Origin of the sequence: Brevibacterium sanguinis, from assembly GCF_003315415.1 — a bacterium.
GTDB classification, from domain to species: domain Bacteria; phylum Actinomycetota; class Actinomycetes; order Actinomycetales; family Brevibacteriaceae; genus Brevibacterium; species Brevibacterium celere_A.
In genome coordinates this window covers 56,006-112,711 of record NZ_QNSB01000010.1, presented here as the reverse complement: position 1 = coordinate 112,711, position 56,706 = coordinate 56,006, and the positions used below count along the sequence as shown (strand labels likewise).

Below are 56,706 nucleotides of genomic sequence, written 5' to 3'. Positions count from 1 at the left end.
CCCATCGCGAAGGCGCCGCGCTTGTGGCAGGTCGACACGAGCAGCTCGGTGTAGGCGCGCATGAACGGCTGGTTCATCGACACATCGGCGCGGTCGGGGAGCACGAACTGCGTTCCCGAGCTGCGGAAATACTTGATGATGGAGAACAGGTAGTCCCAGCGGCCGGCGTTGAGTCCCGAGGCGTGGTCGCGCAGCTCGTAGAGGATCTCGTCCATCTGGAACGCGGCGGGGATGGTCTCAATGAGGACGGTCGCGCGCACGATGCCGTGCGGCAGTCCGAGCTTCTCCTCGGCGAAGGTGAAGATGTCGTTCCACAGGCGTGCCTCGAGGTGGGACTCGAGCTTGGGCAGGTAGTAGAACGGCCCCAGGCCCTTCTCATGGCCGAGGGCCGCATTGTGGAAGAAGTGGAGGCCGAAGTCGACGAGCGCGCCGACGGCGGGCTCACCGTCGATGAGGATGTGCTTCTCGGGCAGGTGCCATCCGCGGGGGCGGACGACGACGACCGGGGCGGTCGAGTAGTCGCTGACCGAGTACTCCTTGCCCTCGGGGGAGGTGAACTCGAGCTGTCCGCGCAGCGCGTCGTAGAGGTTCTTCTGCCCGTCGACGAGGTTGCGCCACGTCGGCGAGAGTGCGTCCTCGAGGCATGCCAGCCACACCTTCGCCCCGGAGTTGAGCGCGTTGATGGCCATCTTCGCCGGCGACGGGGGGCCGGTGATCTCGACTCGGCGGTCGGTCAGGGCGGCAGGCGCCTCGGCGACCTTCCAGTCACCGGAGCGGATCTCCGCGGTCTCGGGGAGGAAGTCGAGGGTGCCCGACTCCGACGCAGCCTTCTGCGCGTCCTTGCGCGCTGCGAGCAGATCGTTGCGCGTGGGCGCGAACTTCCGGTGGAGCTCTTCGACGAAGGCCAGCGCCTCGGCGGTGAGGATGGTCTGAGAGCCAGCCACCTCGTAGGGCTGGTTGATTTCGATGCTCATGAGCTGTTTGTCCTTTCCTAACGAAAAAACTCCTGAGAAGTGTTCATCCACCATGAGTATCCATGATGCGGAAGAGCATTTCCAAATTTCGAGTGACTTTACAGGCTCTGCTTCGCGCCCGCTCGACTCGGGGGTCGGGGTGTGAGCGGGCGCCGGCCGATTTGACTTCTCCGGAGGCCGCGATCACACTCGTAGCAAGAGAATGGAAAACTTCTTCCGGGATGTGAAAGTCCTGTCGCTGCCGCGCAGCGACTGCCGGCCACTCACCGAGCGGAAGACGGGCAGATCCCCACGAGGAGGTCAGAGTGGACCTGAACGACTTCAACCGGCTCCCGGCCGACGAGGCGCACGAGGTGCTGCGCCCATGCCTGGACGTCGATCGGTGGATCGACGGCGTCGTCGCCGCACGGCCGTACGACGATGTCGAGTCTATCCTCGAATCGTCCCGGCGCAGCGCCAATCCGCTCCACGAGGACGAGATCGCCCGCGCGCTGTCCCACCACCCCCGCATCGGCGAGAAGGCCAAGGGCGACTCCGCCGAGGCGGCCCTGTCCTCCCGTGAGCAGGCGGGCCTCGGTGCCATCGACGGAAGCGTCGCCGAGCGGCTCGCCCGCGGCAACGCCGCCTACGAGGAGCGCTTCGACCGGGTCTTCCTCATCCGCGCCGCCGGTCGCGACCCGGAGGAGATCCTCGCCGAGCTCGAACGCCGCATGGACAACTCCGAGGAGGCCGAGCTCGCCGAGGTCGGCGAGCAGCTCCACCAGATCGCCGAGACCCGACTGACAGGAATCTTCGCATGAGCTACATCACCGCCCACGCCCTCGACTCGACCGCCGGAACTCCCGCCCGCGATCTCGCCGTCACGCTCTACTCGGGCTCCGAGGAGATCGTCAGCGCCCGCACCGATGAGAACGGCCGCGTCGTCGAGTTCGGCCCCGACCACCTCGAGCCCGGCGACTACCGGATCGTCTTCGCCACCGGCGAGTACTTCGAGTCCCGCGGCCAGGACCACTTCCATCCCCAGGTGACGATCGACTTCACGGTCAAGGCGGGCGAGGCCCACTACCACATCCCGCTGCTGCTCAGCCCGTTCGCGTACAGCACCTACCGGGGCAACTGAGCCGCCGACGGCCGGGCCGGCACGTGCGCCGGCCCGTCTCGCAGTCATTCGAGGGGAAGCAGGCCCCCTTGCAGGAGTCACATCCTCAACAAACCGCCGATGTTCGCCGAAAGCCGTGAGGCTTGCGACAACCTCGCAGATCAAATGGTCGGTGCAGGACGACTGTCCGTCGACGAAGACGGCATCCTGCGCCAAGAGAACAGGAGCAAGAAGATGAGCAAGGTGAAACTGACGACCAACCAGTACGGCAAGGCGGAGAACCGTCTCATGCGGGTCTACCGGGACTCGGACCGTCACGAGATCCGCGACCTCAACGTCACCTCGCAGCTGTGGGGCGATTTCGAGACCGCGCACACCGAGGGCAACAACGAGCACGTCGTGCCCACCGACACCCAGAAGAACACGATCTTCGCCAAGGCGAAGGAAGTCGGCGTGACCTCCCCCGAGCAGTTCCTGCTCACGCTGGCCGACCACTACACCTCGAACTTCGACTGGGTCACCGGCGGCCGGTGGGCGGCCGAGGAGTTCGGATGGGACCGCATCAACGACCACGCTCACTCGTTCTACAGGTCCGCGCCCGAGGTCCGCACCGCGGTGCTCACCCGTGACGGCGACAAGGACGTCCTCATCTCCGGGTTCAAGGACCTCACGGTCCTCAAGACCACCGAGTCCGGCTTCGTCGGGTACCCGAAGGACAAGTACACGACCCTGCCCGAGACCGAGGACCGCATCCTCGCGACCGACATCGCCACCCGCTGGCTCTACAACACCACCGACCTCGACTTCGAGGGCGTGTACCGCAAGGTCAAGGAGATCATCCTCGACTCGTTCACCGACCACTACTCCCACGCCCTGCAGCACACGCTGTACCAGATGGGGGAGAAGGTCATCGACCAGGTCGACGAGATCGACGAGATCCGCTTCTCCTGCCCCAACAAGCACCACTTCCTCTACGACATCGAGCGCTTCGGGCTGGAGAACCCCAACGAAGTGTTCATCGTCGCCGATCGCCCGTATGGTTTGATCGAAGCAACCTTCACCCGCGACGGTGTCGAGGAATCAAAGGAAGCCTGGGCTTCGGTCGCCGGTTTCTGCTGATCTGAACTGTCCACGGGTCCACGGGAACACCTCCCGTGGACCCGACTTGCATGAGAGGGAACACCATGACAGCACTGTCATCCCAGCCAGGAGCCCAGACTGGCGCAGGAACCACCTCGGCGATCCCGAGGGACGTCGTCGACGAAGAGGTCGACGAATGGCTCGAGTCCTGGGAGGGGCTCGTCAACGAGCGCGGCACCCTGCGCGCGAGCGAGATCATGGAGGCGCTGCGGCGCCGGGCCTCGACCCACTCGGTGTCGCAGCCGAAGGTCACGACCACCGACTACGTCAACACGATCCCGGCCGATCAGGAACCCGAGTACCCCGGCGACGAGCGCATCGAGCGCAAGTACCGCAAGTGGCTGCGGTGGAACGCGGCGATGCTCGTCCACCGTGCACAGCGCCCGGAGATCTCCGTCGGCGGCCACATCTCGACCTATGCGGGTGCGGCGACCCTCTACGAGATCGGCTTCAACAACTTCTTCCGCGGCCAGGACCACCCCGGCGGCGGCGACCAGGTGTTCTTCCAGGGCCATGCCTCACCGGGCATGTACTCGCGCGCCTTCCTCGAGGGCCGGCTGACCGCCGAGCAGCTCGACGGATTCCGGCAGGAGGCCTCGAAGGCCCCGAACGGGCTGAGCTCCTACCCGCACCCGAGGCTGATGCCCGAGTTCTGGCAGTTCCCGACCGTGTCGATGGGCCTGGGCCCGATCAACGCGATCTACCAGGCGCAGATGAACCGCTACCTCCACAACCGGGGGATCAAGGACACCGCGGATCAGCGCGTGTGGGCCTTCCTCGGCGACGGCGAGATGGACGAGCCGGAGTCGCGCGGTGCGCTCCAGCTGGCCGCCAACGAGGGACTCGACAACCTCACCTTCGTCGTCAACTGCAACCTCCAGCGCCTCGACGGACCGGTGCGGGGCAACGGCAAGATCGTCCAGGAGCTCGAAGCCGTGTTCACCGGCGCCGGGTGGAACGTCATCAAGGTGCTGTGGGGACGCGAATGGGATTCGCTGCTCGCCGCCGACCGCACGGGTGAGCTCGTGCGGATCATGAACGAGACCCTCGACGGTGACTACCAGACCTTCAAGGCGGAGTCCGGCGGGTTCATCCGCGACAACTTCTTCGGCCGCTCCCCGGTGACGAAGAGCCTCGTCGAGAACCTGTCCGACGACGACATCTGGAATCTCAAGCGCGGCGGGCACGACTACCACAAGGTCTATGCCGCCTACCAGCACGCGGTGAACACCCAGGGCAAGCCGACCGTCGTCCTCGTCCAGACCGTCAAGGGCTACGGGCTCGGCACGTCCTTCGAGTCGCGCAACGCGACGCACCAGATGAAGAAGTTCACCGCCGCGGACATCAAGGTCTTCCGCGACCGGATGGACATCCCGATCTCCGACAAGGTCATCGACTCCGATCCCTACGCGGTTCCCTACTACCACCCGGGATTCGAGTCCGAAGAGATCCAGTACATGCTCGAGAAGCGCAGGCAGCTGGGCGGATTCCTGCCCAACCGCAAGCCCGAGCGGTCATCGGCCACCCTGCCCGCGGTCAGCGACAAGGCGTTCGCGCAGACGAAGAAGGGCTCGGGCCAGCAGCAGGCCGCCACGACGATGGCCTTCGTCCGTCTGCTCAAGGACCTGATGCGGGAGAAGGGCGTCGGTCAGCGGATCGTGCCGATCATCCCCGACGAGGCGCGCACCTTCGGCATCGACGCGTTCTTCCCGACCGCGAAGATCTACAACCCCAACGGCCAGAACTACCTCGCCGTCGACAGGGAGCTGTTCCTCTCCTACAAGGAGGCCGCCACCGGTCAGCTGCTCCACGTGGGCATCAACGAGGCCGGAGCCGCCGCCGGATTCACCGCCGCGGGGACGTCGTACTCGACGCACGGCGAGCCGATGATCCCGATCTACGTCTTCTACTCGATGTTCGGGTTCCAGCGCACGGGCGACGCCTTCTGGGCCGCGGCCGATCAGATGACGCGCGGGTTCATCATCGGCGCCACCGCCGGACGCACCACCCTGACCGGCGAGGGTCTCCAGCATGCCGACGGGCATTCGCCGGTGCTCGCCGCGACCAACCCGGCCATGCGCATCTACGACCCGGCCTTCGGCTACGAGATCGGCCACATCATGCGCGACGGTCTGCACCGCATGTACGGCGAGCACGACCTCGGCGACGATGCCCGCAACGTCATGTACTACATCACCGTGTACAACGAGCCGATGCTCCAGCCGCCCGAGCCGGAGAACGTCGACGTCGACGGCATCCTCCGCGGCATCCACCGGGTCGCCGAGGCGACTCTGGGCAGCGGGCCGAAGGCGCAGCTGCTCGCGTCCGGAGTCGCCGTGCCGTGGGCTCTCGAGGCCCGGGCGCTGCTCGCGCAGGAGTGGGGAATCGACGCCGCCGTGTGGTCGGTGACCTCGTGGGCCGAACTGCGCCGTGACGCGCTGGCCTGCGAAGAGGAGAAGCTGACGAACTTCGAGGCCGAGCCGCGGGTGCCCTACGTCACCCAGCGACTGGGCGCCGAACCCGGGCCGATCGTCGCGACCTCGGACTTCGAGTCGACGCAGCCCGACCTGCTCCGGCCGTTCCTCAAGCAGGACTTCGCGACCCTCGGTGCCGACGGATTCGGATTCTCCGACACCCGTGCCGCCGCTCGTCGTCACTTCAAGATCGACGCGCACTCCATGGTGGTCCGCACCCTGCAGCTGCTCGCCGACCGTGGGGAGATCGAGCGCTGGGTGCCCGTCGAGGCGGCCAAGCGCTACCGTCTCAACGACGTCAACGCCGGCACCTCGGGTGCCGCCGGAGGCGATTCCTGAGACGCTGAGCGGCCGGCTGGCACGGCGCTCAGCTGCCGGCTGACATGACAGAGGCCGGCTCACCACGACATCCTCGTGGGGAGCCGGCCTCTGTCGTCACCGGGCGCGGGAGCCGGGGTCGTGCGGAACCGCTGCCGGGAAGTGGAGACACGCGGGTTTGATGCTGCGGTCGTGCGGAACCGCTGCCGAGAAGTGGAGACGCGCGGCACTTCTCCGTCGCAATCGCACTTCTTGGCAGCGGCAGCGGCGGCGCGGGCTGACCGCCCGGCCCAGGCGTGCCCGCAGATCCTACGCGGCGCCGCCGTTCATCTCGCGCGAGATCTGCTCGGCCGCCGAGCGCAGCAGCGGGATCGCGCGGTCGGCGAAGGCCTGGTCGACCCGGCTGATCGGTCCCGAGACCGAGATCGCCAGCGGAGCGGGGGCATCGGGAATCGACATCGCGAAGCAGCGCACGCCCAGCTCCTGCTCCTGTTCGTCGATCGAGTACCCGCGCTCGCGGATCCGCTCGAGCTCGGCCTCGAGGTCCTCGATCGTGCCGATGCTGTGCTCGGTCGGCGTCGGCATCCCGGCCGTCGCGACGATGCTGCGCACCTGCTCGGGCTCGAGCTCGGCGAGGATCGCCTTGCCGACTCCCGTGTCATGCATGTGGGTGCGGCGCCCGACCTCGGTGAACATCCGCATCTGCCGCTGCGAGGCGACCTGATCGACATAGACGACCATGTCACCGTCGAGGGTCGCGACATTCGCGCTCTCACCGAGCTCCTGCACGAGGTTGCGCAGGTAGGGGCGGGCGATCGCGCCGAGCTGCTGGCCGGCGAGATTGCCCAGCCGGACGAGGCCCGGCCCCAGGGCGTACCCGCGGTTGGGCAGCTGCCGGACCACGCCGAGGTTGACGAGCGTGTTGAGGAGGCGGTGGATCGTGGGGAGGGGGAGGTTGACCTCGGCGGCGATATGGCTGAGCGTCGCGCTGCCCGAGGAGTTGGCGATGCAGTCGAGGAGTCCGAAGGCGCGTTCCACGGACTGGACGCCGCCCTTGGTCTGGCGGATCGCCGGGGCTACCGTTGGTCTGGTGGTCATCCGAGTTCCTCTTCCTCTGTCAGTGAGATCTGGAGCCGCTCAGCGCTGAGTCGGCTGGGAAAGCCTGGGTCGCGCTCGGCGCGGTCTGCTGGTCCTCTGACGGCAGCGGTCCGGCGAGCGGAGCGTACCGGCAAGTCTACTCGCAATAATGGAAGAAAGTTTCCACTGAGCGCCTTCTCGCTTGGATTTTCCACTATACAGAAGGTAATATCCATCATACGGAAAAGATTCATCAGAGAGGATATCTTCCATGGCTGCTCCAAGTCCCGGCTACTCAATCACTCTTCGGGTGGACACCGCGGTCGGTCAGGCGTCGTCGTCCGACCTCGTCGCCACCGTCGCCGCCACCGGTGCCGTGGTCACCGCACTCGACGTCGTTGAATCGACTCCCAAGACCGTCGTCATCGACGTCAGTGCCGACACCCGCGATGTCGCCCATGCCGAAGAGGTCTCCTCGGAGCTGGCCAAGCTCGACGGCGTCGACGTCCAGAAGGTCTCCGACCGCACGTTCCTCCTCCACATCGGCGGCAAGCTCGAATCCACCCCCAAGGTTCCGCTGCGCAATCGCGACGACCTCTCCCGTGCCTACACCCCCGGTGTCGCCCGCGTGTGCAAGGCGATCGCGGAGAACAAGGCCGATGCCCGTCGTCTGACCATCAAGCGCAACACCGTCGCGGTCGTCACCGACGGCACCGCGGTTCTCGGCCTCGGCGACATCGGGCCCGAGGCTGCCATGCCCGTGATGGAGGGCAAGGCCGTCCTGTTCAAGCAGTTCGCCGGAGTCGATGCCTGGCCCGTCGCGCTCGACACCAAGGACACCGAGGAGATCATCGCCATCTGCAAGGCGATCGCCCCGGCCTACGGCGGCATCAACCTCGAGGACATCTCCGCTCCCCGCTGCTTCGAGATCGAGCGCCGCCTGCGCGACGAGCTCGACATCCCCGTCTTCCACGACGATCAGCACGGCACCGGCATCGTCACCCTCGCCGCCCTGAAGAACGCGCTCAAGGTCGTCGGCAAGAAGATCGAGGACGTGCGGATCGTCGTCTCCGGCGTCGGCGCCGCGGGCAACGCCATCATCCAGCTCCTCCAGGTCGCCGGTGCGAAGAACATCATCGCCTGCGGTCGCGATGGAGCCATCGGACCGAACTCGACGGTCAACACCGAGCAGAAGAAGTGGCTGCAGGACAACACCAACCCCGAAGGCTTCGAGGGCTCCCTCAAGGAGGCCATGGTCGGTGCCGACGTGTTCGTCGGAGTCTCCGCTCCCAACGTCCTCGACGGTGACGACATCAAGGCGATGAACAAGGACGCCCTCGTCTTCGCGATGGCCAACCCCGATCCCGAGGTCGACCCCGCCGAGGCGCTCAAGTACGCCGCCGTCGTCGCCACCGGACGCAGCGACTATCCGAACCAGATCAACAACGTCCTCGCGTTCCCGGGCATCTTCCGCGGTCTCCTCGACGCCGAGGCCACGGACATCAACGACGACATCATGGTCGCCGCCGCGGACGCGATCGCCTCCTGCATCCCGGAGGAGGAGCTCCATCCCGGGTATGTCGTCCCGTCCGTCTTCGACCCCGAAGTCGCCACGAAGGTCGCAGCGGCAGTCAAAGCCGTCTCCACCTCCTGAGCGACCGGCCGGCCTCCTGCGGGAGGCCGGCCGTCTTTTCCGTCCCCGACTCGCCGCGGCGAACGGGAGTTCCGACGGGGGCTCAGGGTCCTCGCCGAGGCGATCGGCAGTCCTGACGGGAGCTCAGGTCCCCTCGCCGAGGCGAACGGCAGTCCCCGGCCCAAGCTCAGGATCCTCGCCGAGGCGGCGCCCGGGTTCCCGCGCCGCCGAGCCCGGCGACTCGAGCCGGCCGTCGCCGAGCCACGGCCGCCCCTGTGCTCCCGTGACCGCGGTCTCCCGCCGTGCGGGGGACCGCGTCACGCCGCGGCGGGGAATGGGAGACAATGGGTCGAACCGACCGCGAATCAATGGCGAGCCGTCCAGTCCGTGCAACGAAAGAGAATGTGAAAGTGAATCAGTCAGCGCTCAACGAAATCGATGCTCTCCTCGCAGACACGGATGAGCTGTTGAGCACCCGATACCCAGGCGACCGAGACGTCCGCCAGCCCGTGCACACCGTGTACGTCCCGGCGCACCTCTCGAGCCCGACCCTGCCGCGCGAGTGGGGCGAGCAGGCGCTGACCTTCGTCGACGACAACGGCGGAATGGTGCAGCTGGCCGAGAGGGTCATCGTCGCGGCCCGCAAGGAGTCCGGTGCTCCGGCGAACCAGGCGCTGATGAGCCTCCACCAGGTCGCCCGGGAGGCGGAGCTGCTGGCCAACGCCGTCACCGAGAAGCTGCGGACCGAGCCGATCGAGGACCTGCGCCTGGATTTCGAGGACGGGTTCGGGCATCAGGGCGACGAGGCCGAGGACACCTGGGCCCCCGAGGCCGGACGGATCGCCGTCGCCGCACTCGCCGAACCCACCGCTCCCGCCTTCATCGGCATCCGATTCAAGTGCCTCGAGGCGGACACCCGGGCGCGCGGGCTGCGCACCCTCGACCTGTTCCTCTCCTCGGTCATCGAGGCCCACGGCTCCCTGCCGGCACAGCTCGTGCTCACGCTGCCGAAGGTGAGCACGGTCGACCAGGTCACCGCCATGGTCATCGCCTGCCGCGCCCTCGAATCCGAGCACGGCCTGCCCGCCGGATCGATCACCTTCGAGGTCCAGGTCGAGACCCCGCAGCTCATCCTCGGCGCCGACGGGACCGTGCCGGTCGCCTCCGCGCTCCATGCCGGGGACGGGCGGATCACCTCCCTGCACTACGGCACCTACGACTACTCGGCCTCGCTCGGAGTGGCCGCCGCCTACCAGGCGATGGACCACCCGGTCGCCGACTTCGCGAAGAACCAGATGATGCTGGCCGTCGCAGGCACCGGGGTCCACCTCTCGGACGGGTCGACGAACATCCTCCCGCTCGGGGAGCCCGAGGACATCCAGCGCGCCTGGAGCCTCCATGCCGGTCTCGTCCGCCGGCACCTCAAGCAGGGCATCTACCAGGGCTGGGATCTGCATCCCCACCAGCTGCCGACCCGGTTCCTCGCCACCTTCCGCTTCTACCGGGAAGGTCTCGAGGCCGCGGCGAAGCGCCTGCGCAATTACGTGCACAAGGAGGACTCCTCTGTCCTCGACGAGCCGGCCACCGCCAAGGCCCTCGCCCGGTACCTGACCCGCGGACTGTCCTGCGGCGCCCACGCCGAGGACGAGGTGTGCGAACGCACGAACGTCCCGGTCGAGGTCCTCATGAACCTCGCCCGCACCGGCAAGCCCGAGTGACACCGGCGGGGCCGCTCGCCCCGCCGACCGCGCTCACCACACGGCCCGCTCACCACGCGGCCCGCTGACCGTACGGCCCGCTGACCGCACGGGCCGTACCTCGCCGAGGTCCCGCCTCGGCGAGGGAAGACCACAGAGAGACGAAGCACGAAGTCGATTCGAAGGAGAAGATGATCACATGACACTGACGACCGATCCCTACACCTACTGGGCTCCCACCGGCGGGCACCCGCCGCAGTCGGACCTGCTCACGGACCGCGCGATCGTCACCGAGGCCTACACCGTGATCCCGCGCGGTGTGCTGCGCGACATCGTCACCTCGGTGCTGCCCGAGTGGACGGACACCCGCTCCTGGGTGCTCAGCAAGCCGGTCGCCGGGGGAGCGGTGACGTTCTCGCAGACGATCCTCGAAGTCGCCCCCGGCGGCGGTGCCGAGAAGCCCGAACCGCAGCCCGAGGTCGAGGGATTCATCTTCCTCATGGCCGGCGAGGTCGACATCACGCATGAGGGTCAGACCCACCACCTCACCCCCGGCGGGTTCGCGTTCCTCCCCGCCGGCTCCGAGTGGAGCCTCAAGTCGACCGGCGACGAGGCGGCCCGCTTCCATTGGGTGCGCAAGCGCTACCAGCCCGTCGAGGGCCTGGTGCCCGAGGCCGCCTTCGGCAACGAGGCCGATGTCGAGCCCTCGCCGATGCCCGGCACCGATGGTCGCTGGCGCACGACGCGGCCGCTCGATCCGGCGAACGTCGCCTATGACATGCACGTCAACATCGTCACCTTCGAGGCCGGCGCCGTGATCCCGTTCGCGGAGACCCATGAGATGGAGCACGGCCTCTACGTGCTCGAGGGCAAGGCCGTCTACCGTCTCAACGGCGACTGGGTCGAGGTGCAGGAGGGTGACTTCATCTCGATGCGCGCCTTCTGCCCGCAGGCCTGCTACGCCGGGGGACCCGGACGCTTCCGCTACCTGCTCTACAAGGACGTCAATCGCCAGGTCGAGCTCTGAGTCTCCCCCGGTGAACTCGGTCGCGGTCTGAGCGCCGACCGCTGAACCTGGATGGGTTCGGGCCGGCGCCGGTCACTCGATGGGTTCGGGCCGGCGACGGTCGCTGAACCCGGCCGGCTCGGGCCGAACCCGCTCGGGTTCGGTCCGGATCCGAGCCGATCGGCGGACGGAGAAGTGCCCAGGTGCTGGTTCATCCAGCGCCTGGGCACTTCTCGTCGGCGGAACCCTCCCGGCCGGCCCGCAGTGTCGGGCCGGTCCGGCTCAGATGAGCTGCAGGGTGCGGGCCGTGTACTCGGAGAGCTCCTTGAGCAGGGTCTCGTCCTCGGCGAGGCTGTGGCCGTGCGAGGGGATCATGTCCTTGAGCGCCGGCGTCCAGGTCTCGTACTGGCGCGGGAAGCAGGACTTGAGCAGGTTGAGCATGATCGACACCGCCGTCGAGGCGCCCGGGGAGGCGCCGAGCAGAGCCGCGATCGATCCGTCGGCCGAGGACACGAGCTCGGTGCCGAAGCCGAGGACTCCGCCCTTCTTCGGGTCCTTCTTCATCACCTGGACGCGCTGGCCGGCGTGGATGAGCTCCCAGTCGCGCGGCTCGACGTTCGGGATGAACTCGTTCATGGCGGCGAACCGGGCGGACTTCGTCGCCGTCAGCTCGCCGAGCAGGTACGTGACGAGGTCGACGTTGTCCTTGGCGACGTTGAGCATCGTCGGCAGATTGTTGCCGCGGACCGAGAACGGGAGGTCCGTAAAGCGTCCGCGCTTGAGGAACTTCGGGGAGAAGCCGGCGTAGGGGCCGAACAGGAGGTACTTCTTCCCGTCGACGACGCGGGTGTCGAGGTGCGGCACCGACATCGCGGGGGCCCCGAACGAGGCCTGTCCGTAGACCTTGGCGTGGTGCGCCTCGACGAGCTCCGGGTTCGAGGTCCGCAGGAACATGCCGGAGACGGGGAAGCCTCCGTAGCCGCGCCCTTCGGGGATGCCGGACTTCTGGAGCAGGGGCAGAGCGCCGCCGCCGGCGCCGACGAAGACGAACTTGGCGTTGACCTTATGCGTCTCCCGCGAGAGCAGGTCCTTGACGGTGACCAGCCAGCCGTCGGACGACCGTTCGAGGTCGGTGACCTGATGGCCGGTGCGGATGGCGGCGCCCTTGTCGGCGACGTAGCTGAGCAGCTGGCGCGAGAGTGAGCCGAAGTCGACGTCGGTGCCGATCTGCGTGCGGGAGATGCCGTTGACCTGACCGGGGCCGCGGCCCTCGAACATCAGGGGCAGCCACTCGGCCTGGGTGGCGGGATCGTCGGTGAACTCCATCTCGGCGAAGAGGGGATTGCGGACCATCTGCTCGCGACGGTTCCTGATGTAGTCGCGACCCTTCTGGCCCCGGCCGTAGCTGATGTGGGGGACGGGGTTGATGAAGCTCTTCGGGTCGGTGAGGACGCCGTTGTCGATGAGATGCGACCAATACTGGCGGGAGTGGTGGAACTGCTCGTTGATCTCGGAGGCCTTCTTGAGATCGATGTGGCCGTTCTCGTCCTCAGGGGTGTAGTTGAGCTCGCACAGGGCAGCGTGGCCGGTGCCCGCGTTGTTCCAGGGGTCGGAGCTCTCCTTCGCCACGTAGTCGAGCTTCTCGTAGACCCGGATCTCCCAATCCGGCTGAAGTTCGGTCAGCATGGCCCCCAAAGTGGAGCTCATGATGCCGCTGCCGATCAAGACAACGTCGACCTTTTCCTGCGCTGAGGGCATTTCGACTCTCATTCCTCGTCACTGACTTGAAGTTCTGTCTCAAACATTACTCTTCGGCAACAGCGAACCCGAACCCGGGCGGCCTCCTCCGCATCCCCGGAGACCATTATCACAGGAGAGCCGAGTCGGGGCGCGTGCGCGGAGTGGAGTGGCTCACGGTGGGAGTTCGCCGCCACAATGGCTAGTATTGGTCAAACAGCCAATAGCAGGTGTCGACAGGAGAACGGCGTGGCAATCACCCTCTTTCACAATGGTCAGGTCTTCCTCGGTGAGCAGGAGGGCGAGGCGGACCGCTCCCGCCCCGACCGCTCCCGCCCCGGTCATGCCCGCCCCGACCGTGAACCGGCCTTCGCCGAGGCGCTCGTCGTCGATGCCGGCACGATCCTCTTCGTCGGCACCGCGACCGAGGCCAGCACCGCCGCCGAGGAGAGAGCCGCCGAGACGGGAACCGCCGTCACCGAGGTCGACCTGGAGGGCCGGCTCGTGCTGCCCGGGTTCGTCGACGGCCACGCTCACATCCTCGGCACCGGCGAGGCGCTGGCCCGGGTCCCGCTCACCGACGCCGGCGACCTCGACGAGATCCGGTCCCGCCTCGTCGCCGCTCGCGAGGCCGACCCGCAGGCGCCGCGCATCCTCGGCCGCGGCTGGCTCTTCGACGCCGTGCCGGGCAATGCGCCGACCGCGGCGATGATCGACGAGGTCATCCCCGACATCCCGGTCTACCTCGACGCCAACGACTACCACTCCTGCTGGGTCAACTCGGCCGCGCTGGCGGAGATGGGCATCGACCGCGAGACCCCCGACCCGGTCGGCGGTGAGATCGAACGCGATGCGAACGGCGATGCCACCGGCATGCTCTACGAGACCGCGGCCGGCGAGTTCGCCTGGAACCACCTCGACGAGGTCAGCGACGAGGCCTCCGAGGACGACGCCCTGGAGCGGGTCTTCACCGCCTACCTCGAGGCCGGAGTGACCACCGCCGTCGACATGGGCCTCGGCGAGGTCGACCTCGCCGCCTTCGCTCGCGCCCGTGAGCGCCACGGCGGTGAGCTGCCGATGAACGTCATCGCTCACTGGCGGGTCAACAACACCGGCGATCGCAGCCGCAACCTCGCGCAGGTCGACCGGGCGATCGACCTGGCCCGGGCCGGGATGCCGTCGGGGCTGCGGGTCGCGGGCATCAAGTGCATCATCGACGGGACGATCGACGCATGCACCGCGACGATGAGCGAGCCGTTTACGAACGGACGCAACGCGGACCCGATCTGGCCCCTGGCCGACCTCGAGCCCGTCGTCGTCGCCGCCGATGCCGCGGACCTCCAGATCGCCCTCCACGCGATCGGCGACGAGGCGATCGACATCGCCATCCGCGCCCTCGAGTCGGCGGTGCGCGTCAACGGGGAGAAGCCCCGGCGACACCGCATCGAGCACCTCGAGTACGCGGCACCGGGAACCGCCGAGCGCCTCGCCGCCCTGGGGATCACCGCATCGATGCAGCCGGTGCACACGGATGCCGCGATCCGCGACAACTGGACCGAGCTGGTCGGTCCCGAGCGCGCCCGGCGCGGCTTCGCCTGGCCCGAGTACGAGGACGCCGGCGCCCTCCTCGCGTTCTCCACCGACACCCCGACCGCCCCGCACGAGGCCCTGCCCAACCTCTACATCGCCACCACCCGGAAGTCCGCACTGGACCCGAGCCTCGCGGCGAACGAACCCGAGCTCGCCGTCGGCCTCACCGCCGCGATCCTCCATGCGACCCGGGACGCGGCGATCGCCTCGGGAGAGGGAGAACGTCGAGGGGCTCTGCGCCCCGGCTTCGCCGCCGACCTCACGGTCCTCGACGCCGATCCCTTCGTCCTCGGGCTCGATTCGCTGCGGGAGGGCACCGTGCGGATGACGATGGTCGCCGGACAGGTCGTGCACCGGCACTGAGGCCTGTGTCACGATGGTCCCATGTCAACTCGATTCTCGCTCCGTTCCGCCCTGGGCGATTTCCCCGCCTATGTCCCCGGCAAGCCGCCCGCGGGCGCGCCGGGGCTGACCCCGTTCAAGCTCTCCTCGAACGAGCACCACCTGCCGCCGCTGCCCGGGATCCTCGACGTCATCGCCGCGGCCGGAGAGGTCCCGGCCAGCTATCCCGATCCGAAGGCCACCGGTCTCGTCGGCGACATCGCCGCCTACGCGGAGGTCGACACCGCCGAGGTGGTGCCCGGCGCTGGTGCCTCCGAGGTGCTCTCGGCGCTGACGAACATCACTCTCGAGGCGGGCACCTCGGTCGTCTACCCCTGGCCCTCGTTCGAGATGTACCCGATCCTCGCCTCGGCACGGGGCGCCGAGAAGCGCGCCGTTCCGCTGCTGGCCGACGGCCGCCACGACTTCCCGGGGATGGCCGCGCAGATCGACGACACCACGCGGCTGGTCCTCCTCTGCTCCCCGAACAACCCGACCGGACCGTCGATCCGGCGGGAGGAGTTCGAGGGCTTCATGGCCGAGGTCCCCCCGAACGTCCTCGTCGGCCTCGACGAGGCGTACTGGGAGTTCTCCACCGACGCCGAGGCGGTCGCCGGGGTCGAGGCCTACCGCACGCACCCGAACCTCGTCGTCGTCCGCACGTTCTCCAAGGCGCACGGACTGGCCGGACTGCGGGTGGGCTACGGGATCGCCGATCCCGAGGTCGCCGCGGCCCTGCGCCAGGTCGTCGCGCCCTTCGGTGTCACCGCCGGAGCGCAGGCGGCGGCCCGGGAGTCACTGGCCCGGGTCGACGAGGTGCTCGTGCGGGCCAAGGAGATCGCCGCGGTCCGCGACCGGTTCGCCGAGGATCTGCGGCGCCTCGGCTGCCACGTCCCCGACGCCCAGGGCAACTACGTGTGGATCGCGCTCGACGACGCCGACGCGGTCGCGTTCGAGGACGCATGCGCCTCCCGGGCCGTCGCGATCCGGCGGCTCCAGGGCGGGGTGCGGGTCAGCATCGGCCCCGATGAGGCGCTCGACCGCGTCACGGCGGTGGCCGCCGAGCTGCTCGGGTCCGGCGAGACGGCCGATGACTCGGGCCGTGCCGCGGCGGCCGAGCCCGGTGACTCGGGTCGTCCCGCGGCGGCCGAGCCCGCAGACGCCGACTGATGGGCCCGGACACCGCCACTGGCGCCGACGGCCCGCACCCGGGCTGTTCCAGGGCCCACGCTGCCGTCCGCACCGACTCGGACACGCCCGACCTCGGTGAGCTCGCGGCACGGCTGAGCGCCGGGGCGCTCGTCACCGATCCGGAGGTCGTCGCCTCCCACTCCTTCGACAAGGCGCTGTTCTGTCCCGTCGGCACTGCTCGGGGTCTGGTCCGGGCCCGTACGGTCGACGATGTCGTCGCGACGATGCGCTTCGCCTCGGCGCACCGCCTCCCCGTGGTCACCCAGGGGGCGCGGACCGGGCTGTCGGGAGCGGCGAACGCCGTCGACGGCTGCCTGCTCCTCGACGTCGCGAGGATGGACGAGATCCTCGCGATCGACCCTCTCGAGCAGACCTGCCGGGTGCAGCCGGGAGTGATCAACCAGGACCTCAAGAACGCCCTCGCCGAGCACGGGCTGGCCTACCCGCCCGATCCGGGGTCGGTCGCGATCTCGACCATCGGCGGGAACGTCGCCACCAACGCCGGCGGCATGTGCTGCGTGAAGTACGGCGTGACCAAGGACTACGTGCGCGGGATGACCGTCGTGCTCGCCGACGGCACGGTCACGACACTGGGACGCTCGACGGCGAAGGGCGTGGCCGGACTCGACCTGGCCGCGCTCTTCGTCGGTTCGGAGGGGACCCTGGGCGTCATCGTCGAGATCACCCTGGCTCTGCGGGCGGCGATGCCCCCGGCCCTGACCGCCGTCGGCCTCTTCCCCGACACCGCATCGGCGGGAACCGCGGTGGCCGAGTACATGGCCTCGGGCGCCGGACCCTCGATGCTCGAGCTCCTCGACGGCCGCACCATCCGCGCGATCAACGCCTACGGCAACTTCGGGCTGCCCGCTGCCGCGGGAGCGCTCCTCCTCGTCCAGTCGAACGCCCCGGGGCAGTCGGCGGTGGCCGAGCTCGAGGCCTTCCAGGAGATCGCCGAACGCAACGGCGGACTCGAGGTCCACTTCTCCGATGACCCGGCCGACAGCGAACTGCTCGTCGCGGCCCGCCGCGCCGTGTCCCCGGCGCTCGAGCGGCAGGCGCACCTCGTCGGCGGGGGCGAGCTCATCGACGACATCTGCATCCCGCGCTCCCGACTCGGCGAGTTCTTCTCCCGACTCGAGGCGATCGAGGCCGCCCGAGGTGTCGAGATCTTCACCGCGGGGCATGCCGGGGACGGGAACATGCATCCAACGGTGATCTTCGACGCCCGCGACGAGGAGAGCACCGCCGCGGCGCAGGCCGCGTTCGCCGAGATCATGCAGCTGGGCCTCGACCTCGGCGGGACGATCACGGGCGAGCACGGTGTCGGGTACCTCAAACGCGACTGGCTCGACCGTGAGCTCGACGCCGGGGCGGCGCTCCTGCATCGGCGCATCCGGGAGGCCCTCGACCCGCTGGGGATCCTCAACCCCGGGAAGGTGTTCACCTGAGCCGCCGCGTCGGCACGGTCACGCGGTCAGCCGGCGAGCGATGCCGGCGATGTCCGCCGGACCGGTCCGGCAGCAGCCGCCGATGAGCAGCGCTCCCAGCCGAGCCCAGTCCTCGATCGGGAACGTCGTGGTCCCTCCGCCGGGATCGGCGGCGGCGCCGTCGGCGCTCTCCGCGACGTCGCCGCCGGCACCGCCCCCGGCACCCGTGCCGGGATCGTCCGGAGCCTCCTCACCGAGGTGGACCGGGCTGCGCCCGGAATCCTCCGGGGTTCGCCACTCCATGGTCCGCGCATCGTAGACCTCGCCCGAGTTCGGGTAGGCGATGAGCGGGAGGGCGGTCGCGCCGGCCAGCGCTCGCAGGGCCGGGGCGACGAGGGAGGGCGAGACGCAGTTGACCCCGACCGCGCGGATCGACTCGTGCGCGGACACCACCTCGGCGAGGGCGGTCAGGGGAGAGCCGTCGGCAAGGTGCTCGCCGTCGGCCAGCGTCACGCTCAGCCACGCGGGGGCGGAGTGCTCGTCGGCGAGGGTGCAGAGGGCCTCGATCTCGGTGAGGTGCGGCTGGGTCTCGATCGCGAGCAGATCCGCGCCCGCGTCGACGAGGGCCGCGATCCGGGGCCGGTGGAACTCGGCGAACTCAGCGGGCGTGAGCGAGTAGTCGCCGGTGTACTCGGCACCGTCGCCGAGGGCCGCTCCATACGGGCCGACCGATCCCGCGACGAGGACCTCGGCGGCACCGGGGTTCGCACCCGCGTCGGCGGCGGCGCGGGTGCGGGAGTGCGTCGCGGAGTCCGTGTCGGCCCGTGCCGCGCGGGCCACCTCGACGCTGCGGGCGATGAGCGTCCGGCCCTCGTCCGGGGACAGACCCAGGGACGCGAAGCCGAGCGGCGTCGCCTGATAGCTGGCCGTGGTGATGATCCGCGCGCCGGCTCTGATGTAGTCGCGGTGCACCTCGGCGATGGCCTCGGGGTCGTCGCGGAGCAGTCCGGCCGACCACAGCTCGTGATCGAGGTCGATGCCACGTGACTCGAGTGCCGTGCCGAGTGCTCCGTCGATGACGATGGGGTCGCCCGAGCTCAGGGAGCGGTCGAGCAGGTGGGTGAGGGTTTCAGACATCGGTGTCCTCCGCAGCGGTGGTCGGTCGATCGGCGGAATCGCGCCCTCATCGGGTCCTGCACCCGTCTGGGTCCTGCACGGGGTCCTGCACGGGGTCCTGCCCTCGCGGGAGCCTGCGCCCGCGGGGATCCTGCGCCCGGGGTCCTGCACCCATCTGGGTCCTGCACCCGTCGGGGCGCTGCGCGTGATTCAGCGGCGATTCCGGTCCCAGTTAAGCTTGTCCGGTGACCCGAATCGAATCCTCTGCACCATCTGAGACGAGCGCGCCGACGTCGGCGAGCTCCGCGCCGGCGGCGTCGATGACTACGCCGGCGATGACGCCCACATCGTCGAGCTCCGCGCCTGCACCTCACGACGCCTCCTCCGCGGAGGCTGCGTCCCCGGCCCCGTCCGCGCTGCCCGTCAACGATCGCGCGCGGTTCGGATTCGAGATCGGCACCCGGCTCGAGTCGGGCGGGCGCACCGGCGTCATCCACACCCCGCACGGGGACATCCGCACGCCTGCGTTCATCCCGGTCGGCACCAAGGCCACCGTCAAGGCGGTGCGTCCCGACGAGGTGGCCGAACTCGGCGGGCAGGCCGTGCTCGCCAACGCCTACCACCTCTACCTGCAGCCGGGTTCGGACCTCATCGACGAGGCCGGCGGGCTCGGCGCCTTCATGAACTGGCCGGGCCCGACGTTCACGGATTCCGGCGGGTTCCAGGTGATGAGCCTCGGCGCGGGGTTCAAGAAGGTCATCTCGATGGAGTCGACGGGGGAGCAGAACGACGACCTCGTCGCCGCGGGCAAGGACCGGCTGTCCCGCGTCGATGACGACGGGGTGACGTTCAAATCGCATCTCGACGGCACGATGCACCGGTTCACTCCGGAGGTGTCGATGCGGGTGCAGCATGAGCTCGGCGCGGACATCATGTTCGCCTTCGATGAGCTCACCACCCTCGTCAACACCCGCGGCTATCAGGAGACGTCGCTCGAGCGGACCCGGCTGTGGGCGATCCGCTGCATCGAGGAGCACCAGCGCCTGACCGCCGAGCGCACGCACCGGCCCTATCAGGCGCTCTTCGGCGTGCTCCAGGGCGCGCAGTACGAGGATCTGCGGCGCAAGGCGGCCCGCGACCTCGGTGCGATGGATTTCGACGGGTTCGGGATCGGCGGGGCGCTGGAGAAGGAGAACCTCGGCACGATCATCACGTGGGTGTGCGAGGAGCTGCCGGAGGACAAGCCGCGCCATCTGCTCGGCATCTCCGAGCCCGACGACCTGTTCGAGGCGATCAGAACGGGTGCCGACACCTTCGACTGCGTCTCGCCCTCGCGGGTCGCGCGCAACGCGGCGATCTATACCCGCGACGGCCGCTTCAATCTCACCGGAGCAAAATACCGTCGCGACTTCGGGCCCCTTGACCCCGAGTGCCGCTGCTACACCTGCTCGAACTACTCCAGGGCGTATCTGCGGCACCTCTACAAGGCGAAGGAGATGCTGTTCTCGACGCTGTGCACGATCCACAACGAGGCGTTCATCGTCGGACTCGTCGACGAGATCCGGCAGTCGATCGAGGACGGACGATTCGCGGAGTTCGAGGCGGAGGTCCTCGGGCGCTACTACGCGAAGAGGATCTGAACGTCGCTTCACATTCGATGCAGTCGTTCGGATTCAAACCTGAACGACTGCACCGATTGTGAAACGGACATCCGCGGCCGGCCTCAGATGTGAATCGAACGGTGGGCGCCCTGCATCAGGGGTGAAGCAGAACCGGCGCCGACCGTGATTCCCGGTGCGGCCTGCCTCTGACGAGTGCGGCCGGCTTTCGGCGAGATTGGGCCACGAGCGAGTCACATCACTTCTGATGCTGTACATCTGTTCCGGAACAGATGTACAGCATCAGAAGCGATGGGCCCTTTCGGCTAGGCCGAGGGCTGTGGCTCGTAGCTCGGTTCGTGCCGCTTGACCACGGTGATGACGCGGTACGTGACCGGCAGCAGGATGATCTCGACGGCGACCTTGTAGACGAATCCGACGATGACGTAGTTGACGAAGCTCATTCCCGGGATGACCCCGGCGAACGCGATCGTGCAGAAGATGAGCGTGTCGGCGAACTCACCGACGCCCGTCGAGGTGAGCAAGCGGACCCAGAGCTTCTGCTCGCCCATGCGCTTCTTCACCGCGACGAGGACGTAGGAGTTGAGCAGCTGGCCGACGACGTACCCGACCAGCGAGGCCGCGACGATGCGCGGGTAGAAGCCGAGCACGGCGGCGAAGGCCTCCTGGTTCTCGTACCCCGGACCCGGAGGTGAGATGAGGACGAGCCAGAACACAAGTGTCGCGAGGATCTGCAGGGCGAAACCGGTGATGACGGCCTTGCGCGCGGCCTTGAAGCCGTAGACCTCGCTGATGACGTCGCCGAGGATGTAGGCGATCGGGAAGAGGAAGGCGCCGCCGTCGGTGACGATCGGTCCGAAGCCGATGACCTTGGTGGCGGAGATGTTGGAGATGATGAGCACCGCGGCGAACACGGCGAGGATGATCGCGTAGTAGCGGCCACGCGAGGAGGCGAAGGCGGCGAGGCGGTGCCCCGCGGTCTCGGTCTCGGGAAGATGGGCGGAAGCGCCGAAGCTGTCGGTCTCGGGGAGGGCGCGGGGGCTGTCGCTCTCGGACAGAGCGTCGGAGTCGGGATGGGAGTCGCCGAGGTGGTCGGCGGGGAGCTGGGTGTTTACCGCCGGATCGTCGTCGCGACCCGGCTGCCCAGGCACGTGCTCACGATCCGGCCTCCCAGATGCTCCCGTGCTCTCACTGTTCGCGTTCGGTGTTCTCTCTGACAACGGTGATCTCCTTTCCGGCGGTGATCCGCAGCAGCTCGTCATAGCTCAGCGGCATCATCGAATTGGGCGTGCCGGCGGCAGCCCAGAGAACAGGGTAGTCCCGCAGGGCCACATCGACATAAGTGGGGATCGACTGCGGGTGCCCGCACGGGGCCACGCCGCCGATGACCTGCCCCGTCGCGGACTTCACCAGATCCTTGTCCGCCCGGTCGAGGGAGTCGACGCCGAGGAGGCCGGCGACGTGGGCGGTGTCGACGCGATGGGCTCCCGACGTCATGATGAGCACCGGTTCGCCCGCGACCTGGAAGATCAGGCTGTTGGCGATGGCACCGACGTCGATGCCGAGCTTCTCGGCAGCTGCGACCGCCGTCGTGGCCGGCTCGTGGAACAGCGTGATCCGCGGTTCGATGCCGTGCGCGCGCAGCACCTGGGACACGGCGTCGTGATTGGGATGAGCCCGGGGGCCCCGAACCGACGAGGTGCCCGCGCTGTCCGCAGTGCTCTCGGGAGCCCCGGCAGCCGGGTCGACCGCCGGACCCGCAGACCCAGCGTGATCCGCACCGACCGCCGACCCCGCCGACCCAGCGGACCCCGCTGGATCCGCCGGCCCCGCTGGATCCGCCGACTCTTCGCCGTCGTCCGCCGCGACCGGCTCGGCGAGCCCCCGCCGGCGCAGCAGCGGTGCGACATCGGGCCGGGTGCCGAAGAACTTCTCGATCGCGCTCATCGGATCGACCGAATGGCCCGGGGCGAGGATCGCCTCGCGGAACGCCTCTCCGGCCTCCCGGTTGAGCCCGCCCTGGTCCTCGAACCATTCGCTCACCCAGGCCGCGATGACCTCCGAGTACAGGTAGGAGTAGTATCCGGCGGCGTAGCCGGAGGCGAAGATGTGGCCGAAGTAGGTGCTGCGGTAGCGGGGAGGCACGACGGGGGAGAAGCCGGCCGCGGCGAGCACCTCGGACTCGAAGGACAGGACGTCGGCGATGTGCTCCCCGGCCTCGAGGGAGTGCCAGGACAGGTCGAGCATCGCCGCCGCCAGGTACTCGATCGTCGCGAAGCCCTGGCCGAAGGACTCCGAGGCGATGAGGGCCTCGACCATCTCCGCGGGCATCGGCTCACCGGTGGTGACGTGGCGAGCGTAGTGGGGGAGCACCTGCGGGTGGAAGCGCCACATCTCGTTGAGCTGGGAGGGGAACTCGACATAGTCCCGGGGCACTGCCGTTCCCGCCGTCGACGGATAGGTGGAGTTCGCGAACAGCCCATGGAGGACATGGCCGAACTCGTGGAAGAGCGTCGTCAGCTCGGTCGGGGACAGGAGCGTGGGCCGGTCAGGCCCCGGTTTCGCGAGGTTGAGCGAGAGCGTGACGACCGGGAGGAGTCCTGTCAGTCGTGAACTCGTCACCAGCTGGTCCATCCAGGCGCCCCCCTGCTTGGTGTCGCGTGAGTAGGGGTCGAGGAGGATGAGCCCCAGCGTCCGGTCGTTCGTGTCGGTGACCTCGAAGGCACGCACGTCCTCGTGCCAGCCGACGATCCCCTCACGGGGTGCGAAGGTGATGCCGTAGAGTCCGGTCGCCGCCCGGAAGACCCCGTCGTCGAGCACGGTGTCGAACTCGAAGTAGCGGGCGACCTCCTCGGCGTCGACGCCGAACTCGTCGTGCCGGTACCGGGCGATCCAGTGCATGACGTCCTCACGGGCGATCTCGTCGAGACCGTAGCGGGACCGGACGGCGTCGAGCTCGGCGCTCAGCTGCGCATTCGCCGGGGCGATGAGCGAGGTGACGATGTCGGCGGCCGCGTCGGGGCCGCCCGCGGTCTGGTTGTCGATCGCGTACGCCGAATACGACGAGTACCCGAGCAGCCTGGCCTGCAGAGCGCGCAGGGCGGTGATGTCGGCGACCTGGGTCCGGGTGTCCCCCTCGCCGCCGCGGGAGCCGCGAACCATCGAGTTGTGGAGGACCTTGCGCCGGGTCTCAGGGTCCTCGACGGAGGCGAGGACGAGCTGCTGGGTGAAGTTGTTGAGCGGCAGGAGATAGCCCGGTGCCCCGCGCTCGGCGGCCCGGGACGCGGCGGCCGCGATCTGCTCCTCGCTCAGACCCGCCAGCTGCTCCTCCGTGGAGAGGTGGACGGCGAGGTCCCGCGTGTCCTTCTGCAGGGCATGGGAGAAGGCGGTGCCGAGCGTCGTGAGCTCGGCGACGATCGTCGCCATCTGCGCCCGGTCCTCCTCGCCGAGGCGGGCTCCCGCCCGGACGAAGGCGTCGACCGTGAGCTCCTGGTGGCGTTTGTCCTCCGGGTTGAGATCGGTGACGGAGACCTGCTCGATCCGGTGGAAGAGGTCGACGTCGAGCCGGATCTCGGTCTCCGTCGCCGAGAGCCGGGCCCACACCTCGGCGATGGCGTCGGCGAGCTCGGGGCGGAGGTGGTTGGACTCGACGGTGCGGATGAGGGCGGAGAGCCGGGCCATGGGCACGGTGGCCGATTCGAGGCGCACGGTCGTCGTGACGAATGTCGGATCGTGCTCGTCGGCGATGATCGCCTCGACCTCCGCGCGGGCGAAGTCGCAGGCCGCAGCGGCCGCGTCGAGGAGAGCCGGGCCGGTGACTGCGGAGAAGTCGGGAAGGGAGAACTCGCCCTGCGGATCGAGGAAGGCTTCCCAGACATCGAGGTCTCTCGGTTCGGAACTCATCGTCGACGTACCACTTTCTTCACGGTTCACGGCGGGGGTCTCGTCCTCGATCGTACCGTCTTGCCCGGTGACGGCTCCCTGCCCCGGCGTGAGCCATCGCGCTCGAGGGACTGCACCGCCGCGAGCGGAACACCCCGGTGACGAGACCGGAGAGCCCCCGTGACGAGACCCGGGCGCTGGCTAGACTGGGGGAATGAGCACAGGAGCGGTGTCCCCGAGACTGACGAGCGCGTTCCGCATCGGCTTCACCGGAACCCTGGGCGTCGGTCTCGCCTACGGGCTGATGACCGCCCTGCAATCCGTGTCGACGGTGCTCATCTACATCGGCCTCGCCCTCTTCCTCGCCCTCGGCCTGGAGCCGATCGTGCTGTGGCTCGTCGATCGGGGGATATCGAGGTCCCTGTCGGTCGTCGCCGTCGTCCTCGCCTTCCTCGGCATCGTCGCCGGCACCGTCCTGCTCGTCGCCCCGGCCGTCATCCGGCAGATCCAGCAGTTCGTCGAGGACCTGCCCGAGATCATCGGGGAGCTGGCGAGGACCGGGTGGGTGACCGACCTCGAGGCGCGGTTCACCGGCGCCGTCGACGTCGACGGGCTCTTCCGGTCCGCCTCCGACTGGGTCTCGGACCCGGAGAACGTCCTCTCGCTCGGCGGCGGCGTCGTGTCCATCGGAGCGGGCATCATCAGCTTCATCACCGGCGTCCTCGTCGTCGTCATCCTCACCATCTACTTCGCCGTGACGATGCCGACGATCAAGGCAGGAATGTTCTCCCTGGTCGCCGCCACGGTCCGGCCCACCGTCGTCGCCGTCACCGAGGAGGTGACCCGATCGATCGGGCGCTACGTCCTCGGTCAGGTGTCCCTGGGGATCATCAACGGCTTCTTCTCCGCCATCTACCTGACGATCATCGGGGCCCCGCTGCCGGCGCTGCTCGCCTTCATCGCTTTCCTCGCCTCACTCATCCCGCTCGTGGGTCCCGTCACCGGCGCGATCATCATCACCGCCTCCTGCCTGATGGTCTCGCCGGGACTGGGGATCGCCGCGGGCGTCTACTACCTCGTCTACATGCAGATCGAGGCGTACCTGCTCAGCCCGCGCATCATGCACGCCGCCGTCGACGTCCCCGGGGCCCTCGTCATCATCGCGGCCATCGCCGGCGGCACCCTGGGCGGTGTGCTCGGTGCCGTGGTCGCGGTGCCCGTGGCCGCCTCGGCGCTCATCGTCATCCGCAAGGTCGTCGTGCCCGCGCAGGCGAAGCGGTGATCGTCGGGTGAGAGGACAGCGACCGCGGCCATGAGCTCTCACTCGCCGAGGTAGAACCCGGTGGTCCGCGCGCCCGCGGCGAGGGCGGACTCCCGGTCGGTGCCGAAGCGGACGGATGCCTCGGCCCAGGCCGCGCTCGAGGCGGTGACGAACGCCCTCCCCTCGTCCGATCGCACCCATGACTCCTCGTCCTCGATGACCCGCTCGGCCTCCGGGTGGGCCAGATGGAGCGACAGCCCGTGCAGGCCGAGGTCCCAGCCGACGCCGACGGCTCCCGGTCCGTAGGTGTCCCAGAAGTCATCGGGGCCCTCGGGCACCTCGGCGACGTGTTCGAGTCCGAGTCGGGCGCCGTCGCCGTCGGGGGCGACGGTGACCGTGATCCAGGAGACTCCGCCGCCGAACTCCCACGTGGCGCTGAAGGAGCGTGGGGGATCGCAGTCGGTGATCGTCCCCGAGGCGTTGCCCTCGATCTGGTACTCGCCGCCGAGTGAGAGGTCTCCCGTGACCGGGCTGAACCAGCGGCCGATCCGCTCGGCGCGGGTCACGGCGTCCCAGAGGTCCTCCGGCGTCGTCGGGTACGTGCGGCTGACCTCGGCGACGCGGGTCTCTCTGCCCTCGCGCTCGCCGGCGGTGACCGCCCGGTCGATCGCGGCCGCCGATGTCTCGTCTGCGGTGCTCATGGTGTGTCCTCCTCGTTCGTGCGGTTTCGCGTGCGTCGCTCTCGCCTGCCGCGGGCGATCTCCGTGCCCAGGGCGTCCAGGCGCGGACCCCAGGAGCGACGGAACTGCTCGAGCCATTCGTCGACGGTCTTCAGCTGTTCGGGCCGCACCGCGTAGATGCGACGAGCGCCTTCGCTGCGCACCATCGCGAACCCGCTCTCCCGGAGCACCCTGAGGTGCTGGGACACCGCCGGCTGGCTGATTGAGAACTCCGCGGCGATGACCGCGGTGACCTCGCCGGCGGAGAGCTCGTCGGCGGCGAGCAGCTCGAGGATGCGGCGGCGGACGGGGTCGCCGAGGACGTCGAAGGCATGCACGGGACCATAATATCGTCAGAGACTTATATAAGTACATACTGAAATGCTGGGAATCGCCTCGATGCGAGTGGCAGACGCAGTCCCCGGCGAGTGAGCGCCGGCGGGCGCGGACGGCAATCGAGACAGGTTTCCTTCTCATCATCACAGCTATTGTCGTGACGGGTCTCGCCGCATAGGGTGAGAGGACCCGACCGTTCTCTCCGTCGTCGCAGTGCAGCCGTCGCAGGTGAGGGAGCGGAACGACTCACACGAAGGAGTGGCATGGCAGTCTATTCAGCACCGGGCACCGATGGTTCCCTCGTCACATTCAAGTCGCGGTACGAGAACTACATCGGAGGCGACTGGGTTCCACCGAAGGGCGGCAACTACTTCGAGAACATCACGCCGGTCACGGGTCAGGCGTTCACGGAGATCCCGGCCTCCACCGCCGAGGACATCGAGGTCGCCCTCGACGCCGCGCACGCGGCGGCACCCGCGTGGGGGAGGACCTCGACGACGGAGCGGGCGAACATCCTGCTCAAGATCGCCGATCGGATCGAGGAGAACCTCGAGATGCTCGCCGTCGCCGAGACCTGGGACAACGGCAAGGGCATCCGTGAGCCCCTGGCCGCCGACCTTCCGCTCGCCGTCGATCACTTCCGGTACTTCGCCTCGGCGATCCGGTCGCAGGAGGGCGGCATCTCCCAGCTCGACGAGGACACGGTGGCCTACCACTTCCACGAGCCCCTCGGCGTGGTCGGTCAGATCATCCCCTGGAACTTCCCGCTGCTCATGGCGACGTGGAAGCTGGCCCCGGCCCTCGCGGCGGGCAATGCCGTCGTGCTCAAGCCCGCGGAGCAGACCCCGGCGTCGATCCTCGTGCTCATGGAGCTCATCGGCGATCTGCTCCCGCCCGGCGTCGTCAATGTCGTCAACGGGTTCGGCGTCGACGCCGGGAAGCCCTTGGCCGCGAACAAGCGGATCTCGAAGATCGCCTTCACGGGTGAGACGACGACCGGCCGTCTGATCATGCAGTACGCCTCCCAGAACATCATCCCGGTGACCCTCGAGCTCGGCGGCAAGAGCCCGAACATCTTCTTCGAGGACGTCGCCGACAAACAGGACAGCTACTTCGACAAGGCGCTCGAGGGATTCGCGATGTTCGCGCTCAACCAGGGCGAGGTCTGCACCTGCCCGTCGCGTGCCCTGGTCCAGGAGTCGATCTTCGACGATTTCGTCGCGGCAGGGATCGAGAGGGTGCGGTCGATCAAGCAGGGCAACCCCCTCGACACCGAGACCCAGATCGGGGCCCAGGCCTCGAACGACCAGTTCGAGAAGATCCTCTCCTATCTCAAGATCGGCAGGGACGAGGGCGCCGAGGTGCTCATCGGCGGCGAGCGGACCGAGCTCGCCGGCGACCTCGCCGGCGGCTTCTACATCCAGCCGACGATCTTCAAGGGGTCGAACTCGATGCGGATCTTCCAGGAGGAGATCTTCGGCCCGGTCGTCGCCCTCACCTCGTTCACGGACTACGACGATGCGCTGTCGATCGCCAATGACACGCTCTACGGTCTGGGTGCGGGCGTCTGGAGCCGCAGCGGCAGCATGGCCTACCGCGCCGGACGCGACATCCAGGCGGGGCGGGTGTGGGTGAACAACTACCACGCCTACCCGGCGCACGCGGCCTTCGGCGGGTACAAGTCCTCGGGCATCGGGCGGGAGAACCACAAGATGATGCTCGATCACTACCAGCAGACGAAGAACCTCCTGGTCAGCTACTCGGACGATGCCCTGGGATTCTTCTGATGAGTGAGCCGAGAGGGGAGTCCGCGGTCGCGGGGAGCGAGCGCGGAGGGCACGCCGAGGCGCAGCCGGCACTCGAGGCGGCCCCGACGATCGCCGGGGAGACGAAGCCCCGGGTGGCGATGACACAGGCCGCCCTCGACCTGCTCGTCGACCTCGTCCGCAAGCACGGACAGCTGATGTTCCATCAGTCGGGTGGCTGCTGCGACGGGTCCTCGCCGATGTGCTTCCCGGAGGGGGACTTCCTCACCTCCGAGGCCGACATCCTTCTCGGCCACTTCGAACTGCCCCTGCCCGATGAGGGCGGGGGCGGTTCGACCGTATCCGGTCTCGATTTCTGGATGTCGGTCGAGCAGTTCGAGTACTGGAAGCACACTCATCTCACCATCGATGTGGTGCCGGGGCGCGGCAGCGGCTTCAGCGTCGAATCGCCGACGGGGAACCGCTTCATCATCCGCTCGACGCTGTTGGGCGACAGCGGGTCATGACGCTGCCCGGCAGTGACGAACGGCGCCCGGCCCTGGACGGGGCCGGGCGCCGTTTCCCGTTCCGGCCTCCGGGATGCACGTCCATGGACGTCGGCGCCGACTCCCGACATCGGCTCCCGGCCTCGGCAGCTCGGGTCCTCAGCGTCCGGGAGCGATGACCTCGGGTTCGCCGAGGGTGAGCATGAGCCGGTTCGCCCAATTGAAGAATGTGGCGCAGTTGAGGACGTCGATGATGTCGCCGTCGTCGAGACCGACGTCGCGCAGCTGTGAGACGTGCTCCGGTCCGAAGGTCTGCGGAGTCCGGGTCAGGGCGACGGAGGCGGCGACGACGGCATTCCACACGGGGTCGCCGAGGTCGGCGTCGACACCGTCGTCGAGGAGCCGCTGGACGGTGTCGCGCCGACCGGATTCCACCGCGGCGCGATCCGAGTGCACCGAGGCGCAGAACAGGCACCCGTTGAGCCGGGAGGCGGCGGTGGCGGCGATCTCGCGCTCGGCCCGCCCGAGTCCGTCGGTGGTGTTGAAGAAGATGTCGAAGTCGGTGAGGGTGCGCGCCCGCAGCGCATCCGGATCGCGGACGAGGAGCCGGAAGTACGCGTTCTTCGCCCGGCCGGCTTCGACGAGCGCCTCTCGGTGGACATCGGTGAGGTCGGCCTCGGCGACGGGGGCGATCCAGGGCACCCATCCCAGACCGGCCTGCTGGTAGAGCGGGGGACGGTGCAGATCCGGGTAGGAGGAGATCCGGTCCCCGGCCTCGGCGAGAGCGCGCGCATCCGCCGCGACGTCACGCGCATCCTCGGCCCCACCGGTCAGGTCGTCTCTGCCTGCGGACGCGGCTCCCGACCGCGTGCTCACCCCGGTACCTGCCTCCGTCGGGGCCGCCGAGCCCTCGGCGGCGCTGACCGCCACCGGCACCTCGACGAGGGCGGCGAGTCCACTGCTGATGCGGATCTGGAAGTTGAGGAAGGACACGAGCTGTGCGAGGGTCACGATCCCGTCCTCGTCCCAGCCGGCGGCGAGCAGCCTGGCGAGGTGGACCGGCCGGGCGTCGCGGGGGTGGAGGACGAGCAGGTGGGCGAACTCGAGTCCGGCGGCGGCGCGCTCACTGAGCACCCCGGCCGTCTTCTCGTCGACGCGGAACCACGGACCGGAAACGTTCTCGCCAGCCAACGCAGCGGATTCGTGGATGCCGTAGGGCCCGGAGGCGAACCCGGCCTCATCGAGGAGCTGGGCGACGCCCAGGGAGGCGGATTCGTCCTCGTCGCGAAGCAGATCGCGGTAGAACTCCTCGGCGGGTTCCGAGCCGAGCAGCCCCGCGGTGAAGGCCGCCACGGCATAGCGGTCGCGGTATGAGATCGAGCCGGGGTCGACGGGTTCGAGGAGCGCCTCGAAACTCAGCTGCGCGTTCTCCTTGGCCTGGGCGCGGTGGTCGCGGAGCAGGTCGAGGGGGTCCTCGGCCGCGATTCCGGCGAGGGCGTTGATGATGTCTGTCATTGCGTGCACCTGTTCCTGGGATGTCGAGGGGTGGATCTGCGAGAGGGGGCGCTTCAGCCGTTGGCCGCGAGCAGCGGCCGGGCCTCGCCGGTGGGACGCCCGGAGCCGGGATGCTCGGCAGCGGTCCCAACACCGGCCGGGTTCCCGAGCCCGGCCGGATCCCTGCCCTCGGCGGGGCCGAGGGAGACGGGCCGGGGGATCGCGTCGAGCAGTGTGCGGGTGTACTCGGTGCGGGGCCGGGCGAAGAGATCCTCCGTCGGTCCCGTCTCGACGAGGCGACCGTGGGACATCACGGCGACCGTGTCGGCGATCTGCCGGACCACGGCGAGGTCGTGGGAGATGAACACGTAGGTGAGCCCGAACTCGGCCTGGAGCTCGTCGAGGAGTGCGAGGATCTGGGCCTGCACGGTGACGTCGAGGGCGGACACCGCCTCGTCGAAGACGACGAGCTCGGGTCCCGCGATGAGCGCCCGGGCGATCGCGACGCGCTGCAGCTGACCGCCGGAGAGCTCGCGCGGACGCCGGTCGAGGAAGGAGGCGGGCAGGGCCACCCGGTCGAGGATCGTCTCGATCGTCTCCTGCCGGCTCGCCCGGGTCCCGATGCGGAAGTTGCGCAGGGGCTCGAGCAGCGTCTGCCGGATCGAGAAAGTCGGGTCGAGCGCCGAGTACGGGTTCTGGTGGACGAGTTGGACGGTGCGGCGGAAGTCGAGGCGACGACGTCTCCCCGCCCACCCGCGACCGAGGTCGGCGGCGTCGAAATCCCCGACCCGCAGACGGCCCGACTGCGGGGAGAGGAAGCCGGCGATGGCCTTGCCGGTCGTCGTCTTCCCCGACCCCGACTCGCCGACGATGCCGAGCGTCGTCCCGCGCTCGACGGTGAACGACACGTCCTCGACGCCGATGACCTGGCCCTGGCTACGGGCGTAGACCTGGGTGAGGCCCTCGACGGAGACGAAGGGTCTCTCCGCGCCGGCGTCCGCCGCGGTAGGGGCCGGGCGTCGGGTCTTCGTCATCAGCGCCGGGGCGTCGGCGAGCAGGCGCGAGGCGTACTCCGTCGCCGGGGCGCTGAAGACCCGGCCCGCGGGGCCCGCCTCGACGACGCGTCCGGACTGCATGACGACGACCTCGTCGGCGCGCTCACCGGCCACCGCGAGATCATGGGTGATGAAGAGGATCCCCATCCCGGTCTCCGCGCGCAGCTCGTCGAGGAGGTCGAGGACCTGCTTCTGCACCGTGACGTCGAGCGCCGAGGTGGGTTCGTCGGCGATGAGCAGGCTCGGACGCAGGGCGATCGCCGAGGCGATGAGCACGCGCTGACGCATTCCTCCGGAGAGCTCGTGCGGGTACTGGTCGACGCGCAGCTCCGGCCGGTCGATCCCGACCTTCTCGAGCAGCTCGATGACCTGGGCCCGGGCGGACTTCGCGTCGGCACGCCGATGGATGCGCAGCGCCTCGGCGACGGACTTCCCGATCGTGCGCAGGGGATTGAGCGAGTTGCCGGGGTCCTGCGGGACGTAGCCGATCCGACTGCCCCGGATCCCGCGCCAGGCGGAGGCGGAGAGATCCGTCAGCGACTCCTCGCCGAGGTGGATCGATCCGGCCGTGATCCGCGCGGACTCCGGGAGGAGTCCGATGACCGCGTTGGCGGTCGTCGACTTGCCCGACCCCGACTCCCCGACGACGGCGGTCATCGACCCGGGACGGACGTCGAGGTCGACGCCGTCGACGGCGGGACCGGTCGTGCCGCGCGAGTAGTCGACCTGCAGTCCGCGCACGGAGAGCAGCGGAGCGGTTCCGGTCGTCGTGAGAGTGGTCATGACGTCGCCTTTCGCAGGGTGTTGCCGATCTGGTGGGTGGCCAGGACGATGGCCATGACGACGAGTCCGGGCAGGACGGTCAGCCACCAGGCGGTGGCGACGAAGTTCCGGCCCTCGGCGATGATGAGGCCCCATTCGGGGGTCGGCGGCGGGGTGCCGTAGCCGAGGAACCCGAGGGTGGAGATCTGGAGGATCGCGGACCCGATCTGGAGCACGGCCAGGGAGAGCACGGGGGAGATCGAGTTCGGGAGCACGTGCCGGAACAGGACGGAGAAGAACGATCCGCCCGAGCCGTACGCGGCGGCCACGAAGTCGCTCGTGTTGATCCGCACCGCCTCGGAGCGGGAGAGCCGGGCGAACTGCGCGATCGCGGTGACGCCGACGGCGATGGCCGCATTGATCGTGCCGAATCCGAGGACGATGACGATCGAGAGGCTGAGCAGGATCGCGGGGATCGAGAGCAGCACGTCGATGAAGCGCATGAGCACGTCGTCGATCCACCCGCGTCGGGTGCCGGCGATGAGTCCGATCGCGGAGCCGACGACGAGGCCGACCGCGACCGCGACGAGGGCGGCGAGCAGGGACTGGGATGCCCCGTGGACGACGCGGGTGAACACGTCGCGGCCCGTCTGGTCGGTGCCGAACCAGTGCTCGAGGCTCGGGGCGAGAAGGGCGGCCGTGTCCCCGCCGTCGTTGGGATCATGATGCGTGAAGAGGGTGGCGAACAGGGCCCAGAGAACGGCGACGAGGAGGACGAGGGCCGAGACCACGGTGGCGGGGCTCAGCCACTCGCGAGCGGCGTGCCCGAGCTGTGGCCTGGTCCGGGGCGAGCGGGTGGTCGAGATGCTCATGATTCCTTCCCTCCTGGGGTCGTGGAGCCTCCCGCGGGACCGCCTGGCGCGACCGCGACGCCGGAGAAGCCGCCCTCGACGGGGTCGGCGGCGCCGAGGGTCTCTGCGGTGCCGGCCTGCACGGGAGCGGTGCGGGTGCCGCGCAGGCGGACGTCGATGACGGGGTAGAGCAGGTCGACGGCGAGGTTGATGAGGACGTAGCCGAAGGTCGCGATGACGACGACGGCCAGGAGGATCGGATTGTCCCGGTGCGTCACCGCCTGGGCGGTGATCTGGCCGATGCCGTTGCGTCCGAACACGGTCTCGGTGACGACGGCTCCGGCGACCAGCTCGCCGAAGATGAGCCCGATGATCGTCAGCCCCGGCAGGATCGCATTGCGGGCGACGGCGTGGACGAGGATCCACGTCTCCGAGGCGCCCTTGGCCTGGGTGACCTTGACGAAGGGCGAGGACTTGACCTCGGTGATCGAGCGGATGAGGACCTGCGCGATGGGGGCCGACAGCGGGACCGCCACGGTCAGCGTGGGCAGGACGAGCGCCTCGGCGGGGCCGGGGTCGACGACCGAGACGAGCCCGAGCTGGAAGGAGAACACCTGGATGAGGAGGATGCCCAGCCAGAACACGGGGATGGAGATGAACAGGCTCGGGGTCGAGTCGAGGACCCGGCGCACCCAGCCGAAGGGCCCCGAGGTGGGGCCGTAGGTGGCGAGCACCGCGATGACGACGGCGAGGACGAGGGCGGTGACGAAGCCGGAGAGCGCGAGCACCGCCGTCGACGGCAGGGCGGCGGTCACGATCGTCGACACGGCCGCCCCGGTCTGCACCGAGTACCCGAAGTTGCCGGTGAGGAACCCGGCGAGGGTGAGCAGATAGCGTTCGAGGACGGGTGCGTCGGCACCGGTCTGCTCGCGGATCTCGGCGATCTGCTCGGCCGAGAGCCCGAGCGTGGGATCGGCGAAGCGGGCGGTCACGCCGTCTCCGGGGATGAGGCTAAGCAGCACGAAGGCCGCGGTGAACGCGAGGAGGAGGACGAGGACCGCCTGCCCCAGGCGCAGGAGGAGATATCTGACGTCGAGAATCATCACTGACCTGCCAACCATGTGCTGTAGAAGGACGGACGGCCCACCGGTTCGGTCTCGAAGCCATGGACGCGACGGCGGAAGGAGAACACCTGCGGCTCCTCGAAGAACGGCAGCACGTAGGCCTGCTCGACGAGGTAGTCCTGGAACCGCTCGGCGGCCTCCTGCCGCTTCGCGGCCAGGGGCTGGGTGGCGAGCTCCTCGAGGAGGCGGTCGATCTGCGGGTCGACGGTCTCGTCAGCGGCGTCGTCGCGGCCGGTGCCGTTGAGGAACACGTCGCGGTTGACGGAGGCGTAGTTGCTGCGGAGGTTGTCGAAGTCGGCGCGGGCGACCATCGAGTGGTAGATCTGCACCGTGTCGAGGCTGAGCGAGTCGAGCGTCTGCTTGCTCTGGTCGCCGGGGTTGATGGACAGGCGCACCCCGACGTGGCGCAGCTGCTGCTGGATGAGCGTCTGGACCTCGTTCGAGCGCGGCTGCGGGAGCGCGGTGTTGACGGTCAGCGCGAGGACCTGCCCGTCCTTGACGCGGTAGCCCTCGGCATCGCGCTCGGCCCAGCCCGCCTCGTCGAGGAGGCGGTTCGCCTCGCGGGGGTCGTGGGTCCATGATCCCGACTGGTCCTTGTAGCCCATCGCCCCCTTGGCCACGACGCCCGTGGCCAGGGGGAAGTTGGGGGTGAAGAGCTTGTCGACGATCTCCGCCCGGTCGATCGCGGCGATGAGCGCGCGGCGAACGCGGATGTCGGAGAGCAGGGGGTGGCGGAACCGGAAGTTGATGCCGTTGTTGATCCCGTTCGTGGGCTTCGCGTAGAGCCGCAGGCCCTGCTCCTCGACCCGGGCCTCGTCGGGTGCCTGGACGTCGCGGACCCCGTCGGCCTGACCCGAGAGGACGGCTCCGATGCGCACCGAGTACTCGTTGTTGACGAGGAAGTCGATGCCGTCGAGGTAGGCCCGGCCCTGGTGCTCAAGGTGCGGCGGGGCCCAGTCGTAGTCCTCGCGGGCGCGGACGGACAGCTTCGTCCCGATCGTCTCGGCGGTGATGTGGAACGGCCCGCACGTGTGGATGCTCAGGGCCCCGCCGGGCCCGAAGCCCTCGGCGTCGAGATCGAGGGTCGAGTCGGAGAGCAGCCCCGCATTCATCGTCGACGTCGCCTGGGCGAAGCCGGGGGAGGGGGCGCTGAAGTGGAAGCGGACCCGGGAGTCGTCGAGGACCTCGCTGCGCTCGTAGTTCGAGATCTGCTCCGACACGGGCAGGGTGCGCGCCTCGTCGCCGCGTCCGAAGAGGTCGAAGTTCTTCGCGACGTTCGCCGCGGTCAGCGGCGTCCCGTCGGAGTAGGTCACGCCCCGGCGGATCGTGAATGTGTACTCGGTGGCGTCGGCGTTGACCTGCGGCAGCTCGGTGGCCAGCCACGGGTGGAGGTCGAGGGTCTGCGGGTCCTGCCACAGCAGCCGGGCGGAGATGTTGTTCATGATCCCGCCATTGGGGTAGAAGCCGACCGACGGCGGGTAGAGCAGGGTCCAGGTCTGCGGTTCGAAGTACGTGAGCACCCCGCCGGTCACGGGTTCGCCCTCGGTCAGCGGCGCATCGTCGACCGGGGTGCAGGCGCTGAGGGTGAGGAGGGTGCCCAGCCCCAGGCCGAGGCTGAGGATGCTCCGGCGGTCGATCGTGGTCGCCGAGGCGGGGGGACGGAGGTCCGTCATGGATGGTGGTCCTTCGGGCAGAGGGAATCGATGGATTCCCCGGTACGGATGGTGGAAGCGGTGAGTGCGGACGAACGCGCACGCGGCACGGACGGACTCGGAGGAATTTAGCTCAACAATGCGAGCTGGAGACCAGCTTCAAGTCGACGTGAAGGCGACGCCAACACATTCGGGCGTCCGTGTGCTTCTGCATGCTTCGAGTTAAGCGCACCGCGGCCTGCCCGGTCAACTGCGAGCTTAATATTGAGACATGCAGATACCCGAGTGCTTCGATCACCTCGTCATCGCCGTCCCTGATCTCGCCGAGAATGTTGAGCAATGCGAGCGGATCCTCGGCGTGCGGCCGGTCCCGGGCGGAAGCCATCCCGGGCTGGGGACCGCCAATGCCCTGCTCGGCCTCGACGTGGACGGAGACGGCGACGGTGACAGTGCCCGGGGTGGTGATGGTCCCCGTCCCGTCTATCTCGAGTTCATCGGGCCCGATCCCGAACAGGATCCGGCGCTGGCCGCGGATCGGCTGGCCGGGATCACGGAACCGACAGTGCAGAGGTGGGCGATCCGACCCGTGGACTTCGACGCCGTCGTCACGGCTGCGGCGACGGCCCCGGGTCCGCGCGTCGACCTCGGCGCGGTGGCCGACATGACCCGCCGCACGCCCGACGGTGAGGTCCTCGAGTGGCGGCTGACCCGGAGGATGCCGTTGGCGCTCGGCGGGATCCAGCCGTTCCTCATCGACTGGAAGGACACGCCCCATCCGTCGTCTCGCGCGATGCCGCGGGTCGGCCTCACCGACTTCCGGGCGCGGACACCTCGCGTCGCTGAGACCCTGCGCACCCTCGACCGTCTCGACGCTACGATCGACGTCGAGGCAGGCGACGTGGAGTCGCTGCACGCGACACTGAAAGGACCAGGTGGATCATGGACGATCTGAACGGCACGAGAGATGCGCAGCGGTCGGAGGACACGGCCATCCCCGCGCACCTCGATCACCTCATCGTCACGGTGCCCGACCTCGGGGAGGCGGTGGCCGAGGTCGAGCGGCTCACCGGGGTCAGTGCGGTCCCCGGCGGGCGTCATCCCGGCCGCGGCACCGCGAACTTCCTCATCGGGCTCGCTCCTGCGGGATGGGGGCCGGGTGCGCGCACGTACCTCGAGATCCTCGGGCCCGATCCCGGGCAGGAGCGCCCCGCGGACGGGACGCTGCCCCTGGACGCCCACCTGGCCGAGGGCCTGACCCTGCAGACCTGGGCGATCCACCCGCCGGCATTCGCCGCGAAGGTGGCCGGCGCCAACACCGAGGGCGTCGACATCGGTGAGGTGCGGGACATGTCCCGGGAGACGACCGACGGCACGCTGCTCGAATGGCGCCTGACCAGCCGCACCCCGCTGCCGGACAACGGCACTCAGCCGTTCCTCATCGACTGGCTTGACTCCGTCCACCCCGCGGAGGCGGATCTGCCGAGCCTCGACCTGCTCGAGTTCACGATCGAGACCCCCGATGTCGACGCGACACGCAGGGCCCTTCAGGCCCTGGGGGCAGGTGACGCCGAGGTGGTCGCCGGCTCCGCGCACCGACTGCACGCGAGGCTGCGCGGTCCCGGAGGCGAGCTCGAGTTCTGAGACGGAGGCCGCGGCCGATGGTCGGTAGACTGTGGGCCGTGTCATCTCCCTCCTCGCCGGTCCCGATCGCCGCAGCGCTGGTCGCCGCGGCCGCGCTCCTCACGCTGAGCGCGTGTTCGCCGACCTCCGGACAGGAAGCGCGTCGGGCACCGACCCCGGTGGCGGTCGAGACGATCCCCGCCCCCGCGGTCGCGGATCCGACGACCGAGCCGAGCGCCTCGGCGGGGGAGGACCCGGCCGGTCCTGCGGTGTCCGAGGACGATGTCCCCACGACGGGCAGCGGGAAGTGGGAGCGACCGGCCCGGGAGATCGGACCGAACCGGGATGAGGGGACGAGGTTCACTGTCGCCGTGCGGGTCGAGGACAACCTCCCCATCGACGTCGACGAGGCGGCGACGTTCATCATGGACACGCTCCAGGACGAGCGCGGCTGGCAGGACATCGACGACGTCTCGATCGAACTCGTCGACGAGGGGCAGGACGCGATGATCAGCATCGCCAGTCCCGACACCGTCGACTCGATGTGCCTGCCGCTGCGCACCCTGGGCAGACTGTCCTGCCGGAACGGTCCCGATGTCATCCTCAACGCCAAGCGCTGGGTCAGCGCCACGGACGAATTCGACGACCTCACGCAGTACCGCCGATACCTCATCAACCATGAGGTCGGGCACGCTCTCGGCCATGGCCACGAGTCCTGCCCGGGCAAGGGGGAGCTCGCTCCGCTCATGCAGCAGCAGACGAAGGGCCTCGACGGCTGCCGCCCGAACGCCTGGCCCTCGCAGGGGTAGCTCGGTGGCGCATCAGCGAGGTGTCTCGGAGGCTGGTGCGGGTTCACGGGTCGCGCCGAGCAGCCGGTTCAAAGTCAGGCGTTCGCACAGCGTCCAGGTCGTGGTCGTCATCAGGTACACGGTGGCGGCGAGCGGCACGAAGGCAGCGAACACCGCAGTCAGGAACGGCATCAGGCCGAGCGCACGAGTCAGTCCTGACAGGTCCTGCGCGGGTTGGTCAGTTGGTGTCGGTGGCGGCATCGACTCCGCCAGCAGCCGGCGGGAGAGCTGAGCGACCACGGCGATCCCCCCGATGAGGACGGCGTATACGAGCCCGGAAGCGAGAGTGATGTCGCCGGAGCCGATCAGGGAGACCAGGCTCGAGCTCAGAGGGACGCCGAAGAGGGAATGGTCGAGCAGTGTGTTGGTGTGACCGGAGATGGTGGACTGGATGAAGATGCCGTAGACGGCCATCAGCACGGGCATCTGAGCGAGAACCGGCAGGCACCCGGCGAACGGGGAGGCCTTCTCCTCTCGGTAGAGCTCCATGATCTTCTGCTGGAGCAGTTCGGGATTCTTCCTGTGCTTGGTCTGCAGCTCCTGGAGCCGAGGCGCGATGCGTCGGCGCGTGATCCCCGCCCGGACCTGGGACAAACCGACCGGGATGAGCAGGCTGCGCACGATGACGGTGAGGAGCACGATGGCCAGGACGGCCGAGCCTTGTCCGGCCAGAGGCTCGAGGAGATCACTGAGTCCGGTGACGAGCCAATAAGCGGCATTGACGAGGAGGGCGATGGGTGGGAATTCATAGATGTTCATGGGGCGTCCTTCTCAGACGAACGGGAGTCGGTTGACGAGAGTGCCTCATCGCCCGTGTGACTCCGCGGCAGATCGAGAGAACGCGTAGCGGTTCGTGGGATCCGGAGAAAGCGCTGGGTGCGCGAATGGAGGAGTCGTCGTTCAGGCGCGGAGGCGAACGACGTTCGACGGAGCCCTGACCAATGCTGTGCCCGGCGTGCCTGGCGCTTCCGGCAGGCGGAAATCGGGAATGGTCGAGCAGGCGCTGCGCTGTTCAGGGCCGTGCAGCTTTCGCGCAAGGACCCTGATCAGGGAGCGAGCCGCCCATGGAGCGATCGGCGAGAGAAGTGCCGCACCGAGGAGCGCCAGGATGAGAAGATGCGCAGGCGACTGTGGAACAAGGGCGTCGACATCGGCGCTCAGCAGCACGACGATGCACTGCAGTGTCAACCACAGGTACGTCAGCATGGGGGCGGCCTTCCGATCACTTCGTCCGACGATGCTATCACGCGGCTCGGATCGCGATGAGGCAGAGCAGGCCAGGTGCAAGGCGCCTGGTGCTGGCGGCCGTGGTGAGGTTCTCGGCGGTCGTCCGGCGGGATCCTGCCACCACGGTCGGCTCTGCCGCTGACAGCAGAGCCTGACCGCTGGCGGCGGAAACCCGTTCACCGGGGTTCGTTCGCCTGCCACAGTGAGGTCATGAACACGCAGACCGCACACAACCCACTGTCGTCTCCGACCAACACGCACACGTGGAACGAGACCGACGAGGCGTCCGGGGTGACGCCGATCCCCGAGTCCCAGCGGATGCTCTACGCCTATCGCTCCGTCGTCTTCAACGGGGAGCTGCGCGACGAGAACGGGATGGAGATCGTCTCCCGCCTCATCCTGCTCAGCGCCGAGGACCCCCACGCCGACATCCACCTGTGGATCAACTCGCCCGGCGGATCGGTGCCGATGATGCACGCGATCGCCGATGTCATCGGGACCATCCCCAACGACGTCATCACGATCGCCTTCGGGTGGGCCGCCTCGGCGGGGCAGTTCGTCCTCACGATGGGAACGCCGGGCAAACGCCTGGCGCTGCCGCACGCACGCATCCTCCTCCACCAGGGATCGTCGGGGATCGGGGGTGCCGCAGCCGACATCGAGCTGCAGGGCGATGACCTCCGCGACGTCCGGGACTCCGTCCTCCACCGGATCGCGGAGGCGACGGGGCAGACCTATGACCGCATCTTCGCCGACTCCCTGCGGGACAGGTGGTTCTCCGCGAGCGAGGCCCTCGACTACGGCCTCATCGACCGCATCGTCGACTCTCCTGCCGAACTGCTCGGTGCGATCGGACGCGGCATCCGCCCGGGCCCGGCCGCTTCTGCGCAGACCACCCCGACCTCAGGAGCACAGTCATGAGCCAGTACACGATCCCACACGTCGTCGACCGGTCGGGCAACAGCGAGAAGATCGTCGACGTCTACTCCCACCTGCTCGGCAACCGGATCATCTACCTCGGCGTCCCGATCGACGACGGCGTCTCGAACACCGTCATCGCCCAGCTGCTCCACCTCGAGGCACAGAGCCAGGAACTGCCGATCCACCTCTACATCAACTCCCCGGGCGGGTCGCTGACGGCCATGACCGCCGTCTACGATGCGATGCGGCATGTGCGGGCCCCGGTGGCGACGACGTGCGTCGGGCAGGCGGCCGCCGATGCCGCGGTGCTGCTGGCCGCGGGCGAACCCGGGCAGCGGTCGATGCTCGCCCACGCGCGGGCGGTGCTGCGTCAACCCCACGCCGAACCCGCACGCGGCACCATCCCCGATCTCATCGTCGCCGCCGACGAGATCGTGCGCCAACGACGCGAGGTCGAGGAGATGCTCGCCGCCTGCACGGGCCGGACCGCGGAGCAGATCCACGCCGACCTCGATCGCGACCTCGTTCTCACCGCGGAGGCGGCCAAGGAGTTCGGGCTCGTCGACCGGCTTCTCTGAACCCGGTCGAACCGGGCTCGTCGTGCTCTAAGAGAGCAACTCGCCGTACTCCCGCGGGAGTCCGAGCGATTACTCCCGGGGAGCGACTCCCGGGTGGCCGAACATGGCTACGATCGGAGGATGAGCCGGACAGCGGACGACGACGCGCGTGGCGAGGCACCACGGCGCCCGGTTCGGCTGCGCCTGATCCTGCTGTCGATCCTCGCTCTGCTCCTGCAGCTGCCCTTCGCAATCGCGCTCTCCCTCGCCGCGGACATCGACCCACTCGCCCGCATCATCCGGATCGGCGTCGCAGCCGCCTCCCCGCTCGTGTTCGCCCTCACCCAGCGGTGGCCGGGTCCACGGGTCGCGATCCTCGCGGTCCTGACCCTCCTCGATGTGCTGGTCTGGGCCGGCCTGGCACCGGGCGGTGAGCCCGAGGGGCGACATGGGCTTGGCTCGGCCGTTGACCCCGGATTCGATTCAGGTCCGGATGGGGTGGGACCGTGGCGAGGCCCCGGAGGCGGACCGTGGGGCTGGGACGAGAGCTTCGGTGGGCCCGAGACGGCACCCTTCCACGCGGCATTCTGCTTCGCACTCGTCGCGGCGATCGTGCGCGGACGCTGGGCCTGGGCGGTCGCCTCGGCCGGTGGGCTGTGGCTGGGCGCGCTGATCATCGCTCCGCTCGTGGCGGTCGAGTGGTCGGTGGGACGGGTCGTCACGGCCACGCTCGGTCTCGCGGTGACCGTCGGGATCGGCGCCCTCCTGCGCCACCGGGAGCAGACGCGTGCAGCCGCTGCGGAACGGGCCGAGCGACGCCACGCCGAGGCGGCTCAGGCCGAGCGGATCCGCATCGCCCGTGAGCTCCACGACGTCCTCGGGCACTCGCTGTCCCAGATCAATGTCCAGGCAGGCGTCGGCGAGCACCTCATCGACCGCGACCCCGAGCAGGCCCGGCGGGCGCTCGCGGCCATCAAGGAGCTGAGCAGCAGCGGACTCGACGAGGTCCGCGCAGTGCTGCGGACGATGCGCTCGGCCCCGCTGACCCCGGTTCGCGGACTCGACGACCTGCCGGAGCTCATCGCGACGATGGGAGGAGGGCCGCGGATCCGCCTGATCGACCGGCGTCGAGACTCGGACGCCGGCGCCAACGGCATCGGTGCGGGTCCTGACGACAACGGAGGCACCGGTGCTCCGCTGTCGCGGGCGGTCGACGCTGCCGGCTACCGAATCGTGCAGGAGGCGCTGACCAACGTCGTGCGCCATGCGGAGGCGGAGACCGTCACGGTCGAGATCGCCACGGCGGGGCCGTTCGTCGAGATCACCGTCGCCGACGACGGCAGGGGAATGGCAGCGACCGAAAGGGGCAGGGGAGAGGCGGCGACCGACGAAGGCAGCGGCATCCCCGGGATGCGGGAGAGAGCCGAAATTCTCGGCGGGACGTTCTCGATGACCGGCGGTTCCCACGGGGGGACGACGGTGACGGTGAGACTGCCGCGCTCGGGCAGCGGGAGTCCCGACACCCCGGGAGCGAGTCGAGCATGACCATCACCGTGGCGATCGCCGACGACCATCAGCTCGTCCGGGCCGGGTTCGCGGCGCTGCTCGACGCCGAGGACGACATCGCCGTCCGCATCCAGGCCTCGGGCGGAGAGGAGCTGCTCGCCAAGCTGCGAGCCGAACCCGTTGACGTCGTGCTCATGGACATCAGGATGCCCGGCGGGGACGGCCTGTGGGCGACCGAGGAGATCAGCGCCGACCCTGCCCTCGCCGAGGTGAGGGTGGTGCTGGTGACGACGTTCGGCCTCGACGAGTACGTCGTGCGGGCGGTGCGGGCCGGTGCCAGCGGATTCCTCCTCAAGGACACGGAACCGGTCGATCTCATCCGCGCCGTTCGGGTCGTCGCGGCAGGCGACGCGCTGCTCTCGCCCGAGATCACCCGGTACCTGCTCAGCCGGATGTCGCTGGGACTGCGGGCCGAGCCGACCCGTCAGCTCGACGTCCTCACCGACAGGGAGCGCGAGGTGCTGCGACTGGTGGGGCTCGGGAAGTCGAACGACGAGATCGCCGCCGACCTCGTCCTGTCCCCGCTGACCGCCAAGACGCATGTCTCGCGGATCATGACGAAGGTCGGCGCCCGCGACCGCGTCCATCTCGTCGTCATGGCCTACGAGAGCGGGCTCGTGTCACCGGGGTGGCTCGAGCCCTGAGCCGACCGGCGGGCCCTGCCTCCCGGGGCAGTACTCCAAGTGCCTCCCGCAGGCGGATTCGCACGGGCCCGTGACGGAGAAGGATTGATGCCACATCCACCCACCCGGTGGACATCACTCAAGGAGGCATCATGGAACACGGTCCCGGATTCGCCTGGCCGTTCTTCGTACTCGTCCCGATCTTCTGGGTCCTCGTCATCGGCCTGATCGTCACACTCATCCTCATCCTCAACCGCCGTCGCTGGCGTGAGTCCGGCCCGGCCGGAGGCTCGACGCACAGCGCCGAGGCGACACTGGCCGAGAGGTTCGCCCGCGGGGACATCGACGAGCAGGACTACCGGGCGCGGCTCGAGGTCCTGCGCGCGGCTCGTCCCGATTCGCGACGATGATCGCGCGGAGGTGAGTGAGGTCGACCGGTCGCCCGGGTGAGCAGCGCTCACCCGGGCGATTCACGCGACGAGCGAGAGCTGTGCCTGACCAGTGGCGGACAGCGGTGCGGGCGGCGGGGCGATCGTCGTCGCCAGGGCGGAGAGCTCCAGCTGCAGGGATCCGCGCTGCATGCCCACAGCGGCGAGCATGAGCACCTGCGGGAGGACGAGTCCGAGTACGACGGAGATCGCTTCGATGACCTCGGACGAGGGGTCCTTGAGGCCGCGTTCGACCTCGGACAGGTACTGGGTGGAGACCCCGGATCGCTCGGAGACCTGCGCCAGGGTCAGCCCCAGCTCCGTCCTGCGCAGGCGCAGCACTCGACCGAGAGCTTCGCGCAGCAGGGGCGGCTGGTCGATGTCCATGCAGCGAGCATAGGAGACAGGAGTCGCTGGGGCGAGAGTTTCTGCTCAGAGCAGACGAACCCGAGCACCGCCTCGGCGAGGAGACGGCGAGAACGATGACGCGATGGTTCATCGAGCACACGAACATAGGTTAGCCTGTCCTATGCACAGGGAAGCGAACGTGCTTCCCCCTACGAAAGGCACCAATGACACTTCCACTCGTGCGCCGCACCGCCGCAGCAGGCACCGTCCTCGCGCTCGCCCTCTCCATGGGCGCCTGCAGTCAGGACACGTCCGCCCCTGAGGCGTCCGGCGACCCGAACTTCGAACCGGTGACGATCGAGCACGCCCTGGGCGAAGCCGTCATCGAAGAGGAACCCGAGCGCGTCGTCACCCTGGGGCAGGGGTCGACCGAGACCGCCATCGCCCTGGGCAAGACCCCGGTCGGGATGGAGTCCTACCCGTGGGGCAGCGATGACACCGGCTACCTGCCGTGGGTCCACGAGGCCGTGACGAAGGCCGGCGACGAACTGCCCGTGCAGTTCCAGGGCGCCACCGAGCTCGACGTCGAGAAGATCGCCGAGCTCGATCCCGACGTCATCCTCGCCCCGTGGTCGGGCATCACCGCCGAGCAGTACAAGCAGCTCGACGCGATCGCACCGACCGTCGCCTACCCCGAGCAGCCGTGGACGATCGAATGGGATGAGCAGATCACGACGATCGGGAAGGCGCTCGGCCACGAGGCGGAATCCCAGGATCTCGTCGAGGACATCGAGAAGCAGTTCGCCGAGGCGAAGCGGCCCGAATACGAGGGCCTGACCTTCTCCTACATCTACAACAACGGGCCGGGCACTCTCGGCGTCTTCTACCCCGACGAGCAGCGCGTCGCGATGGTCTCCGCGCTCGGCCTGACACCGGACCCGGTCATCGAGACGCTGAAGAAGGACTACGACGAGCCGGGCACCGACTCCGCGCTCATCGGTCTGGAGAACGCCGACAAACTGGGGGATTCGGACCTCATCTTCACCTTCTACTCGGACGCCGCGAGCCGGAAGGAGATCGAGTCCCAGAGCGTGTACTCGAACATCCCGGCGATCAAGGCGGGCGCGACGGTCATCCCCGAGGACCAGTCATTCGTCACCGGGTCGTCGATCATCAATCCGCTCACCGTGCCATGGGCACTCGAACGCTACGTCCCGATGATCGACGAGGCGGTCGAGAAGGCGAAGAAGCAGTAGCGAAGAAGCATCGGCGGGCATCGCCGAGGTGGGGGCTGGGTGCGCTCAGTCGAGCGCGCTCAGCTCCTTCCACTCGTCCCACTCGTAGACCCAGTCGGAGATGTCGCTGGCCTCGGTGGACAGGTCGACCGAGGAGCCCTTGATGACGACCGGGTCGCCGTAGATGGCGGTGTCGTAGTACTCCTTGGCACGCGCGGTGCTGAGGTTGATGCAGCCGTGGGAGACGTTCCGCGACCCCTGCGCTCCCGTCGACCAGGGCGCGGCGTGGACGAACTCGCCGTTGTTGTGGATGCGCACCGCCCATTGGGTCGGAGTCTCGTAGTCCCAGCGCTCCGAGGTCATCGTGTAGTTCGCGTGCTTGGACATGACGACGTGGATGCCGTTGTACGACGGCGCCTGCGGGGAGCCGAGCGATGTCGGGAAGTTCATGATCTCCTTGCCCTCGCGGGTGACGATCATGCGGTGCGTCTTGGCGCTGGCCTCGACGATCTGCTCGCGGCCGATCTCGAAGTCGATCGTCAGGTCGTTCTCGCCGACCCGGTTCCTCGCGGTCGGCACGTCCTTGAGCGGCGCGTCGACGGAGACCTTGGAATGGGCCGGCCAGTACTCCTTGGGCCGGAAGTGCAGGCGCGACTGCGGGTCGTCGGGCAGCCAGGCCCACGAGCCCTCGACCTCGCGCTCGTTGCCGTCCTCATCGGTGACCTCGACGGAGAGGCGTCGCTCGACGTCGTCGCGGTACTTCTTCGCCACCGTCGATCCGAAGGTGAGGATGATGGGGGCGGCGACACCGACCGTCTGGTCGTCGGAGAGGACGGTGCGCACCGCCATCGCCGAGGCGTCGGTGCCCTTGACCTTGACCGTCGAGGTGAAGTCGTGCTCCTTCCCGTCAGGCGTCGTGGCCGTGGCCGTGAGTTCATAGGTGCTGTCGGCGACGAGGTCGTACTCGGAGACCCAGCTCGTCGATTCGGCGGGAGCGGTGACGACAGCCGCCTCGGCGTCCTCGGCCGCGGCGTCCTCCGCGGCGGGAGCCGTCGCCTCGGTGTCCTTGCTCTCGGACTTCGGGGTGGCGGTGCCTCCTGCGGTGGCCTCGCCGTCCTCGGCGTCGAGCTCGGTGCCGGACCCGTCGAAGAACACCCCGGGATCGATGCCCATCCGGGGATGGTCGGGATCGGTGAGGCTGATGTCGGTGAGCGTCGCCCCGTCGACGCTCAGGCTGACCCGCTTTCCGGACTTGAGATCGACCTCGGCGCCCGATTCGACCACGTCTCCGGACCCGGCGGCCGAGGCGGTGCTCGTCGGAGTCGCTGTCGACTCCGCGTCTTCGGTCGACTCCTGGTCGTCGGCTTCCTTCGACTCGGGCTCCGCGACATCGTCGATGCGGAAGACCGGTGCGGGAGAGGCCTGCTCGGTCGCCGCGTCCTTGCGGGTCGAGTCAGGGCTGGAGTCGGAGGGGGTGCACGCGGCCAGAAGCGCCACTGCGGACAGGGCAGCAGCCGCCCCGCGGAATCTCATGGATGACAATACCGGGATCCTCGTTCGAACAGAGAAAGGAGAACTTCATTCCATCGTAATGAACGCTCATGACGCGGGTAGTCAGGAATGGTCGGAGGAAACTGTCCGGTGACCCCGAATTCACCGCTCACGTCCGCTGTGACCTGGGGAGAGACCATCGCGGCGATGTTGTTGAATTGTGACCTGAGAATGAAGGACTCCCCGTGCACCCGCCAGAGCTCGCTTACCCTTGCTGCCTTCCGGCCCTGGGGGAGTTCACAAGATGACGCCGCACGGGGAGCCGTCGACGAGTCTAGTCGAGAAGGCCGGTCGGACACAAAACGGAAGCACCGCACACCGCCGCGGGCGCGCCCGCGGTCCCTCACCTCGGCGAGGCCCCGGCCCCAGTCCCTCACGTCGCGACGTCCGGGCTCCCGGCCGCGCCCACGGCCCCTCACCTCGGCGACGTCGAAGCACCTCGGCGTCACACCGTTATGCCCTCGTGACTGTGTCCCCTCTCCATTCGACACGACAGCTGTATAGGGTGGGACCACTCATCCCCGCTCCCCACGAGGAACCATGAACGTCTTCCGCCGCGTCATCCTGCCCATCGCCTTCCTCGTCGTGCTCGTCGTCATCGCCGCGCTCCTCGCCTGGATCGCCTTCAAGCCCGCGGACAGCGACTCCTTCGACGATCTCGACGCCACCGGGACCCCCGGTGCCGCGGTGATCATGGCCGAGCGCGGCAGCATCGCGAACACCCTCGAGCTCACCGGCACGATCGCCGTCGACGCTCCGACCGCGGTCAAGGCCAAGCACGATGGCACGGTCAACCACTTCTTCGCCGAACCCGGCGACGAGGTGCTCGAAGGCGCGAAGCTCTTCCAGGTCGTCTCCGACTCCGCCGCCGAGGCGCCTGCCGGTGCCGACGAGGCGGACGCGGACGCGGAATCCGGCGGCGTGGACCCCGGAGCCGCCCCACGGCCCCGCTACCACACGGTCGTGGCACCGGCCGACGGCACGGTCGGCGACCTCCGGGTCGAACTCGGAGACGTCGTGTCCGCCGACACCGAGGTGACCGAGCTGCTCAAGCGCTCGTTCACGGCGCAGGCCGCCATCGAGCCCGCCGACCTCTACCGGATCCCCGAACTGCCGAAGACCGCCCGGATCACGATCACCGACGGGCCCAAGCCCTTCGACTGCGAGAAGCTGCGCCTCGACCAGGGCCACGGTTCCGTCTCCGACACCCCCGCCGACGCTCCCGCCGAGGGTGAGGAACCGCCCGCACCCGCCGAGGGCGGTGGGGACTCGGCCGATGGGCCGCAGCTGACCTGCACGATCCCCTCGGAGGTGACGGTCTACAACAACCTCGCGCTGACCATGGAGGTCGATGCGGGATCCGTCGAGGACGCCATCGTCGTTCCCGTCACCGCGGTGCGCGGTCTCACCGGGTCGGGCACGGTGTGGGTCATCGACGAGACGGGGGCATCGAGCGAGCGCGAGATCGAGGTCGGACTCAACGACGGTTCGATGGTCGAGGTGAAGAAGGGCCTGGAGGAGGGCGAGGAGATCGAGGAGTTCGTCCCCGGCACCGAGCCCGAGGACGCGGAGATGGACGCCGAGGGCGACATGGGCGTCGGGTACGTCGAAGGCGGCGGGTTCTGAGCATGGAGACGCTCCTGTCCCTGCGTCACGTCTCCCGGTCCGTGCCGATCGGCGAAGGGCGCATCCTCACGATCCTCGCCGACATCAACCTCGAGGTCGGTGCCGGTGAGCACATCGGCATCGTCGGGCGCTCCGGCACCGGGAAATCGACCCTGCTCAACATCCTCGGCCTCCTCGATGCGCCGACGACCGGTGAGATGGACTTCGACGGCACCCCCGTGCAGCAGATCCCGCGGAGCACGGCCGCGCGGATCCGCGGACGCCAGATCGGCTTCGTGTTCCAGCAGTTCAACCTCCTGCCGGGACGCACGGCGCTCGAGAACGTCGAGGCGCCCCTCATGTACGGATCGGGCCGGGAGTTCCGCGATCGGAGGCAGCTGGCGACCGAGATGCTCGATCGACTGGGCCTCGGTGACCGTCTGGACATGAAGCCCAACCGGCTCTCCGGCGGTGAGCAGCAGCGCGTGGCGATCGCGCGGGCGCTCGTGCGCATCCCGCGACTGGTGCTCGCCGACGAGCCCACCGGAGCCCTCGACGTCGAGACGGGCCAGCAGGTGATGGGCATCCTCGACGGGATCACCCGCGAGTCCGGGAGCGCGCTCATCACCATCACCCACGACCTCAGCATCGCCAACATGGCCTCGCGCCGGTTCTCCCTCCACCGGGGTGAGCTGCACCCGATCACCGCAGGGGTCACCCCCGAGGTGCTCGCGGCCATCGCCCCTCCCGCCGAGGCGGCTGCGGGAGATCGCTCATGATCACCGGGTTCCTCGCCTCCATCGTCGAGGCCTGGCAGGAGCTGCGCGTGCACAAGGTGCGCGTCCTCATGTCGCTCATCGGAGTCGGTGTCGCCGTCTGCGCACTGACCCTGGTCGTCGGGTTCGGGGACATGATGAAGAAGGGCCTGACCGATGAGTTCGAGAAGCAGGGCGGTCGCGACACCACGTACACCTTCTCCATCCTCAGCCAGGACGGAACCGTCACCGAGTCCGACGCGGTGAGGATCCGATCCGCCCTCGAGACCACCACCGAACGATTCGGCATCTCCTACTACTCCGCGTATGGGCAGAACGAGGCGTCCCTGCCGGGGCCGACGGGCACGATCGATGCCTCGATGCTCGTCGTCGATCCCAGCTTCGACGTCATGCGCAGGCTCGAACCGGATCACGGGCGCTGGTTCACGGAAGCCGACCGGGAGAACCTGTCACCGCCGGTAGTCGCGGAGACGATCGTCCTCGACGAATACGGAATCGACCCGGCACAGCTTCCCGCGACGATCGAGCTGCCGGGCCCCGGCAGCCTCAAGGGCACCGTCATCGGTGCCGTCGAATCGCCGGCCTACGCCGAATTCGGCAGCATCTACGTGCTCAGCGAGCACGCGTCCCGGTTCGGCTCGGGGATCACGAGTCCCACCGACTTCGAGATGTGGCTGCCCCCGGAGTCGGCCTCCGAGCTCGGCGCGCAGGTGACGAACGACCTCGAACGGCAGCTGCCCGACGCGGACGTCGAGTCCTTCCGATCCGACTTCGCCGCCGACATGGGGGAGAGCCTGGGACCGGTGCAGAACGTCCTGCTCGTCATCAGCGTCCTCATCCTCTTCATGGGCATGCTCGGGCTGCTCAACATCTCGCTCGTGACGATCCAGCAGCGGATCCGGGAGATCGGCATCCGCCGGTCGTTCGGGGCGACGAGTGCGCGGATCTTCTTCTCGGTGATGATGGAGAGCGTCGTCGCGACCACCGTCGCCGGTGCCGTCGGGGTGCTCATCGCCGTCCTCGTCCTCAAGGCCCCGTTCGTCTTGTCGGTGGTGTTCGAGGGGATGAGCACACCGCCCCAGGTTCCGTTCATCGCGGTGATCGTCGGCCTGCTCGTCTCGATCGGGGTCGGGGCGCTGGCCGGTCTGGTCCCGGCGATCGTCGCGACCCGGGTGAGGATCATCGACGCCATCCGGGCCTGAGGCGGCAGGCACCGGCCCGCCGAACTGCTCCGGGGTCGGTTGCGTCCCGTTCAGACCCCGCGTCCTCCGTGGTCCGCCGCCGACTTCCGCCCAGGTCGTCGGACGCCGCGTCCTCCGAGGGCCGCCTGCTTCCGCTCAGGTCGCCGGCCGCCGCGCCTTCTCCAGGAGCACATCGCGTTCGCGTTCGTTCGTCGCGAGCCGCGCGGCTCGATCGAATTCGGCCCGGGCCTCCTCGAGGCGCCCCAGGCGGGAGAGGAGCTCACCGCGCACGCTGGGGATGAGGTGGAGCTTCGCGAGGACGCCCGAGGCGGCGAGCTCGTCGACGAGGCGCAGACCCGCATCGGGACTGTCGGCCTCGGCGACGGCGATCGCGCGGTTGAGGTCCGTGATCGGAGAGGGGGCGGCCCGGCCGAGATCGGCGTAGAGGGCGGCGATCCTCGTCCAGTCCGTCGAGTCGACGCTCGTCGCCGCCGCGTGGACGGCCGCGATCTGCGCCTGGATCGTGTAGGCGCCGCGTGCCTCCCGCAGCGTCAGTGCAGTGCGCAGCGACCGCTCGCCGAGGCGGATGATCGACCGGTCCCACCGGGACCTGTCCTGGTCGCCGAGGAGGATCGGTCGGCCGTCCGCGCGGACCCGAGAGGGAAAGCGGGAAGCGGTGAGGGCCATCAGTGCGACGAGCCCATGGACCTCGGGCTCCCTGGGCATGAGAGCGGCGGTCACGCGGGTCAGCCGCAGCGCGTCCATGGCCAGTTCGGGCCGCATCCAGTCGGGACCCGAGGTCGCGACATGGCCTTCGGAGAACAGGAGATAGAGGACCCCGAGGACCCCGGCCAGCCGTTGGGAGCGCTCGTTCGCGGGTGGGAGCTCGAAGGGGACGCCGGCGGCAGCGAGCTTCTTCTTCGCCCGGACGATCCGCTGCTGCACGGTTGACACAGGGACGAGGAACGCCCGGGCGATCTGCTCGCTCGTGAGGCCGCCGACGACCCGGAGGGTGAGGGCCAGCTGCGCTTCCCGATTGAGGACCGGATGGCAGGAGATGAAGACGAGGCGCAGGACGTCGTCGTCGATGACGTCCGGATCCCACGGCAGTTCGTCGGCGGTGGACTTCTGGGAGATCTCGAGTTCCGAGGTGATCATCGCCACCCGTTCGTCGAGGCGCTCCCGGCGCCGCCACGAGTCGATCGCTCGTCGTTTGGCGACTGTGGTCAGCCATGCCGCCGGATTCGACGGGACCCCGGATTCCGGCCATTGGCAGAGCGCGTCGGTGACGGCCTCCTGCGCCAGGTCCTCGGCGAGGCCGAAGTCGCCGACATAGCGGCTCAGTGCGGCGATGATCTTCGCGGCCTCGATCCGCCACGTCGCCTCGACGGTCCGGCGCACCGCCTCGGCGTCGGGGCGCTGGGGTGAGGTGTCCGGAGCTGGTGCAGGGTGCGGTGGAACCGCCTCGGCGTCGGCCGAGAGCCCGACAGCCGGATCCTGGCTGCCGGGCTCACCTTGAGAGGGAGGGGTCAATTGCCCGCGAGCTTCCCTTCGGCGATCCATTCCTGTTCCTTCTGGATCCACTCGTTGTCCTGGGGGAAGTCCTCGGGGCCGGTGACCCTGCGGACCTCGATCTGGGATCCGGGTCCCAGCGGTGCCCGCTTGGCCCATTCGATCGCCTCCTCCTTGGAGGACACGTCGACGATCCAGAATCCGTTGAAGAGCTCACGGAGCTCACCGTAGGGGCCGTCGGTGACGACCGGATCGTCCTCGCTGAAGTCGACGACGGCGCCTTCGGAGGCGTCGGAGAGCCCCGCACCGTCGGCGAGGACTCCGGCGTTGACCATCGACTCGTTGTATTTGCCCATGGCGGCGATGACCTCGTCGAAGTCGAGCTGTTCGTACGAATCCACTGCGGCCTGGTCGACTGCGCGCATGATGAGCATGTATTTCATGATGACTCCTGTGTCGTATCGGTGGGCGAAGGCCTCGGTCGAGACCCTCTCATGCACTACATCGAACAAGACTATTCCGGATCGACACATCGGAGAGGAAAACTCGGAAAAGTTTCGACGAGGATCAGTTTCGGCATCTCGGCGCGGCAGTGTCGCGGAGCCGTGCCGCTTCGGAGCAACGGCGCCGAGGGCGTCTCGGGGCAGAGGAATCTCGACGCAGCAGAGCGAGGCGGGCTGGAGCAGACGCCTTGGCGGACAGGGGTTGCGCTCAGAAGTGTGGAGTGGTTCACACTCCGACGTCCGGATTTCACATTGCGGTCGCAGGACAGGTAGGCTGATCTGCGGAGGATTCGCCTAGTGGCCTATGGCGCTCGCCTGGAACGCGGGTTGGGTTAACGCCCTCAGGGGTTCGAATCCCCTATCCTCCGCCACATGAAGGAGCCCCTCACCTCGAGCGATTCGGGTGAGGGGCTCCTTCGGTACCTGGCGTGGAACTCCCACTCACGGGGCTGCGGACATGGTGCGGGAGACCCGCTCCCAGGGTTAGCGGACATGGTGCGGGGGACCCACGCGCGGGGGACATCAGGGCCGGTGCCTCGATTCATCGAGCGCTTCAGCGCAGCGACCGGTCATGACCCAGGACGAAGCAGTTGAAAGTGCGCGATACCCCAGATTGGGATCGAATCTCGTGCCCTTTTCGATCCCGGGGCGGGGTATCGCGCGATTTCAACTACCTCACAGGCCTCCTCAGCCCACTCATCGGGGCCCCTGGATAGAACTCCTCGGCGCTTCTCCGCTGCAAGTGGAGCTCACGGCCCGGCAGGTGAAGACAACGCTCCTTTTGAAGGCCGTCTGGCGTTCGGAAGGAGCGCCGTCGTGCCCTGGCTGCGTCGGAACTCGCCTGAGAGCCCTTCGACCGCCGGTGCGTGAACGTTCTCTGCCGTGCTAACCGAGAACTCAGCTCAGTGCGTCGAGCAGTGCCTTGGTGAAGGCATCCAGGTCACCGGGATTGCGGGACGTGATGAGGTTGCCGTCGACGACGACCTCGGAATCGACCCAGTCGGCACCGGCGTTGCGGAGGTCGGTCTGCAGGGACTTGTACGAGGTCATCGTCCGTCCCCTGACGACGTCCGCCTCGGCGAGGATCCACGGCCCGTGGCAGATAGCGGCGACGGTCTTGTTCGCGGCGAAGAAGTCCTTGACCAGCGCCACGGCGTTCTCGTCGAGACGCAGGGAGTCCGCATTGAGGGTTCCGCCGGGCAGGACGAGGGCATCGTAGTCGCCGGCCTTCGCCTGGGAGACCGGGAGGTCGACATCGAAGACATCGGCGTGCTGCCAATCGCCGTTCATCGCCTGGAGCGTGCCTTCCGACGGTGAGATCAGGGTCGTCGAGGCGCCGGCCTTCTCCAGTGCTTCGCGCGGCTTGGTCAGCTCGACCTGTTCGACTCCCTTGGTGAGCACGAGGGCGACCTTCTTGTCGGAGACTGCCATGCTTCCTCCTTCTCAGTGGGTGCAGCTGTCGTCCAGCACAGCACGGGAGCCCCCGGCAAAATTCCGACGGACCACGGCACCCGTTGCATCACCGACGCCGCCGCCCGGCTCGTCGCCGACCGGACGAGTCCGTCCGGCTCAGCCCAAGGCCGGCCCGGACGAGTCCGACCCGCGCAGCCCAAGGCCGGCCCGGACGAGTCCGTCCGGCTCAGCCCAAGGCCGGCCCGGACGAGTCCGTCCGGCTCAGCCCACTGCCTTGCGGACGAGTTCGCGGAGGCGCGCGCTGACGGCATCCGTCATGTCGACGACCGCGAACGACACCGGCCACATGTCACCGTCGTCGAGGTGCGCGAGGTCCTCGAACGAGACGGCGCCGTAGCGGGTGTCGAACTTCTCCGCGGGCTGATAGAAGACCACCACCTTGCCGTCCCGGGCGTAGGCGGGGAAGCCGTACATCGTCTTCGGGTTGAGGTCCGGGGCCTCTTCGGTGACGATCTTGTGCAGTTCGATGGCGACGGCCTGGTCCGTGCCGCTGAGGGAGTCGATCGCCTTGACGCAGGCCTCGAGCTCCCGGGCGAGCTTGGCCGCGCCCTTGAGGCCCTTCGTCGAGCGCAGCTCCTCGGCCCGCTGTCTCATCGCAGCGCGTTCCTCGGCGCTGAATCCGGTGGTGGTGTCTGACATGGCGCTTCTCCTCGAATTCCTCGATCATCTCAACAGTCTCGACTGCCGGGGGAACCGGGTCCGGGCTCAATCGGAACCGGACCTCGACGGTCGGGACAGTGTCACGACTCTCGTCGTGAAGTGGTCATGACCAGGTTATGTCTGGAGGGGCGACGAGAACTTCTCGATTCCTGCTCGATTCGAGGCGACTTCGCACCGGCTCAGCGGTGAGCCCGCGCGGGCTGAGCGGCGTCAGCCGCCGAGGTCGAGGTCCTTCTCGTCGATGCCGGGGAACATCACCTCGTATTCGATCATGGCGTCCTTGTGATCGACGAGTTCGACGGTGCCGAAGTACGTCATGTCCTCGGCGACGACATCGCATGACTCGAACCCCTCCCAGTTCCTCACCTCCATGTCCTGGTCGCACTTGGCCTCCTTGACCTTGAGGCCGAACTTGTTCGCGAACAGGTCGACGAGGTCTGCCTCGAGAGCCGCCGCAGGGATGCTGCCGTTGCCGTCGGCGTCGACGTCGATCGACGCATCGCTGGCCCAAGAGCGGGTCTTCGCCTTGTCCGCCCACAGATCGTCGGGGTCGCCTCCTGAATCGGGTGAGGCCCCATCGGCGTCCGCGCCCTGCTCCTCCGGGGTCGAGCCCGCCCCCGACTCGGCATGGGGATCGTGGGGCGACGAGCCGGCGTCGGATTCCGCGCCGGCATCCCCCGGCGTGGGAGCGGGCGACCGGGTCTCGCGGGCGTTCGAGGCGTCCTCGCCGCCGGCCTGACCCCACGACGTTCCGCACCCGCCGAGCGTGAGTGCGGCCGCGATCGCGACGATGGCTGTGGTCCTGCTTCCGACGAGCATGGGCTCTCCTTCTGATTCCGTACTGACTGTGATTCCAGCATCTCAGCGGCTCAGGACCGCGAACGGCGAAACGCGTGCGCATATTGCGACGCCTGTGTCCGTTCGGCCACATGCCGCTTACTCCCGCGCTTCTCCCCGGTCTCCACGACCGCCCATCCGGTCCGCCCCGGCAGCTGCGACGAATGCCGGCAGCCGCGACGAACTGTGTGGACTTCGTTCGGTCCTCGGACGCTGAGACCGCACGAACGTCACCGAGGTTGTCGGTCGCACCCGGGGCGCGCCATCGTCACGGCCCCGACTGCTGAGTGTTCGCCGTGGAAGCGCACGTCGTCCGCCGCCGAGGCGGGGCCGAGGAATATTCTGAGGAAAAGTTCCGCCGAGGATGTCGAAACTCTCGTCGCGGCTCCGTCCCAGGGGTGTCAGCGACAGACACCGGCCGAGCCCGAGCGGGCCGGCCCTCACGAATAGGAGACGATCATGACCAAGTACCTCATGCTCAAGCACTACCGCGGCGCCCCCATGCCCGAGGGCTTCGTCCCGATGGATCAGTGGAGCCCCGAGGAGGTCACCGCGCACGTGCAGTACATGAACGACTTCGCCGACAGGCTCAAGGAGAGCGGGGAATTCGTCGACGCGCAGGCGCTCGCCCCCGAGGGCACCTTCGTCCGCTTCGACGGAGAGGGCAAGCCGCCGGTCACCGACGGCCCGTTCCCGGAGACGAAGGATCTCATCGCGGGATGGATGGCGATCGACGTCGACACCTACGAGCGTGCGCTCGAGCTCGCCGCGGAGCTCTCCGCCGCCCCCGGAAAGGACGGGAAGCCGATCCACGAATGGCTCGAACTGCGGCCGTTCCTCGAGGCCCCGCCCAACGTCACGAACTGACCGAATCGCGCGAACTGACCGGCACCGTTGTGGACGTCCACCAGCCGACGACGACCGGAGCGCCCCGACCGGCGCACGCCGGCCAGTGCACTTCGACCAGTGAGCATCGAATGATCGACGACGAGCAGCTGCGCGACCTCGTTCCCGCAGTCATCAGCATCCTCTGCCGCCGAGGCGCCGACTTCTCGACGGCGGAGGATGCTGTCCAGGAGGCGCTCGTCGAATCGCTCACCGCCTGGACGCACGACCTACCCCGTGACCCCAAGGGCTGGCTGGTCACCGTCGCCTGGCGGAAGTTCCTCGACCTCGTCCGGTCGGAGACGGCCCGTGCGAAACGGGAGGAGCGCAGCGGACTCCTCGCCGAGGCGGGACCCGCGCCGGCCGCGGAGGACGACACCCTCCAGCTCTACTTCCTCTGCGCGCACCCGGCACTGAGCCCCTCCTCGGCGATCGCCCTGACCCTGCGCGCGGTGGGCGGGCTGACCACCCGGCAGATCGCCGA

General features: G+C 68.7%; 50 protein-coding genes, 1 tRNA gene and 1 other RNA gene (2 of these 52 only partly in view). 29 read left to right on the top strand and 23 right to left on the bottom strand.

The features are described from left to right. Positions 1-974 carry the 5' portion of a malate synthase A gene (gene aceB / locus DFO65_RS13850; protein ID WP_113905024.1) on the bottom strand. It extends 631 nt beyond the left edge of the window, so 974 of the gene's 1,605 nt are visible here — the first part of the coding sequence; its start codon is at positions 972-974; the stop codon falls past the left edge of the window. A gap of 305 nt (positions 975-1,279) precedes the next feature. On the opposite strand from aceB, the gene uraD reads away from it, so the two are divergent. From uraD to aceE, 4 genes are all read left to right on the top strand, one after another. Further along, positions 1,280-1,774 (top strand): 2-oxo-4-hydroxy-4-carboxy-5-ureidoimidazoline decarboxylase, encoded by a 495-nt coding sequence (gene uraD, locus DFO65_RS13845; protein WP_113905023.1) that lies wholly within the window; start codon positions 1,280-1,282, stop codon positions 1,772-1,774. Beyond that, positions 1,771-2,094, top strand: a complete 324-nt coding sequence (gene uraH / locus DFO65_RS13840) for a hydroxyisourate hydrolase (RefSeq protein WP_113905022.1) — start codon at positions 1,771-1,773, stop codon at positions 2,092-2,094. The genes uraD and uraH overlap by 4 nt, the downstream gene beginning before the upstream one ends. Positions 2,095-2,307: 213 nt before the next feature. Beyond that, positions 2,308-3,192: a factor-independent urate hydroxylase gene (gene pucL, locus DFO65_RS13835; protein WP_113905049.1), complete on the top strand. Its 885-nt coding sequence runs from the start codon at positions 2,308-2,310 to the stop codon at positions 3,190-3,192. Between the two features lie 65 nt (positions 3,193-3,257). Further along, a complete protein-coding gene (gene aceE / locus DFO65_RS13830; protein WP_113905021.1) occupies positions 3,258-6,026 on the top strand; it encodes a pyruvate dehydrogenase (acetyl-transferring), homodimeric type in 2,769 nt (922 codons plus the stop codon). Positions 6,027-6,314: 288 nt separating this feature from the next. On the opposite strand, the gene DFO65_RS13825 is transcribed toward aceE, so the two are convergent. Next, entirely contained in the window at positions 6,315-7,103 is a 789-nt protein-coding gene (locus DFO65_RS13825) for an IclR family transcriptional regulator (RefSeq protein ID WP_113905020.1), read from the bottom strand. Between the two features lie 250 nt (positions 7,104-7,353). On the opposite strand from DFO65_RS13825, the gene DFO65_RS13820 reads away from it, so the two are divergent. From DFO65_RS13820 to DFO65_RS13810, 3 genes are all read left to right on the top strand, one after another. Further along, entirely contained in the window at positions 7,354-8,736 is a 1,383-nt protein-coding gene (locus DFO65_RS13820) for an NAD-dependent malic enzyme (RefSeq protein WP_113905019.1), read from the top strand. A 347-nt stretch (positions 8,737-9,083) separates the two neighbouring features. Further along, on the top strand, positions 9,084-10,433 hold the full coding sequence (locus DFO65_RS13815) for a DUF6986 family protein (protein WP_113905018.1): 1,350 nt from the start codon (positions 9,084-9,086) through the stop codon (positions 10,431-10,433). 178 nt (positions 10,434-10,611) lie between these two features. Further along, positions 10,612-11,439, top strand: coding sequence for a bifunctional allantoicase/(S)-ureidoglycine aminohydrolase (locus DFO65_RS13810; RefSeq protein WP_113905017.1), 828 nt, complete (start codon positions 10,612-10,614; stop codon positions 11,437-11,439). A gap of 261 nt (positions 11,440-11,700) precedes the next feature. Here DFO65_RS13810 and DFO65_RS13805 read toward each other — a convergent pair whose 3' ends face one another. Beyond that, positions 11,701-13,176 carry a malate:quinone oxidoreductase gene (locus DFO65_RS13805; RefSeq protein ID WP_113905016.1) on the bottom strand — a complete coding sequence of 492 codons (1,476 nt, stop codon included), beginning with the start codon at positions 13,174-13,176 and terminating at the stop codon, positions 11,701-11,703. A 228-nt stretch (positions 13,177-13,404) separates the two neighbouring features. Between DFO65_RS13805 and DFO65_RS13800 the strand changes: the two genes are divergently transcribed. The 3 genes from DFO65_RS13800 to DFO65_RS13790 are packed head-to-tail and all read left to right on the top strand — an operon-like array spanning position 13,405 to position 17,765. Continuing rightward, on the top strand, positions 13,405-15,108 hold the full coding sequence (locus DFO65_RS13800) for an amidohydrolase (protein WP_245940779.1): 1,704 nt from the start codon (positions 13,405-13,407) through the stop codon (positions 15,106-15,108). Between the two features lie 21 nt (positions 15,109-15,129). After that, complete coding sequence (locus tag DFO65_RS13795) at positions 15,130-16,296, top strand: aminotransferase class I/II-fold pyridoxal phosphate-dependent enzyme (protein ID WP_113905014.1); 1,167 nt, start codon at positions 15,130-15,132, stop codon at positions 16,294-16,296. Next, a complete protein-coding gene (locus DFO65_RS13790; RefSeq protein WP_113905013.1) occupies positions 16,296-17,765 on the top strand; it encodes an FAD-binding oxidoreductase in 1,470 nt (489 codons plus the stop codon). Before DFO65_RS13795 ends, DFO65_RS13790 begins: the two co-directional genes overlap by 1 nt. Positions 17,766-17,783: 18 nt before the next feature. On the opposite strand, the gene mmuM is transcribed toward DFO65_RS13790, so the two are convergent. Further along, positions 17,784-18,881 (bottom strand): homocysteine S-methyltransferase, encoded by a 1,098-nt coding sequence (mmuM, locus tag DFO65_RS13785; RefSeq protein ID WP_113905012.1) that lies wholly within the window; start codon positions 18,879-18,881, stop codon positions 17,784-17,786. 314 nt (positions 18,882-19,195) lie between these two features. Between mmuM and tgt the strand changes: the two genes are divergently transcribed. Then, positions 19,196-20,500, top strand: a complete 1,305-nt coding sequence (gene tgt / locus DFO65_RS13780) for a tRNA guanosine(34) transglycosylase Tgt (protein WP_220151299.1) — start codon at positions 19,196-19,198, stop codon at positions 20,498-20,500. Positions 20,501-20,784: 284 nt separating this feature from the next. Here the strand turns inward: tgt and DFO65_RS13775 are convergent, their stop codons facing one another. Further along, a complete protein-coding gene (locus tag DFO65_RS13775) occupies positions 20,785-21,405 on the bottom strand; it encodes a queuosine precursor transporter (RefSeq protein ID WP_113905047.1) in 621 nt (206 codons plus the stop codon). A gap of 262 nt (positions 21,406-21,667) precedes the next feature. Further along, positions 21,668-24,382 (bottom strand): M3 family metallopeptidase, encoded by a 2,715-nt coding sequence (locus tag DFO65_RS13770; RefSeq protein WP_245940777.1) that lies wholly within the window; start codon positions 24,380-24,382, stop codon positions 21,668-21,670. A 193-nt stretch (positions 24,383-24,575) separates the two neighbouring features. Here DFO65_RS13770 and DFO65_RS13765 point away from each other — a divergent pair, with 193 nt between their 5' ends. Next, on the top strand, positions 24,576-25,643 hold the full coding sequence (locus tag DFO65_RS13765; protein WP_113905011.1) for an AI-2E family transporter: 1,068 nt from the start codon (positions 24,576-24,578) through the stop codon (positions 25,641-25,643). Between the two features lie 38 nt (positions 25,644-25,681). Here the strand turns inward: DFO65_RS13765 and DFO65_RS13760 are convergent, their stop codons facing one another. After that, positions 25,682-26,323, bottom strand: coding sequence for an SRPBCC family protein (locus tag DFO65_RS13760; RefSeq protein ID WP_113905010.1), 642 nt, complete (start codon positions 26,321-26,323; stop codon positions 25,682-25,684). Beyond that, positions 26,320-26,679 carry an ArsR/SmtB family transcription factor gene (locus tag DFO65_RS13755; protein WP_113905009.1) on the bottom strand — a complete coding sequence of 120 codons (360 nt, stop codon included), beginning with the start codon at positions 26,677-26,679 and terminating at the stop codon, positions 26,320-26,322. Before DFO65_RS13755 ends, DFO65_RS13760 begins: the two co-directional genes overlap by 4 nt. 261 nt (positions 26,680-26,940) lie before the next feature. Here DFO65_RS13755 and exaC point away from each other — a divergent pair, with 261 nt between their 5' ends. Both exaC and DFO65_RS13745 read left to right on the top strand, forming a co-directional pair. Next, positions 26,941-28,464: an acetaldehyde dehydrogenase ExaC gene (exaC, locus tag DFO65_RS13750; protein ID WP_113905008.1), complete on the top strand. Its 1,524-nt coding sequence runs from the start codon at positions 26,941-26,943 to the stop codon at positions 28,462-28,464. After that, positions 28,464-28,949: a DUF779 domain-containing protein gene (locus DFO65_RS13745; RefSeq protein ID WP_113905007.1), complete on the top strand. Its 486-nt coding sequence runs from the start codon at positions 28,464-28,466 to the stop codon at positions 28,947-28,949. The genes exaC and DFO65_RS13745 overlap by 1 nt, the downstream gene beginning before the upstream one ends. A gap of 138 nt (positions 28,950-29,087) precedes the next feature. Here the strand turns inward: DFO65_RS13745 and DFO65_RS13740 are convergent, their stop codons facing one another. Genes DFO65_RS13740 through DFO65_RS13720 form a run of 5 tightly spaced genes read right to left on the bottom strand, consistent with a single transcriptional unit; the run spans position 29,088 to position 35,887 of the window. Beyond that, the gene (locus DFO65_RS13740) at positions 29,088-30,443 is read right to left on the bottom strand and encodes an alkylhydroperoxidase domain protein (protein ID WP_113905006.1); all 1,356 of its coding nucleotides are present in this window, start codon (positions 30,441-30,443) and stop codon (positions 29,088-29,090) included. Between the two features lie 53 nt (positions 30,444-30,496). Beyond that, a complete protein-coding gene (locus tag DFO65_RS13735; protein ID WP_113905005.1) occupies positions 30,497-32,260 on the bottom strand; it encodes a dipeptide ABC transporter ATP-binding protein in 1,764 nt (587 codons plus the stop codon). Further along, positions 32,257-33,111 (bottom strand): ABC transporter permease, encoded by an 855-nt coding sequence (locus DFO65_RS13730; protein ID WP_113905004.1) that lies wholly within the window; start codon positions 33,109-33,111, stop codon positions 32,257-32,259. The genes DFO65_RS13735 and DFO65_RS13730 overlap by 4 nt, the downstream gene beginning before the upstream one ends. Beyond that, complete coding sequence (locus DFO65_RS13725) at positions 33,108-34,193, bottom strand: ABC transporter permease (protein WP_113905003.1); 1,086 nt, start codon at positions 34,191-34,193, stop codon at positions 33,108-33,110. The genes DFO65_RS13730 and DFO65_RS13725 overlap by 4 nt, the downstream gene beginning before the upstream one ends. After that, positions 34,193-35,887: a TIGR04028 family ABC transporter substrate-binding protein gene (locus DFO65_RS13720; RefSeq protein ID WP_113905002.1), complete on the bottom strand. Its 1,695-nt coding sequence runs from the start codon at positions 35,885-35,887 to the stop codon at positions 34,193-34,195. The genes DFO65_RS13725 and DFO65_RS13720 overlap by 1 nt, the downstream gene beginning before the upstream one ends. Before the next feature lie 250 nt (positions 35,888-36,137). Between DFO65_RS13720 and DFO65_RS13715 the strand changes: the two genes are divergently transcribed. From DFO65_RS13715 to DFO65_RS13705, 3 genes are read left to right on the top strand one after another with little or no spacing between them, the layout of a single operon-like run. Continuing rightward, positions 36,138-36,818: a VOC family protein gene (locus tag DFO65_RS13715; RefSeq protein ID WP_113905001.1), complete on the top strand. Its 681-nt coding sequence runs from the start codon at positions 36,138-36,140 to the stop codon at positions 36,816-36,818. Continuing rightward, positions 36,806-37,507, top strand: a complete 702-nt coding sequence (locus DFO65_RS13710) for a VOC family protein (protein WP_113905000.1) — start codon at positions 36,806-36,808, stop codon at positions 37,505-37,507. The genes DFO65_RS13715 and DFO65_RS13710 overlap by 13 nt, the downstream gene beginning before the upstream one ends. 38 nt (positions 37,508-37,545) lie before the next feature. After that, on the top strand, positions 37,546-38,295 hold the full coding sequence (locus DFO65_RS13705) for a DUF3152 domain-containing protein (RefSeq protein WP_245940776.1): 750 nt from the start codon (positions 37,546-37,548) through the stop codon (positions 38,293-38,295). Positions 38,296-38,307: 12 nt separating this feature from the next. Here the strand turns inward: DFO65_RS13705 and DFO65_RS13700 are convergent, their stop codons facing one another. Continuing rightward, entirely contained in the window at positions 38,308-39,093 is a 786-nt protein-coding gene (locus DFO65_RS13700) for a YidC/Oxa1 family membrane protein insertase (RefSeq protein WP_113904998.1), read from the bottom strand. 141 nt (positions 39,094-39,234) lie between these two features. Next, a complete protein-coding gene (locus DFO65_RS13695) occupies positions 39,235-39,540 on the bottom strand; it encodes a hypothetical protein (RefSeq protein WP_113904997.1) in 306 nt (101 codons plus the stop codon). A gap of 231 nt (positions 39,541-39,771) precedes the next feature. On the opposite strand from DFO65_RS13695, the gene DFO65_RS13690 reads away from it, so the two are divergent. From DFO65_RS13690 to DFO65_RS13670, 5 genes are all read left to right on the top strand, one after another. After that, on the top strand, positions 39,772-40,482 hold the full coding sequence (locus DFO65_RS13690; RefSeq protein WP_113904996.1) for a ClpP family protease: 711 nt from the start codon (positions 39,772-39,774) through the stop codon (positions 40,480-40,482). Beyond that, on the top strand, positions 40,479-41,060 hold the full coding sequence (locus tag DFO65_RS13685; protein ID WP_113904995.1) for a ClpP family protease: 582 nt from the start codon (positions 40,479-40,481) through the stop codon (positions 41,058-41,060). Before DFO65_RS13690 ends, DFO65_RS13685 begins: the two co-directional genes overlap by 4 nt. 120 nt (positions 41,061-41,180) lie before the next feature. Next, positions 41,181-42,584, top strand: a complete 1,404-nt coding sequence (locus DFO65_RS13680) for a sensor histidine kinase (RefSeq protein WP_113904994.1) — start codon at positions 41,181-41,183, stop codon at positions 42,582-42,584. Then, positions 42,581-43,249, top strand: coding sequence for a response regulator (locus tag DFO65_RS13675; RefSeq protein WP_113904993.1), 669 nt, complete (start codon positions 42,581-42,583; stop codon positions 43,247-43,249). The genes DFO65_RS13680 and DFO65_RS13675 overlap by 4 nt, the downstream gene beginning before the upstream one ends. Positions 43,250-43,380: 131 nt before the next feature. Further along, positions 43,381-43,638, top strand: coding sequence for an SHOCT domain-containing protein (locus DFO65_RS13670; RefSeq protein WP_113904992.1), 258 nt, complete (start codon positions 43,381-43,383; stop codon positions 43,636-43,638). Between the two features lie 60 nt (positions 43,639-43,698). Here the strand turns inward: DFO65_RS13670 and DFO65_RS13665 are convergent, their stop codons facing one another. Continuing rightward, positions 43,699-44,043 carry a helix-turn-helix domain-containing protein gene (locus DFO65_RS13665; protein WP_113904991.1) on the bottom strand — a complete coding sequence of 115 codons (345 nt, stop codon included), beginning with the start codon at positions 44,041-44,043 and terminating at the stop codon, positions 43,699-43,701. Between the two features lie 185 nt (positions 44,044-44,228). Between DFO65_RS13665 and DFO65_RS13660 the strand changes: the two genes are divergently transcribed. Continuing rightward, on the top strand, positions 44,229-45,260 hold the full coding sequence (locus tag DFO65_RS13660; RefSeq protein ID WP_113904990.1) for an iron-siderophore ABC transporter substrate-binding protein: 1,032 nt from the start codon (positions 44,229-44,231) through the stop codon (positions 45,258-45,260). Between the two features lie 45 nt (positions 45,261-45,305). Here the strand turns inward: DFO65_RS13660 and DFO65_RS13655 are convergent, their stop codons facing one another. Both DFO65_RS13655 and ffs read right to left on the bottom strand, forming a co-directional pair. After that, positions 45,306-46,772, bottom strand: coding sequence for a L,D-transpeptidase (locus tag DFO65_RS13655; protein ID WP_245940788.1), 1,467 nt, complete (start codon positions 46,770-46,772; stop codon positions 45,306-45,308). Positions 46,773-46,961: 189 nt separating this feature from the next. Further along, an RNA gene (gene ffs, locus DFO65_RS13650) (signal recognition particle sRNA small type) lies at positions 46,962-47,057 on the bottom strand. 273 nt (positions 47,058-47,330) lie between these two features. Between ffs and DFO65_RS13645 the strand changes: the two genes are divergently transcribed. From DFO65_RS13645 to DFO65_RS13635, 3 genes are read left to right on the top strand one after another with little or no spacing between them, the layout of a single operon-like run. Then, a complete protein-coding gene (locus DFO65_RS13645; RefSeq protein ID WP_113904988.1) occupies positions 47,331-48,416 on the top strand; it encodes an efflux RND transporter periplasmic adaptor subunit in 1,086 nt (361 codons plus the stop codon). Positions 48,417-48,418: 2 nt separating this feature from the next. Further along, a complete protein-coding gene (locus tag DFO65_RS13640) occupies positions 48,419-49,174 on the top strand; it encodes an ABC transporter ATP-binding protein (protein WP_113904987.1) in 756 nt (251 codons plus the stop codon). Next, complete coding sequence (locus DFO65_RS13635) at positions 49,171-50,373, top strand: ABC transporter permease (protein WP_113904986.1); 1,203 nt, start codon at positions 49,171-49,173, stop codon at positions 50,371-50,373. The genes DFO65_RS13640 and DFO65_RS13635 overlap by 4 nt, the downstream gene beginning before the upstream one ends. A gap of 135 nt (positions 50,374-50,508) precedes the next feature. Here the strand turns inward: DFO65_RS13635 and DFO65_RS13630 are convergent, their stop codons facing one another. Then, positions 50,509-51,915, bottom strand: a complete 1,407-nt coding sequence (locus tag DFO65_RS13630) for an RNA polymerase sigma factor (protein ID WP_113904985.1) — start codon at positions 51,913-51,915, stop codon at positions 50,509-50,511. Next, complete coding sequence (locus tag DFO65_RS13625; RefSeq protein WP_113905046.1) at positions 51,882-52,307, bottom strand: YciI family protein; 426 nt, start codon at positions 52,305-52,307, stop codon at positions 51,882-51,884. The genes DFO65_RS13630 and DFO65_RS13625 overlap by 34 nt, the downstream gene beginning before the upstream one ends. 343 nt (positions 52,308-52,650) lie before the next feature. Here DFO65_RS13625 and DFO65_RS13620 point away from each other — a divergent pair. Further along, positions 52,651-52,738 (top strand) — tRNA-Ser (locus tag DFO65_RS13620). A 526-nt stretch (positions 52,739-53,264) separates the two neighbouring features. Here the strand turns inward: DFO65_RS13620 and DFO65_RS13615 are convergent. The 3 genes from DFO65_RS13615 to DFO65_RS13605 form a co-directional block, all read right to left on the bottom strand. Then, positions 53,265-53,798, bottom strand: a complete 534-nt coding sequence (locus tag DFO65_RS13615; RefSeq protein WP_113904984.1) for a type 1 glutamine amidotransferase domain-containing protein — start codon at positions 53,796-53,798, stop codon at positions 53,265-53,267. Positions 53,799-54,041: 243 nt separating this feature from the next. Beyond that, positions 54,042-54,479 carry an iron chaperone gene (locus tag DFO65_RS13610; RefSeq protein WP_113904983.1) on the bottom strand — a complete coding sequence of 146 codons (438 nt, stop codon included), beginning with the start codon at positions 54,477-54,479 and terminating at the stop codon, positions 54,042-54,044. Between the two features lie 231 nt (positions 54,480-54,710). Next, positions 54,711-55,319 (bottom strand): hypothetical protein, encoded by a 609-nt coding sequence (locus tag DFO65_RS13605; RefSeq protein WP_113904982.1) that lies wholly within the window; start codon positions 55,317-55,319, stop codon positions 54,711-54,713. A 477-nt stretch (positions 55,320-55,796) separates the two neighbouring features. Between DFO65_RS13605 and DFO65_RS13600 the strand changes: the two genes are divergently transcribed. Both DFO65_RS13600 and DFO65_RS13595 read left to right on the top strand, forming a co-directional pair. Further along, complete coding sequence (locus tag DFO65_RS13600) at positions 55,797-56,204, top strand: YciI family protein (protein WP_113904981.1); 408 nt, start codon at positions 55,797-55,799, stop codon at positions 56,202-56,204. A 110-nt stretch (positions 56,205-56,314) separates the two neighbouring features. Continuing rightward, positions 56,315-56,706: the beginning of an RNA polymerase sigma factor gene (locus DFO65_RS13595; RefSeq protein ID WP_220151298.1), read on the top strand. 781 nt of this gene lie beyond the right edge of the window; only the first 392 of its 1,173 coding nucleotides appear in the window; it begins with the start codon at positions 56,315-56,317; its stop codon lies beyond the right edge, outside the window.

Coding starts and splice junctions, on each gene's coding strand:
- DFO65_RS13625 (WP_113905046.1), bottom strand. CDS start 52,307: ATGAAATACATGCTCATCATGCGCGCAGTCGACCAGGCCGCAGTGGAT.
- DFO65_RS13715 (WP_113905001.1), top strand. CDS start 36,138: ATGCAGATACCCGAGTGCTTCGATCACCTCGTCATCGCCGTCCCTGAT.
- DFO65_RS13810 (WP_113905017.1), top strand. CDS start 10,612: ATGACACTGACGACCGATCCCTACACCTACTGGGCTCCCACCGGCGGG.
- DFO65_RS13740 (WP_113905006.1), bottom strand. CDS start 30,443: ATGACAGACATCATCAACGCCCTCGCCGGAATCGCGGCCGAGGACCCC.
- DFO65_RS13745 (WP_113905007.1), top strand. CDS start 28,464: ATGAGTGAGCCGAGAGGGGAGTCCGCGGTCGCGGGGAGCGAGCGCGGA.
- DFO65_RS13635 (WP_113904986.1), top strand. CDS start 49,171: ATGATCACCGGGTTCCTCGCCTCCATCGTCGAGGCCTGGCAGGAGCTG.
- DFO65_RS13725 (WP_113905003.1), bottom strand. CDS start 34,193: ATGATTCTCGACGTCAGATATCTCCTCCTGCGCCTGGGGCAGGCGGTC.
- DFO65_RS13825 (WP_113905020.1), bottom strand. CDS start 7,103: ATGACCACCAGACCAACGGTAGCCCCGGCGATCCGCCAGACCAAGGGC.
- DFO65_RS13805 (WP_113905016.1), bottom strand. CDS start 13,176: ATGCCCTCAGCGCAGGAAAAGGTCGACGTTGTCTTGATCGGCAGCGGC.
- DFO65_RS13660 (WP_113904990.1), top strand. CDS start 44,229: ATGACACTTCCACTCGTGCGCCGCACCGCCGCAGCAGGCACCGTCCTC.
- DFO65_RS13790 (WP_113905013.1), top strand. CDS start 16,296: ATGGGCCCGGACACCGCCACTGGCGCCGACGGCCCGCACCCGGGCTGT.
- DFO65_RS13765 (WP_113905011.1), top strand. CDS start 24,576: ATGAGCACAGGAGCGGTGTCCCCGAGACTGACGAGCGCGTTCCGCATC.
- DFO65_RS13630 (WP_113904985.1), bottom strand. CDS start 51,915: ATGGATCGCCGAAGGGAAGCTCGCGGGCAATTGACCCCTCCCTCTCAA.
- DFO65_RS13795 (WP_113905014.1), top strand. CDS start 15,130: ATGTCAACTCGATTCTCGCTCCGTTCCGCCCTGGGCGATTTCCCCGCC.
- aceE (WP_113905021.1), top strand. CDS start 3,258: ATGACAGCACTGTCATCCCAGCCAGGAGCCCAGACTGGCGCAGGAACC.
- tgt (WP_220151299.1), top strand. CDS start 19,196: ATGACGCCCACATCGTCGAGCTCCGCGCCTGCACCTCACGACGCCTCC.
- mmuM (WP_113905012.1), bottom strand. CDS start 18,881: ATGTCTGAAACCCTCACCCACCTGCTCGACCGCTCCCTGAGCTCGGGC.
- DFO65_RS13645 (WP_113904988.1), top strand. CDS start 47,331: ATGAACGTCTTCCGCCGCGTCATCCTGCCCATCGCCTTCCTCGTCGTG.
- DFO65_RS13640 (WP_113904987.1), top strand. CDS start 48,419: ATGGAGACGCTCCTGTCCCTGCGTCACGTCTCCCGGTCCGTGCCGATC.
- DFO65_RS13695 (WP_113904997.1), bottom strand. CDS start 39,540: ATGCTGACGTACCTGTGGTTGACACTGCAGTGCATCGTCGTGCTGCTG.
- DFO65_RS13770 (WP_245940777.1), bottom strand. CDS start 24,382: ATGAGTTCCGAACCGAGAGACCTCGATGTCTGGGAAGCCTTCCTCGAT.
- exaC (WP_113905008.1), top strand. CDS start 26,941: ATGGCAGTCTATTCAGCACCGGGCACCGATGGTTCCCTCGTCACATTC.
- DFO65_RS13710 (WP_113905000.1), top strand. CDS start 36,806: ATGGACGATCTGAACGGCACGAGAGATGCGCAGCGGTCGGAGGACACG.
- DFO65_RS13615 (WP_113904984.1), bottom strand. CDS start 53,798: ATGGCAGTCTCCGACAAGAAGGTCGCCCTCGTGCTCACCAAGGGAGTC.
- DFO65_RS13600 (WP_113904981.1), top strand. CDS start 55,797: ATGACCAAGTACCTCATGCTCAAGCACTACCGCGGCGCCCCCATGCCC.
- DFO65_RS13670 (WP_113904992.1), top strand. CDS start 43,381: ATGGAACACGGTCCCGGATTCGCCTGGCCGTTCTTCGTACTCGTCCCG.
- DFO65_RS13675 (WP_113904993.1), top strand. CDS start 42,581: ATGACCATCACCGTGGCGATCGCCGACGACCATCAGCTCGTCCGGGCC.
- DFO65_RS13685 (WP_113904995.1), top strand. CDS start 40,479: ATGAGCCAGTACACGATCCCACACGTCGTCGACCGGTCGGGCAACAGC.
- pucL (WP_113905049.1), top strand. CDS start 2,308: ATGAGCAAGGTGAAACTGACGACCAACCAGTACGGCAAGGCGGAGAAC.
- DFO65_RS13690 (WP_113904996.1), top strand. CDS start 39,772: ATGAACACGCAGACCGCACACAACCCACTGTCGTCTCCGACCAACACG.
- DFO65_RS13720 (WP_113905002.1), bottom strand. CDS start 35,887: ATGACGGACCTCCGTCCCCCCGCCTCGGCGACCACGATCGACCGCCGG.
- uraH (WP_113905022.1), top strand. CDS start 1,771: ATGAGCTACATCACCGCCCACGCCCTCGACTCGACCGCCGGAACTCCC.
- DFO65_RS13730 (WP_113905004.1), bottom strand. CDS start 33,111: ATGAGCATCTCGACCACCCGCTCGCCCCGGACCAGGCCACAGCTCGGG.
- DFO65_RS13605 (WP_113904982.1), bottom strand. CDS start 55,319: ATGCTCGTCGGAAGCAGGACCACAGCCATCGTCGCGATCGCGGCCGCA.
- DFO65_RS13665 (WP_113904991.1), bottom strand. CDS start 44,043: ATGGACATCGACCAGCCGCCCCTGCTGCGCGAAGCTCTCGGTCGAGTG.
- DFO65_RS13820 (WP_113905019.1), top strand. CDS start 7,354: ATGGCTGCTCCAAGTCCCGGCTACTCAATCACTCTTCGGGTGGACACC.
- DFO65_RS13610 (WP_113904983.1), bottom strand. CDS start 54,479: ATGTCAGACACCACCACCGGATTCAGCGCCGAGGAACGCGCTGCGATG.
- DFO65_RS13760 (WP_113905010.1), bottom strand. CDS start 26,323: ATGAGCACCGCAGACGAGACATCGGCGGCCGCGATCGACCGGGCGGTC.
- DFO65_RS13735 (WP_113905005.1), bottom strand. CDS start 32,260: ATGACCACTCTCACGACGACCGGAACCGCTCCGCTGCTCTCCGTGCGC.
- DFO65_RS13655 (WP_245940788.1), bottom strand. CDS start 46,772: ATGAGATTCCGCGGGGCGGCTGCTGCCCTGTCCGCAGTGGCGCTTCTG.
- DFO65_RS13680 (WP_113904994.1), top strand. CDS start 41,181: ATGAGCCGGACAGCGGACGACGACGCGCGTGGCGAGGCACCACGGCGC.
- DFO65_RS13700 (WP_113904998.1), bottom strand. CDS start 39,093: ATGAACATCTATGAATTCCCACCCATCGCCCTCCTCGTCAATGCCGCT.
- DFO65_RS13815 (WP_113905018.1), top strand. CDS start 9,084: ATGGCGAGCCGTCCAGTCCGTGCAACGAAAGAGAATGTGAAAGTGAAT.